This is a genomic window from Actinoplanes utahensis, assembly GCF_016862455.1.
GTDB lineage: Bacteria > Actinomycetota > Actinomycetes > Mycobacteriales > Micromonosporaceae > Actinoplanes > Actinoplanes utahensis.
Map to the genome: position 1 here is coordinate 113,400 of NZ_BOMZ01000036.1, position 51,196 is coordinate 164,595.

45 protein-coding genes (1 of these 45 running past the window's edge) are annotated in these 51,196 nt (G+C 69.7%); 23 read left to right on the forward strand and 22 right to left on the reverse strand.

Annotation, left to right across the window (positions count from 1 at the left end):
* The 4 genes from Aut01nite_RS13015 to Aut01nite_RS13030 all read right to left on the reverse strand — a co-directional run.
* A protein-coding gene (locus tag Aut01nite_RS13015; protein ID WP_052164578.1) for a DEAD/DEAH box helicase family protein crosses the window boundary here: on the reverse strand, window positions 1-1,209 show its 5' portion. The gene continues 1,065 nt to the left of window position 1, outside the view; only the first 1,209 of its 2,274 coding nucleotides appear in the window; it begins with the start codon at window positions 1,207-1,209; its stop codon lies beyond the left edge, outside the window.
* A 3-nt stretch (window positions 1,210-1,212) separates the two neighbouring features.
* Window positions 1,213-3,048 (reverse strand): site-specific DNA-methyltransferase, encoded by a 1,836-nt coding sequence (locus Aut01nite_RS13020; RefSeq protein ID WP_236643170.1) that lies wholly within the window; start codon window positions 3,046-3,048, stop codon window positions 1,213-1,215.
* A gap of 213 nt (window positions 3,049-3,261) precedes the next feature.
* Complete coding sequence (locus Aut01nite_RS13025; protein WP_052164577.1) at window positions 3,262-3,813, reverse strand: hypothetical protein; 552 nt, start codon at window positions 3,811-3,813, stop codon at window positions 3,262-3,264.
* Between the two features lie 104 nt (window positions 3,814-3,917).
* Window positions 3,918-4,967, reverse strand: a complete 1,050-nt coding sequence (locus tag Aut01nite_RS13030; protein WP_161790758.1) for a DUF4236 domain-containing protein — start codon at window positions 4,965-4,967, stop codon at window positions 3,918-3,920.
* A 176-nt stretch (window positions 4,968-5,143) separates the two neighbouring features.
* On the opposite strand from Aut01nite_RS13030, the gene Aut01nite_RS13035 reads away from it, so the two are divergent.
* Complete coding sequence (locus Aut01nite_RS13035; RefSeq protein WP_201775651.1) at window positions 5,144-5,641, forward strand: excalibur calcium-binding domain-containing protein; 498 nt, start codon at window positions 5,144-5,146, stop codon at window positions 5,639-5,641.
* 31 nt (window positions 5,642-5,672) lie between these two features.
* On the opposite strand, the gene Aut01nite_RS13040 is transcribed toward Aut01nite_RS13035, so the two are convergent.
* Window positions 5,673-7,733: a tetratricopeptide repeat-containing protein gene (locus tag Aut01nite_RS13040; protein ID WP_043532986.1), complete on the reverse strand. Its 2,061-nt coding sequence runs from the start codon at window positions 7,731-7,733 to the stop codon at window positions 5,673-5,675.
* A 124-nt stretch (window positions 7,734-7,857) separates the two neighbouring features.
* Here Aut01nite_RS13040 and Aut01nite_RS13045 point away from each other — a divergent pair, with 124 nt between their 5' ends.
* The 3 genes from Aut01nite_RS13045 to Aut01nite_RS13055 all read left to right on the forward strand — a co-directional run bounded on the left by Aut01nite_RS13045 (window position 7,858) and on the right by Aut01nite_RS13055 (window position 10,281).
* Window positions 7,858-8,397: a hypothetical protein gene (locus tag Aut01nite_RS13045; RefSeq protein WP_043533504.1), complete on the forward strand. Its 540-nt coding sequence runs from the start codon at window positions 7,858-7,860 to the stop codon at window positions 8,395-8,397.
* Window positions 8,398-8,501: 104 nt separating this feature from the next.
* Window positions 8,502-8,993 carry a flavin reductase family protein gene (locus Aut01nite_RS13050; protein ID WP_173476750.1) on the forward strand — a complete coding sequence of 164 codons (492 nt, stop codon included), beginning with the start codon at window positions 8,502-8,504 and terminating at the stop codon, window positions 8,991-8,993.
* 121 nt (window positions 8,994-9,114) lie between these two features.
* Window positions 9,115-10,281 (forward strand): LCP family protein, encoded by a 1,167-nt coding sequence (locus Aut01nite_RS13055; protein WP_043532985.1) that lies wholly within the window; start codon window positions 9,115-9,117, stop codon window positions 10,279-10,281.
* A gap of 50 nt (window positions 10,282-10,331) precedes the next feature.
* Here the strand turns inward: Aut01nite_RS13055 and Aut01nite_RS13060 are convergent, their stop codons facing one another.
* Window positions 10,332-11,222: a LysR substrate-binding domain-containing protein gene (locus tag Aut01nite_RS13060; RefSeq protein WP_043532984.1), complete on the reverse strand. Its 891-nt coding sequence runs from the start codon at window positions 11,220-11,222 to the stop codon at window positions 10,332-10,334.
* 79 nt (window positions 11,223-11,301) lie between these two features.
* On the opposite strand from Aut01nite_RS13060, the gene Aut01nite_RS13065 reads away from it, so the two are divergent.
* Entirely contained in the window at window positions 11,302-12,474 is a 1,173-nt protein-coding gene (locus Aut01nite_RS13065; RefSeq protein ID WP_043532983.1) for a thiolase family protein, read from the forward strand.
* A 94-nt stretch (window positions 12,475-12,568) separates the two neighbouring features.
* The gene (locus Aut01nite_RS13070) at window positions 12,569-15,049 is read left to right on the forward strand and encodes a hypothetical protein (protein WP_152629114.1); all 2,481 of its coding nucleotides are present in this window, start codon (window positions 12,569-12,571) and stop codon (window positions 15,047-15,049) included.
* A gap of 439 nt (window positions 15,050-15,488) precedes the next feature.
* Here the strand turns inward: Aut01nite_RS13070 and Aut01nite_RS13075 are convergent, their stop codons facing one another.
* A complete protein-coding gene (locus Aut01nite_RS13075; protein WP_236643169.1) occupies window positions 15,489-17,093 on the reverse strand; it encodes a chitinase in 1,605 nt (534 codons plus the stop codon).
* Window positions 17,094-17,301: 208 nt separating this feature from the next.
* Here Aut01nite_RS13075 and Aut01nite_RS13080 point away from each other — a divergent pair, with 208 nt between their 5' ends.
* The 3 genes from Aut01nite_RS13080 (at window position 17,302) to Aut01nite_RS13090 (ending at window position 24,770) form a co-directional block, all read left to right on the forward strand.
* Entirely contained in the window at window positions 17,302-20,322 is a 3,021-nt protein-coding gene (locus Aut01nite_RS13080; protein ID WP_043532981.1) for an EAL domain-containing protein, read from the forward strand.
* A 161-nt stretch (window positions 20,323-20,483) separates the two neighbouring features.
* The gene (locus Aut01nite_RS13085) at window positions 20,484-22,130 is read left to right on the forward strand and encodes a pectate lyase family protein (protein WP_204037526.1); all 1,647 of its coding nucleotides are present in this window, start codon (window positions 20,484-20,486) and stop codon (window positions 22,128-22,130) included.
* Window positions 22,131-22,259: 129 nt separating this feature from the next.
* A complete protein-coding gene (locus Aut01nite_RS13090) occupies window positions 22,260-24,770 on the forward strand; it encodes an Ig-like domain-containing protein (RefSeq protein ID WP_052164574.1) in 2,511 nt (836 codons plus the stop codon).
* Between the two features lie 42 nt (window positions 24,771-24,812).
* Here Aut01nite_RS13090 and Aut01nite_RS13095 read toward each other — a convergent pair whose 3' ends face one another.
* Window positions 24,813-25,196 (reverse strand): hypothetical protein, encoded by a 384-nt coding sequence (locus Aut01nite_RS13095; protein WP_152629113.1) that lies wholly within the window; start codon window positions 25,194-25,196, stop codon window positions 24,813-24,815.
* Window positions 25,197-25,228: 32 nt separating this feature from the next.
* A complete protein-coding gene (locus Aut01nite_RS13100; protein WP_043532978.1) occupies window positions 25,229-26,401 on the reverse strand; it encodes a right-handed parallel beta-helix repeat-containing protein in 1,173 nt (390 codons plus the stop codon).
* A gap of 104 nt (window positions 26,402-26,505) precedes the next feature.
* Here Aut01nite_RS13100 and Aut01nite_RS13105 point away from each other — a divergent pair, with 104 nt between their 5' ends.
* Window positions 26,506-28,368 (forward strand): carboxypeptidase-like regulatory domain-containing protein, encoded by a 1,863-nt coding sequence (locus Aut01nite_RS13105; RefSeq protein WP_084000054.1) that lies wholly within the window; start codon window positions 26,506-26,508, stop codon window positions 28,366-28,368.
* A gap of 54 nt (window positions 28,369-28,422) precedes the next feature.
* On the opposite strand, the gene Aut01nite_RS13110 is transcribed toward Aut01nite_RS13105, so the two are convergent.
* Together Aut01nite_RS13110 and Aut01nite_RS13115 are read right to left on the reverse strand one after the other, a co-directional pair.
* Window positions 28,423-29,616, reverse strand: coding sequence for a carbohydrate-binding protein (locus Aut01nite_RS13110; RefSeq protein ID WP_043532976.1), 1,194 nt, complete (start codon window positions 29,614-29,616; stop codon window positions 28,423-28,425).
* A gap of 14 nt (window positions 29,617-29,630) precedes the next feature.
* Complete coding sequence (locus Aut01nite_RS13115; protein WP_043532975.1) at window positions 29,631-30,893, reverse strand: chitinase; 1,263 nt, start codon at window positions 30,891-30,893, stop codon at window positions 29,631-29,633.
* A gap of 265 nt (window positions 30,894-31,158) precedes the next feature.
* On the opposite strand from Aut01nite_RS13115, the gene Aut01nite_RS13120 reads away from it, so the two are divergent.
* On the forward strand, window positions 31,159-32,406 hold the full coding sequence (locus tag Aut01nite_RS13120) for a glycoside hydrolase family 16 protein (protein WP_043532974.1): 1,248 nt from the start codon (window positions 31,159-31,161) through the stop codon (window positions 32,404-32,406).
* 4 nt (window positions 32,407-32,410) lie between these two features.
* On the opposite strand, the gene Aut01nite_RS13125 is transcribed toward Aut01nite_RS13120, so the two are convergent.
* Both Aut01nite_RS13125 and Aut01nite_RS13130 read right to left on the reverse strand, forming a co-directional pair.
* Entirely contained in the window at window positions 32,411-33,607 is a 1,197-nt protein-coding gene (locus Aut01nite_RS13125; protein WP_063958889.1) for a WD40 repeat domain-containing protein, read from the reverse strand.
* 309 nt (window positions 33,608-33,916) lie between these two features.
* On the reverse strand, window positions 33,917-34,204 hold the full coding sequence (locus tag Aut01nite_RS13130; RefSeq protein ID WP_043532973.1) for a hypothetical protein: 288 nt from the start codon (window positions 34,202-34,204) through the stop codon (window positions 33,917-33,919).
* A gap of 344 nt (window positions 34,205-34,548) precedes the next feature.
* Here Aut01nite_RS13130 and Aut01nite_RS13135 point away from each other — a divergent pair, with 344 nt between their 5' ends.
* Both Aut01nite_RS13135 and Aut01nite_RS13140 read left to right on the forward strand, forming a co-directional pair.
* Entirely contained in the window at window positions 34,549-34,752 is a 204-nt protein-coding gene (locus tag Aut01nite_RS13135) for a cold-shock protein (RefSeq protein WP_043532972.1), read from the forward strand.
* Between the two features lie 153 nt (window positions 34,753-34,905).
* Entirely contained in the window at window positions 34,906-35,538 is a 633-nt protein-coding gene (locus tag Aut01nite_RS13140) for a lysophospholipid acyltransferase family protein (protein WP_052164572.1), read from the forward strand.
* A 103-nt stretch (window positions 35,539-35,641) separates the two neighbouring features.
* Here Aut01nite_RS13140 and Aut01nite_RS13145 read toward each other — a convergent pair whose 3' ends face one another.
* Window positions 35,642-36,688 carry an ATP-binding protein gene (locus Aut01nite_RS13145; protein ID WP_052164571.1) on the reverse strand — a complete coding sequence of 349 codons (1,047 nt, stop codon included), beginning with the start codon at window positions 36,686-36,688 and terminating at the stop codon, window positions 35,642-35,644.
* A 476-nt stretch (window positions 36,689-37,164) separates the two neighbouring features.
* Here Aut01nite_RS13145 and Aut01nite_RS13150 point away from each other — a divergent pair, with 476 nt between their 5' ends.
* The 4 genes from Aut01nite_RS13150 (at window position 37,165) to Aut01nite_RS13165 (ending at window position 40,481) form a co-directional block, all read left to right on the forward strand.
* Window positions 37,165-38,196 carry a fatty acid desaturase family protein gene (locus Aut01nite_RS13150; RefSeq protein ID WP_043532971.1) on the forward strand — a complete coding sequence of 344 codons (1,032 nt, stop codon included), beginning with the start codon at window positions 37,165-37,167 and terminating at the stop codon, window positions 38,194-38,196.
* A gap of 1 nt (window position 38,197) precedes the next feature.
* Entirely contained in the window at window positions 38,198-38,422 is a 225-nt protein-coding gene (locus tag Aut01nite_RS13155) for a hypothetical protein (RefSeq protein WP_043532970.1), read from the forward strand.
* 246 nt (window positions 38,423-38,668) lie between these two features.
* Window positions 38,669-39,514, forward strand: a complete 846-nt coding sequence (locus tag Aut01nite_RS13160) for a GAF domain-containing protein (protein WP_161790757.1) — start codon at window positions 38,669-38,671, stop codon at window positions 39,512-39,514.
* A 244-nt stretch (window positions 39,515-39,758) separates the two neighbouring features.
* On the forward strand, window positions 39,759-40,481 hold the full coding sequence (locus tag Aut01nite_RS13165; RefSeq protein ID WP_043532969.1) for a GAF and ANTAR domain-containing protein: 723 nt from the start codon (window positions 39,759-39,761) through the stop codon (window positions 40,479-40,481).
* 72 nt (window positions 40,482-40,553) lie between these two features.
* On the opposite strand, the gene Aut01nite_RS13170 is transcribed toward Aut01nite_RS13165, so the two are convergent.
* Both Aut01nite_RS13170 and Aut01nite_RS13175 read right to left on the reverse strand, forming a co-directional pair.
* Complete coding sequence (locus Aut01nite_RS13170) at window positions 40,554-41,381, reverse strand: ATP-binding protein (protein WP_152629111.1); 828 nt, start codon at window positions 41,379-41,381, stop codon at window positions 40,554-40,556.
* A 290-nt stretch (window positions 41,382-41,671) separates the two neighbouring features.
* Entirely contained in the window at window positions 41,672-42,115 is a 444-nt protein-coding gene (locus Aut01nite_RS13175) for a hemerythrin domain-containing protein (protein ID WP_043532968.1), read from the reverse strand.
* 209 nt (window positions 42,116-42,324) lie between these two features.
* Here Aut01nite_RS13175 and Aut01nite_RS13180 point away from each other — a divergent pair, with 209 nt between their 5' ends.
* Window positions 42,325-42,588 carry a DUF5994 family protein gene (locus Aut01nite_RS13180; protein WP_043532967.1) on the forward strand — a complete coding sequence of 88 codons (264 nt, stop codon included), beginning with the start codon at window positions 42,325-42,327 and terminating at the stop codon, window positions 42,586-42,588.
* A 9-nt stretch (window positions 42,589-42,597) separates the two neighbouring features.
* Here Aut01nite_RS13180 and Aut01nite_RS13185 read toward each other — a convergent pair whose 3' ends face one another.
* Both Aut01nite_RS13185 and Aut01nite_RS13190 read right to left on the reverse strand, forming a co-directional pair.
* Entirely contained in the window at window positions 42,598-43,338 is a 741-nt protein-coding gene (locus Aut01nite_RS13185; RefSeq protein WP_043532966.1) for a GAF and ANTAR domain-containing protein, read from the reverse strand.
* A gap of 35 nt (window positions 43,339-43,373) precedes the next feature.
* On the reverse strand, window positions 43,374-44,081 hold the full coding sequence (locus tag Aut01nite_RS13190; RefSeq protein WP_307837502.1) for a GAF and ANTAR domain-containing protein: 708 nt from the start codon (window positions 44,079-44,081) through the stop codon (window positions 43,374-43,376).
* Between the two features lie 362 nt (window positions 44,082-44,443).
* On the opposite strand from Aut01nite_RS13190, the gene Aut01nite_RS13195 reads away from it, so the two are divergent.
* Both Aut01nite_RS13195 and Aut01nite_RS13200 read left to right on the forward strand, forming a co-directional pair.
* Complete coding sequence (locus tag Aut01nite_RS13195; RefSeq protein ID WP_052164567.1) at window positions 44,444-45,382, forward strand: nitroreductase family protein; 939 nt, start codon at window positions 44,444-44,446, stop codon at window positions 45,380-45,382.
* Between the two features lie 69 nt (window positions 45,383-45,451).
* Window positions 45,452-46,552: a GAF domain-containing protein gene (locus Aut01nite_RS13200; RefSeq protein ID WP_084000052.1), complete on the forward strand. Its 1,101-nt coding sequence runs from the start codon at window positions 45,452-45,454 to the stop codon at window positions 46,550-46,552.
* On the opposite strand, the gene Aut01nite_RS13205 is transcribed toward Aut01nite_RS13200, so the two are convergent.
* The 3 genes from Aut01nite_RS13205 to Aut01nite_RS13215 form a co-directional block, all read right to left on the reverse strand.
* The gene (locus Aut01nite_RS13205; protein ID WP_152629109.1) at window positions 46,504-47,655 is read right to left on the reverse strand and encodes a GAF domain-containing protein; all 1,152 of its coding nucleotides are present in this window, start codon (window positions 47,653-47,655) and stop codon (window positions 46,504-46,506) included. The genes Aut01nite_RS13200 and Aut01nite_RS13205 overlap by 49 nt on opposite strands.
* Window positions 47,642-48,397 (reverse strand): GAF and ANTAR domain-containing protein, encoded by a 756-nt coding sequence (locus tag Aut01nite_RS13210; protein ID WP_152629108.1) that lies wholly within the window; start codon window positions 48,395-48,397, stop codon window positions 47,642-47,644. The genes Aut01nite_RS13205 and Aut01nite_RS13210 overlap by 14 nt, the downstream gene beginning before the upstream one ends.
* Window positions 48,398-48,634: 237 nt before the next feature.
* On the reverse strand, window positions 48,635-48,844 hold the full coding sequence (locus Aut01nite_RS13215; RefSeq protein WP_043532964.1) for a hypothetical protein: 210 nt from the start codon (window positions 48,842-48,844) through the stop codon (window positions 48,635-48,637).
* 168 nt (window positions 48,845-49,012) lie between these two features.
* Here Aut01nite_RS13215 and Aut01nite_RS13220 point away from each other — a divergent pair, with 168 nt between their 5' ends.
* The 3 genes from Aut01nite_RS13220 (at window position 49,013) to Aut01nite_RS13230 (ending at window position 50,672) form a co-directional block, all read left to right on the forward strand.
* Window positions 49,013-49,159 carry a hypothetical protein gene (locus tag Aut01nite_RS13220; RefSeq protein WP_161790756.1) on the forward strand — a complete coding sequence of 49 codons (147 nt, stop codon included), beginning with the start codon at window positions 49,013-49,015 and terminating at the stop codon, window positions 49,157-49,159.
* 69 nt (window positions 49,160-49,228) lie between these two features.
* Entirely contained in the window at window positions 49,229-49,678 is a 450-nt protein-coding gene (locus Aut01nite_RS13225; protein ID WP_043532963.1) for a DUF4383 domain-containing protein, read from the forward strand.
* 340 nt (window positions 49,679-50,018) lie between these two features.
* Window positions 50,019-50,672: a fasciclin domain-containing protein gene (locus Aut01nite_RS13230; RefSeq protein WP_052164624.1), complete on the forward strand. Its 654-nt coding sequence runs from the start codon at window positions 50,019-50,021 to the stop codon at window positions 50,670-50,672.
* A 142-nt stretch (window positions 50,673-50,814) separates the two neighbouring features.
* On the opposite strand, the gene Aut01nite_RS13235 is transcribed toward Aut01nite_RS13230, so the two are convergent.
* Window positions 50,815-51,135: a helix-turn-helix domain-containing protein gene (locus tag Aut01nite_RS13235; RefSeq protein WP_043532962.1), complete on the reverse strand. Its 321-nt coding sequence runs from the start codon at window positions 51,133-51,135 to the stop codon at window positions 50,815-50,817.
* Window positions 51,136-51,196 lie beyond the last annotated feature (61 nt).

A 51,196-nucleotide genomic window follows, 5' to 3' on the forward strand; every position in this document is an offset into this window, starting at 1 on the left:
CGCCGAGTGGGAGAAGACGAACCGGACCGGCTCGTCGAGGGAGAGCAGCCGTTCCCGGTCGCGCAGGATCAGGTCGTAGGCGTCCACATCGGAGGAGTCGCCGTCGATCATGCGCCCGGTACGCCTGTCGATCGCGAAGTAGCCCTGGTGGGTGCGCTCGACCGGGATGCCGGCCAGATACCGCCGATAGGGGCCGTCGGGTTCGGCCGCGGTCAGCGCGCGGTACTCCTCGATGAAGATCCGGGCGTACTCGCCGAGCAGATCGGCCCGGCCGTAGTCGCGGTACCGGACCACCTGGTCGATGAAGAACAGCGACAGCACCTTGACGCCGCGGGGCGCCAGTTCGCGTTCCTTGTCCAGGTGGGCGCGGATCACCTCGCGGATCTGGATGCGCCGTCTCGCCGTCCCGGCGGCGCCCTCCACCCCGACGACGGCGATCCGTTTGACGAGCTTCTGCTGGTACGCCGCCCGCCCGTCGAGCCGGTGCACCAGATCGTGGCGTACCCGGTGGGTCGCCGAGTACCGCAGCACCATCAGTGGGTCGAACCGGCTCAGCGACTCCAGGGCCCGGGCCGCGCCGATCCGCTGCGGCTCGTCGACGACCACCACCGGGCGGGCCGCGCTGATCACGTCGATCGGGCGGCGTGACTGGAAGCCGTCGAGCTCCTCGTAGATGCGCCGGTTCTCCCGGGTGGCCGAGTTGAACGCCTGCAGGTTGATCACCATGACCTGGATGCCGGCGCCGGAGCGGAACCGTTCCAGTTCGTGCAGGGCGGTGGAGTCGTAGGTGAAGTGGCGGACGCGGGTTCCGTACGTCTGCTGGAAGTGCTCGGCAGTGATCTCGAATGCCTTGCGCACACCCTCCCGGACCGCCACTCCCGGAACCACGACGATGAACCGGGACCAGCCGTAACGCCGGTTCAGCTCCATGATCGTCTTGATGTAGACGTACGTCTTGCCGGTGCCCGTCTCCATCTCGACGTCCAGGTGCGGGGCGTCCGGCGCGGCGGCGCTGCCGGCGAGCGCGGCGGACGGCGGCAACCCGGCCCGGTCCTGCACCGCGCGGACGTTGGCCAGCAGGTGTGCCGGGCTCAGCCGGATCGGGGCGTTGCGGGTGCCCGGGTCACATCGGGGCTGGCCGGCGAAGCAGTCCACCACCGCGGCCACCGCCTCGGTCTGGAACTCCTGCACCGTGAACTGGAGCCGCACCGCTCAGACGACTCTCACGTCGGTGCCCGGCGACAGCTCGGCGAAAATCTGCTCGGCGTTGATCCGGTCGGCGTCGGTGGCGAAGGCCGAGTCCCGGAAGACCGCGCGGCGCGGGCGGCGGGCGGCGACGGCCCGGATCACGGCGGGCTCGATCGGATCGTCGAAGCAGGCGATCAGTTCGTCCGCGCCGACGGTGAAGACCCCTTCGACCACCTCGAGCGGCGACCCGGGGTCGAGGCCGCAGGTCAGCAGCACCTCGAAGAGCAGGTCCTCACCGGTGCGGCCGGGTTTGACGGGGTCCGCCACGAGCCGGTCCTGGGTCAGCTCACCGGCCGGAACCCGCGTCTCCACCAGATTGGACGAGTCCCACGTCAACACGCGGAATCCGTCGGGAGCTCCGCTCTCGGCGAGCACGTTCCGGATCCGGGTCAGCCCGATCTCGAAGATCGACGCGAGGCCGCTCTCGGCGATCGGCAGCGGCGCGGGGATCTGCACGCTGATGAACCGCCGGTTGCCCCCGTCCGCGAGGTTCTGTGCGAGGACGGCGTGCGCGGTGGTCGCGCTGCCTCCGAAGAAGTCCAGGACGATGTCGCCGTCACCGGGACGGCCGGCCAGTTGCAGGATGCGCTGGACCAGTTCGACGGGTTTGACGGAGTTGAGGACGTTGGCGGTGTGCTCGAACGGGACGTACCGCAGCAGTGTCCGTTTCGCGTCCTGGGTGTGGCCGACCTCCTCGTACGGCCACAGGGTCTGCGGGGTCCGCCCGGCCGCCACCTCGGAGAGGAACCGTTTCACCGCCGGCGCGTTGTCGCCGTCGGCGCCCCACCAGATCCGGGCGTCCGCGTCCAGCTCGTCGAAGCGCTGCCGGGAGAGGCGCCAGTAACTGCCGCGCGGCGGCCCGTCGATGACCCGCCCGGACGGTGTGGTGATCGGGTAGACGCCGGCGTCGTACCGGTTGCGGGCCGACATGTTCTCGGCCTTCCACGGGCCGCGCGGATCGTTGTCCGGGTTGCGGTACCGCGCCTCCATCGCCTCGGTGCGGGCCAGCGGGAGCGGCCGCCAGCGGTCCCGGTTCCGGGCGAAGACGACGATGTAGTCGTGGTCCTCGGAGAACCAGCGGGCGGAGTTCTTCGGCGCGTACACCTTCTGCCAGATGATCTGGGCGACGAAGTTCTGCTCGCCGAAGATCTCCGCGCCGATCTTGCGCAGGTTGTCGACCTCGTGATCGTCGATCGAGACGAAGATGACCCCGTCCTCGGTGAGCAGGTCCCGGGCCAGGGCCAGCCGCGGGTACATCATGCTCAGCCAGTTGGAGTGGAACCGCCCGCCGGACTCCGGGTTGGCGACCAGCGGCACCCGGTTCGCGTCCACCTGCCCGGATTCGGCGAGATAGCCCGCCCGGGTCTGCGAGAAGTCGTCGTCGTAGAGGAAGTCGTTGCCGGTGTTGTACGGCGGATCGATGTAGATCACCTTGATCCGGCCGAGGAACGGCTCCCGCAGCAGCCGCAGCACGTCGAGGTTGTCCCCCTCGATGAACAGGTGCCGCGCGCTGTCGAAGTCCGTCGACCGCTCCCGTTGCGGCCGCAGCGTCCCGGCGGCCGGCTCCCGCGCCGCCCGCTGCGCACGGCGCCTGCCCGGCCAGTCCAGCCGGTACCGCTCCGGCGCATCCGCCACGGCCTGCTCGCCGAGGCGCTGCTTGAGCAGGTCGAAGTCGATGGCGCGGGTGAGGTTGCCGGCCGCGTCGGTCACCTCGGTGACCACCATGGGGAACAGGTCGGCGATCCGGTCGACGTCGCTCATCGCCGGGTCCGGGTAGCGCGTCAGCTTCTCCACGGCCATGACATCCTCCTGCGAAACAGCACCCTACCCGACAAAACCCCCTTTCCTGTCCACGAAAGACCTTAAAAACCATTTTCCGGTACGGGCCACGAAGGGAACCGTGGCAGTCCGCGCGAGGTGGCCCCGGCGCCGGGCCCGAAGGCGGGCTGCGGGCTCATGCGAACGAACGAAGGCCCGGCGAAGATCGCCGGGCCTTCACACGTCGGTCCGCTTCTACGACGCCGGACTGCGCAATGCCAGTCCGGCGCGGATCAGCGCGCCCATCGCGTAGCCGAGCAGCAGCACCGCGATCCCGGCCCCGGTCACCGTGCCCGGCAGCACCGACGAGGAGACCAGCCCGGTGATCAGCCCGGCCAGCGCGGCCAGGCAGACGAGCACCGCCAGCACTCGCAGCGCCGGATCGCGCAGCACCGGCGCCAGCGGCCAGAAGTGCGCCCCGACGACGGCGCCGACGAACACCGCGATGTACTCCGAGTGACCACTGACCGCCAGCAGCACCGCACCGAACCCGGCCGCCGCGAGCTCCCCCGCGAAGATCACCAGGTACTTCCGGTCGCCCTGCACGTCTCGCTGGAACGACCCGCCCGCTCGGGACCGGAACACCAGGGCCCCGCCGGTGCCCGCGGCCAGTAGCGCCGCCACACTGCCCACCACCAGCACGATCCCCAGCGGTGGCTCGTTCTTCGGCACGCTGAACCAGATCGTCGCGAAGATCCCTAGATAGAGAGCGGTCAGTCCCGCCCGCCGCAGTGCATCCGCCGTCACCGATCGTTCCTTCCCGGCTCCCCCGTAGCGACCGTCGATCGACAGTCCAGCGAATACTACGAATGGTGACGGTCTCCGGATGTCCCCCGGTGGCATCGGGTCTCCTACCCGACAGTTCGGCCCATGCCACTGAGGACGGAGGCGAGCGCGTACGGCACGTCCGGCCGGGAGAAGTCCCAGATCATCAGCAGGCCGCCGGGGCTGGTCAGCGTCAACCGGCCGTACCGCATGATCGGGAGCTGCCGGTTGTCCTTGTACCGCCGGTCCGGCCCGCCCGACTTGTTCGCGTACTGCCAGGTGGTCCCGACCGTCTGCGCGTCGCCCGGCACGGTTCCGCTCTCGACGAACCGCTGCTCCTCGAAGTACGCGCCGAGCTGGAAGTACGGGATGTCGGCGTACTGCTCGCCGTGCCGGACCAGGGCCCGATCCGGCAGGAAGTAGATCGACCGGTCCCGGCCGTGCAGGCTCGGCACCGCGATGTTGGTGACCAGGCACGGCGGTCCGGCGAGATCGATGGTCGCGGGGTGCCGGCCGACCAGCGCCGAGGCGCCCGCGTTGACCTTCTGCTGGTACGGCGTGGTCAGGCTGCCCTGGGCCTCGACCTCCCAGACCGCCTGCACCGCGGTGACGAACCCGGCGTTCCCGGTCAGGTGCTCGTACCGGGCCGCCGCCTCGTCCTCCACCTGGTAGAACACCACCACCGAGCGCCGCGCCAGGTCCCGCTGCCACAGCCACCAGATGCCGGGGACACCGGGCACCAGCAGCAACAGACCGGCCGGCGGCAGCACCGCGATCAGCACCAGCAACGCGACCGCAGCCCAGTGCCACAGCGACCGCTGTTTCGCCGCCGCCTGGATCTGCGTGACCAGGTCGGACGGGTGCGCGGCGGCCAGGTGCTGCACGGCCACCCCGGTCATGTCCCGCATGTCGACGGCCTGATGCGGGCCGCCGACCGGCACCGGGGCCGGAACAGCGACCGGCGACACCGGGGCGTTGAAGTACGAGGTGCCGAGCGCGCCGACCCGGATGTAGTTGCCCCGCGGCCCGGTGCCGATCCGGAACCCGGGCACGCCGACCGAGACGCCGACACCGGACCCGGTCAGAGTGAACCGGAAGGGGCCGGCCTTGAGGTCGGTCCGAAGATAGAAGCCCATGTCCGCGTGACGGTAGAGCGGTCCGGGCGCGCCGGTAATCGCCGCTTCGGCCGGTCCGATCGTCTCCACAAGGGATGCGGGGAAGCGACTCGGACGAACTCCCGGATCGAACGGATGACCGGTTCTGCACATCCGATCGTGCCGCCGGCGGCATCGTGCGTGTGAGACTCCGGACCGTGACGACTGTGGACCGGCGGAAGCGGCGCGACTTCAAGATCATGGCGGCGCTGGTGCTCGTGCTGTGCGGCTGCATCGCGCCGGCCAAGTTCATCGGCGCGGTGGACGCGGACGACAAGGACACCGGGGCGCCGGTCGTCACCACCACGCCGCCCACCGACCCGGTCCGGACCACGGCCGCGGCGGCGACCGACAGCACCCCGACGGCCGTACCCACGTCGAGCGCGCCGGTTCTGCCGAGCACCCCGGCGCCGGCGGTGACCACCTCGAAGCCGAAACCGGCCGTGACGACCACCAGGCCGAAGCCGGCGGTGACCACCACGAAGCCGAAACCGAAGCCCACCCCGACCGAGGAACCGACCGAGGAAGAGGAGGAGAACGTCTACTACGCCAACTGCACCGCGGCGCGGAACGCCGGCGCCGCCCCGCTCTACCGCGGACAGCCCGGGTACCGGGCGAAGCTGGACCGGGACGGCGACGGGGTGGCCTGCGAGTAACCCACCCCGCGATGTCCGGGACCGGTCAGGTCTACTCGCGGGCCTGCGGGGTGAGCCGGCGCCACAACCAGGACGGGAACACGCTCAAGCCGGAACCGAAGGCGCTCTGCAGGAACAGATCGGTGCCGATCCCGACACTCGCCGGGGCGTGCCGCAACACGTGCAGCATGTGCCGGGCGGCGCCGCGACCACCGGTCAACTTGAGCGCGACACCGAGAGCCAGTTCGGCGCGCAGTGTGTTCGGATGGGTGTCGCCGAGGACCGCGCGGAACCCGTGCAGGGCGTCGGTGAAATGGTCTCGGGCGTCCTCGTTGCGCCTGCCGCGCGCGGCGGCGAAGCCGAGCAGCAGTTCGGTACGGGAACGGGCGGAATGCTCCAGCGGGAACCGGTCGCGCACGTCGTCGCGTACCGCCAGAAGGGTCTTCTCTCGCCGCTCCGCCTCGGCGTGGGCCACCGCGAGCGCGAGCGTCAGGCGATGCCGCCGGCCGTGCGCCCCGGCGTACCGGTCGCGGAGCCGCAGCAGCTCACCGGCCAGGTCGTCGTCCGGTTCGGCCGGGGCCACGGTGAAGCGGGCATCGCCGATCAGGTCGATCGCCGCGACAGCGGTGGCGTGGTCGGTGAGATGACGGGCGGTGTACTCGGCGATCACCCGGGCGGCCCGCCGTCGCGCCTCCGACTGCGCGCCGAGGTCGAGTTCGGTCCGGGCCAGCTCCAGCTGCGCCTCCTGCGCCTGGTGGAACACGGCTGAGCCGGTGCCGAGCCGGTCGATCAGCCCGGTCAGCCCGGTCCGCGCCTCGTCGAGGTGGCCCCGCAGCCGTCGCGCCCGGAGAAAGGCCGCGGCGTCCGGACCGTCCGCCGCGCCGAGCAGGGTCCACAGCGCGTCGGCGCGGGTGGTGTCACCGATCTCCTCCAGGCACTCGACCAGCAGGAGCCGGGCCGCGTGCCGGGTCGCCGGGTCGGTCGCAAGCGGCACCGCGCGGTCGGCGTGGTCCTTCGCCTCCTCCGGCTCGCCGCGGGCCCGCATGACCCGGGCGGCCGCGATCAGCACCTCGGGATCGTCGAAATGGCGTTCGGCCAGTTCCCGGTGATGCGGCAGGACCAGCGCCGCCTCACCGGCCGGCTGGTGGTGGGCGATGACCCGCCGGTGCAGCCGGTCGACGACGGCGTCCGGCAGGTCGGGCCGCCCGGCGAGCCGGGTCGCGTGCCGGGCGACCAGGAACGATTCCAGCGGCACCGACCACGGGTGGTCGAGCACCGCGTCGGCGAACTGGCGGGCCAGCGCGGTCCAGTCCACCGGCGGGAGGTGCTGGCGGGCGATGTCGCGGACCAGTGGGTGTACCTGACAGGCCCCGCCGTCGGAGGTGGCGAGCAGTTCCCGGGTGAGCTCGGCGACCGCCTGCTCGGCGGAGGCGCCGAGGAACAGCCGGATCAGCCCGGCCGGCAGCGCCGCGGGCGAGCTGAGCGCCGCCACCCGCAGCAGCCGGCAGGCCGCGTCGCCGAGCCGGTCGAGACGGTCGCGCACCAGCACCACCACCGGGCTCACCGTCTCCGCGTCGAGCCGCGCGGCCATCGCGGTGAGGTCGCCGCCGGCCAGCCGGAGCGCCATGGGGTGCCCGCCCAGAGCCGTTCCGATCGGCCCGAGTTCCACCGTGGGCACCGGCAGCCCCGGCGTGTCCCGTCCGGTGATCAGCACGGTACGCAGCTGTCCGCCCGCTTCCGGCAGGGACAGCCGGTCGATCAGCTCGGCGGTCAGCTCGCCCGGGATGTCGTCGACGACGAGCAGCGTCGGCTCCGGACCGGCGGCGACCCGCTCGGCGAACTCCGCGACGGCGTCGGCCACCGGTGGATTGCCGGTGCGGGCCCGCAGCCCGGCGGCGAAGGTCGCGGCCATCTCGTCCGGGTCGGCGCTGCTGCCGGCCAGGCTCACCCAACGGGCTGCGCCCGGGAAGGTTTCGGCGTACGCCGCCGCCAGCGCTGTCCTGCCGACACCCGGCGGGCCGGTCAGCACACACGTGCCGGGCTGCCCGGTGAGCGCGTCGTGCAGTGCCGCCAGCTCCCGGCGGCGCGACCGGTCAATCGTCTCGTCCAGCACGCGCAGGAAGATACCGGGCCTCCCGGAGCGACTCCGGTGACGCGCCGGGACCGGCCGAACTGCCGCCGGACGGTTACCTGAACGGCGTATGAGCAGGTGGCGACCGTGATCTAGCGTGCACGCCATGAATGCCCGACGGATCAGCTCCCGCCGTGTCGCATTGACGGCCTCGTTCCTGGCACTGGCGGCGGGTGGAGCGGCGGCCTGCGACAGCTCGCCGCCGGACTCGCCGGGCGTGGTCGTCGAGGAGACGTTCACCACGGTGACCGAGGAGAACGTCGAGGAGGAGCCGGTGGAAGAGGAGCCGGTGGAAGAGGAGCCGGTCGTGGAGGAGAGCACGCCGGCGCCGGTCGCCGGGGCGGCCGGTGAGCTCTTCTACTGCGCGGACGCCGACGGTCTCGTCGTCGACGAGGAGTACTGCGACGACGACACCGGCGACTACTACATCTGGCACTCGTCCAGCTATCCGCGCAACGCCCCGGTCGGCACGCTGCTGCGGGGCGGGGGCTTCTTCCCGGCCGGCGACGCGGCGAGCCGCCGGGCGTTCTCGCTGCCGGAGACCGGCCGGATCGGCAACGGCAGCACCATCAAGACGAACGTGGTGGGACGCGGCACCAGCGGCTCCTCGGTGACCGATGGCGGCTCGACCTCGTCCGGCGGCTGATGCGGGATCATCGACCGCATCCGTGTCGTCGTAGGATTTGACCTCAATTCAGGTTGAGGTTCTACGGTTTCCTCCGACGGCACGGCAAGGGACGAGGAAGACCAGTGTTCAGCGAGATCGATACGGTTGTCGCGGCGCGGTTCAAGGCCGCTTTCCGGCGTTACCCGACCGGGGTCGCCGTGATCGCCGCGGCCGGGCCGCACGGTCCGGTGGGCCTGACCGCGTCCAGCGTCGCCTCGGTGTCGGCGGACCCGCCGGCCCTCTCCTTCTCGGTGATCGGCTCCGGCTCGGCCCTCGCGGTCCTCGCCGCGCCCGGTCTCACCGTCAACCTGCTCGGCCCGGCGCAGGTGGCCCTGGCCCGCGACTTCGCCCGCTCGGGCGGCCCCCGGTTCACCCCCGACCAGGGCTGGGAGACGCTGCCGACCGGCGAGCCGATGCTGCCCGGCGCCGTGGCGAGCCTGCGGTGCGCGCCGCTGCACCAGGTCCCGGTCGGCGGCTCGACGGTGGTCGTCGCGACGGTTCTGGAGGTGTTCCTCGGGCCGCCGGGCGGTCGTCTGGTACACCACGATCGCCGATTCCACACGCACGAGGATTGAACCGGCCCACCCTCCGGCGACGTGAACCGGTATGGGCCGGAAAGATGACCGTCACCCGGTCCATCGAGACGTTTGGCGGACTGTGCAATCATGCGTGGTCGTTGTTTCGACGGGTGGGGAGATGGGTTTGGCCAGATCCACGAAGCGTCGCGCACCGCTCTGGGCGCGGCTGTGTGCCATTTTCGGGGCCGTCATCGTCGTCGTCAGCGGCGGCACGCTGGTGACCGGCCAGACCCTGATCGCCAAGTACACCGGCGGGCTCACCAGCACCAGCCTGCTGGACTCCGGTGACGGGTCCGCCAACGCGGCGCCGAAGGACATCAAGGGGCCGCTGACGATCCTGCTGGTCGGCATCGACCCGCGGGACACGACGACCGCGCCGCTCGCCGACTCGATCGTCATCGCGCACATCCCGAAGGACATGAGCACCGCCTACCTGTTCTCCATGCCCCGGGACCTGTACGTGGAGATTCCCGCGGACAAGAAGTCGGGCTACGACGGCGGCCGCACGAAGATCAACGGCGCGATGGCGCACGGCAGCCAGGTCAACGGCAAGATCGACGTGGAGAACGGGTTCAAGCTGCTCTCCAAGACGATCCGCAACTACACCGGGATCGAGAAGTTCGACGCCGCGGCGATCATCAACTTCGGCGGTTTCAAGAACATCGTCGAGGCGCTCGGCGGCGTCTCCATGGTGATCGACATGGACGTGATGTCGGAGCACCTGACCCCGGAGGGCAAGCAGCGCCCGCGGTCGAAGGCGTGCCCGGTCGGCAACAAGTCGAAGAAGTGCGAGCACCCGTACATCGGTCCGCAGGCCACCTACAAGAAGAGCACCAAGCCGGTGCGACTCAAGCCGTGGCAGGCGCTGGACTACGTCCGGCAGCGGTACGACTGGGCGGACAGCGGGCTGGACGACTACGGCCGTCAGCGGCACCAGCAGCAGTTCATCAAGGCGATGGCCAAGGAGGCGATGAGCAAGAACGTCGTCACCGACATCTCCAAGATGACGAAGATCCTGGACGCGGCAGGCAAGTCGCTGACCTTCGACGGCGCCGGCCACGACCCGATCGAGTGGGCGGTGGCGCTCAAGAACCTGAACGTCGACGACATGACGACGATCAAGCTGGCCGGTGGCGGCAAATACGTGAACGGCCCGGGCAGCACGTACCTGGGTGAGGAGTTCCTGCAGCCGGAGGTCGCCGAGGCGTTCTTCAAGGCCGTCAAGGAGGACCGGGTCACCTCGTTCCTCATCGACAACCCGACCCTGGTCAACAAGGACAGCTGAACCCGTGTGCGCATTTCGGCCGTCATGCGCGCCCGAAATGCACACACGGGTCACCGTGCGCCGGTCAGGCCGCGGATCAGCGTGATGGTCCGGGCCAGGTGCGGCTCGGACCGGTCGGCCCGGTGCGCCAGTGCCAGATCGACGGTCACGGCCGGGCGGATCAGCGGCCGGTAGACGACGCCGTCGAGCGCGAGCGCCGTCACCGGCTCCGGGACGACGGCCACCCCCAGTTCCCCGGCGACCAGCGTGATCAGGGTGGACGTCTCGCCGACCTGGTGCCGGATCCGCGGGTCGAGGCCGGCGTCGCGGAACAGGCCGACCACGACGTCGTACATCACCGAGCGGCGGTCGGCGGAGTGCACGATCAGCGCGGCCTGCCGCAGGTCGGCGATGCGTACCTGCCGGCGCTGCGCGAGCGGGTGAGCGGCGGGCAGCGCCACGACGAGCCGGTCCCGGCGCAGCCGGGTGACGGTCAGCGACAGATCGGCGACCGGTGGGCGCAGCAGGGCCAGGTCGATCTCCCCGGAGCGCAGTGCCTCGATCTGGTCGGGAGCGAGCATCTCGCCGCGGAACGAGAAGTCGACGCCGGGCAGCTCGACGGCCAGGTGCCGGGAGAGCGACGGCAGCAGGCTGTACGTCGCCGAGCCGACGCAGCCGATAGCCAGGTGCCCGACCGCCCCGGCGGCGACCCGGCGGACCTCGTGCCCGGCGCCCTCGACGTCGGCCAGGATCGCCCTGGCCCGCTGCACGAGGAACCGGCCGGCGTCGGTGAGGCCGACCCGGCGGGTGGTGCGGTGCAGCAGCTCGACGCCGAGGTCGGTCTCCAGGCGGCGGATCGCCTGGGACAGCGGCGGCTGGGCCATGTGCAGACGGGCGGCGGCCCGCCCGAAGTGCAGCTCCTCGGCGACGACCAGGAAATATCTCAGCTGACGCAGCTCCACGGCATCAAGACCTCGTAGCTCTCAATCGCGCCGGATATTGATACTTCAGCGTATCAAGTTCGCCACCTAGCGTTACCTCATGACCTCCTTCGTCTACGCCGCCACCCGTACTCCCTTCGGTCGGTTCAACGGCGCCCTCGCCGGGGTCCGGCCCGACGACCTCGCCGCCCGCGTGATCCGGTCGGTGCTCTCCGACATCGATCCCGGCGTCGTCGACGAGGTGGTCTGGGGCAACGCGAACGGCGCCGGCGAGGACAACCGCAACGTCGGCCGGATGGCGGCGCTGCTGGCCGGTCTGCCCACGTCGGTGCCGGCCACCACGGTGAACCGGCTGTGCGGATCCGGTCTGGACGCCGCCATGATCGCCTCGCGCACGATCGAGACCGGCGACGCCGCCGTGGTGCTGATCGGCGGGGTCGAGTCGATGACCCGCGCGCCCTGGGTGCTGCCGAAACCGGCGAAGGGTTTCCCGGCCGGCGACGTGACGGCGGTGTCGACGACGCTGGGCTGGCGGCTGGTCAACCCGCGGATGCCGAAGGAGTGGACCGCCTCGCTGGGCGACTGCAACGAGCAGCTGCGGGAGCGGTACGAGGTGACCCGCGCCCGCCAGGACGAGTTCGCCGCCCGCTCGCACCGGCTGGCCGCGCGGGCCTGGGACGACGGTTTCTACGACGACCTGGTCACCCCGATCGAGGCCCTGACCAGGGACGAGGGCATCCGCCCGGACTCGACGCGGGAGTCGCTGGCCGCCCTCAAGCCGAGCTTCCGCCCGGACGGCACGATCACCGCCGGTAACGCCTCCCCGCTGAGCGACGGCGCCTCCGCTGTCCTGCTGGGTTCTGCGGGCGCAGCCTCCCTCCTGAAGCGGGAGCCCCTCGCCGCGATCGTCGGCCGGGGCGCGTTCGCGCTGGATCCGCAGCATTTCGGCATCGCCCCGGTCGAGGCCGCCAACCGGGCCCTGAAGCGGGCCGGCATCGGCTGGGACCGGGTCGGCGCGGTCGAGCTCAACGAGGCCTTCGCGGTGCAGTCGCTGGTCTGCGTGGACGCCTGGGGCATCGACCCGGAGATCGTGAACACCCGCGGCGGCGCGATCGCGCTGGGCCATCCGCTCGGCGCGAGTGGCGGCCGGATCCTCGGCACCCTGGCGAAGGTGCTGCGGGAACGCAACGAACGGTACGGGGTGGCCGCCATCTGCATCGGTGTCGGCCAGGGCCTGGCCGTGGTTCTGGAGAACCTGGCCGCCGGCCGGTGAAGGGATCTTGCAGGTGATCACATAGAACGCTACCGTTACGACGCGTTGGGCCCTCTGGCATTCCCAGCGCATCGTCGCGGGAGGACTCACAAACATGGCTCGGTGGTCTCGGTCGAGGCTGCGCACTCTGGGTATCGGCATATCCGCAGTGGTCGGCGGCTCGCTGATCACTCTCCCGGCTGCCGCGCAGGCCGCCACCCCACCCCTGATCGGCGTCGCCACCCCACCGGCCGCCACGGACACCCTCACCGTGACCGCCGAGGGCGACAAGAAGTCCGCGTTCCAGTTCACCAGCGACGCCGGCGACCGGAAGGCGGCCATCGGGTTCGTCTCGACCGGCGGCTCGGTCAGAGCGCGCGAGCTCGGTGTGAAGGCGGAGCCGGCCGTCACGGCGAAGACGGGCGTGCCCGGCACCGCGCGGGCCGCGGCCTCGGCGGCCGCCGCGACGTACCCGACCACGATCCGGCTCGCCTCGGAGAACTGGACGGCCTGGAACAGCCTGATCAACGTGTGGAACCGGGACACCTGGACGTACGTTCCGGTCACCAACCCGGGCAACACGCTGAGCATCACGGCGAACCTGCCGCCCGGCAACTACTTCGTCACCTCGATCTACGGCATCTACAACGTCAACAGCTACCTGCTGACCGCGTCGTTCACGGTGACCAACAAGGCGCAGACGGTGGTGCTCGCCGAGTCGTCGGCCAAGGAGGTCGCGCTCAAGGTCGACGACGCCACGGCGGCGCAGGACGCCAGCGCGGTCTGGGTGTCGCTGCCCAACGGCGACTTCGTCGGTTTCGCCGGCGGTTACAAGGTCCGGTCGTACGTGACGACGGCCTCCCTGGCCGGAACGACGCTGCGCACCCACGAGATCCTGACGAAGCGGGGTTCGACGGCGCTCAACCCCACCCCGTACCGGTACGACCTGACGCAGAGCTGGTCGCACCCCTTCCCGGCGTCCCCGATCACCACGGTGAAGACGGCGTCGCTGGCCAAGACCACGACCACGGTCCGGGCGCAGGGCGTCAACACCACCGGCATGTACCAGTCGGTGCCGATGCTCGGCGATTCGAGTGGGGCCTACCTGGCGACCACGATGCGTTTCCCGGCCACCTTCACCGAGTACGTGACACCCGGCGTGACCGTCTCGCGGCTGGCCGACACCGGCACCCACCAGCTCGACCTGGGAGATCGCACCCTGTCGGCCGGCACTTCCCCGGCCACCACGGCCGGGGTCGCCCCGTTCGCGCCGACCCCGTCGTACAACTCGGCCTACCGGCAGGGCAACCGGGTGCAGTTCACCGAGAACACGCCCTACGGCGACGCCACCGGCAGCAAGGGCTCCGACCGTGGGGCCCGGGTGTCGACGAGGCTCAGCGCCGGCGGCGAGGTGCTGAAGGAGTCGAACAGCGCCGTCCTGGTGGCGGACCTGCCGGCGTACGCGCAGACGTACCGCCTGGAGCAGACCGCGACCCGCAAGGTGGCCTGGTCCCAGCTCTCCACGAAGATCCAGAGCGACTGGACCTTCTCCTCCGGCAACGCCGTACGGGGCACGATTCCGCTGATGGACCTCGGCCTCACGGCGTCCGGCCTCGACGTGCGCAACCGCGCCGGGTCGACCCCGGTGACCCTCACCGTGGTCCCGTCGACTCGGGTGGCCGCCACGACCAGCACGGTGCGGGGCATCGAGTGGTCGGTCGACGACGGCGCCACCTGGACCGATCTGCCGTTCACCGCCTCCGGACAGGGCGTCACGGCGTCTCTGGCGGTGCCGGCCGGAGCAGCGTTCGTGTCGCTGCGGGTGTCCGCCGCCAACGACCAGGGCGGCAAGCTGACCCGCACGGTGCTGCGCGCCTTCGCCGGCCCGGCGACCGCCGGTGACGAGGCCGTCGGCGATGTCACGATCTCCGACTTGAAGATCAACAACGGTCAGGGCCTGAACCTGAGCGTGTCCGGCACGACCACCTTCAACGCCTCGTTCACCGCCACCGCCCCTTCCGGCATCCAGGGCGGCGGCCTCTACCTCTACCACGGCGCCTACAACACGCCGGACGGTGTGCTGATCCCGAGCACCAGCTGCACGCCGGTGAACGCGACCACCGCGACCTGCTTCGCCGAGTGGTACGTCTACGACATCCGGCACGAGATCTCGAGCAACGCCCTGGCCGGCAACTGGCGAGCCGCGGTGTGGGCGACCGCGAACGACGGCGGTCACATCGACCGGCACAACGCGGCCACCGTGCCGTTCCGGCGCCTGACCTACCTGACCGCCACCGACGCCCTCCCGGAGCCGGTGAGGAAGGGCCAGAACGTCTGGGCCGGCGCCTCGCTGATCCGCGCCGACTGGAACACCGGCACCTGGCAGCCGTACGCGAGTCGCCCGGCCGTGCTGCAGTTCTGGCCGAGTGGTCCCGGCGGCAAATGGACGAACGTGAAGACCGTCTGGACGAACGCCCAGGGCCGGCCGGCGACCACCGTGACGGCGACGGTGAGCGGCTCGTACCGCTACATCTACTACACCGACCCGACCTCCAACTGGGCGGTGAGCGCGCACGACTACGTGATCGTGCGCTGACGTAACACTCAGAAGGGCGGGGTCCGGCATCGCCGGATCCCGCCCTTCTTCATGATCACTTGCTGTGCACAGCGCAGGGGACGGACCGTGGATAAGTTGTGGACAGCCTGGGGACAACGCGAGCCGGTGCCGGGGCTGTGGAAAACGGGCCGGGTTGTACCCCGGTTACCCACATGAAGGCCACAGGGCGAAAACGCTTTGACCAGCGGTTATGCGGGTTTTCCACAGTTTGCACAGGGCCTACTATTACGACTTTTATATCTCTTACAGAGAAAAAAGAAAGTCGTAGTTCTGTGGACCGTACCCAACAGGGTCGTCGATCGCTCCGAAAAAGCAACCACCACCCGCCTCAACCACGGAACGTGTTCGTCGAAGCGGAAACGGGAACGCCCGCCTCCCGCGAAGAGTGCGGGCGACGGGCGTACCGGAAAGGGGGTTGTCAGTTGGTCGCCGGCTCGCCGGGGATGTTGAAGAGCGGCTTCCAAGGGTCGTCCGCGTCGATCGGGAACTCCGTCGACGGGGCCTCGCCCTTGGTCGTCCACTTGGCCTCGTAGGGCAGGCCGCCGAACAGGATCCGGTGACCCCGGAGGTAGACGGTGTCCGCCCGCCAGACCTTGGTGACGTTGGCGACGACCGGCACCGGCCGGGGCGCCTTCTCGACCGGGCTGACCGGCCCGATCACCGACCACGCGCTCTGCGTGCCGGCGGCCGGGGCCGCGGACGGGTCGATGCCGGAGTTCGCCCACTTGGCCTCGTAGACGACACCGCGCCAGACGACCTTGTAACCGGTGACGTACATCGCGCTGAGCCGCCAGATCGGGTACGGGCTGGTCCTCGGGTCGTCGACGACCGCCGCCTGGTCCGGGATCTCGACCGCGTCGTGGTTGTCGCCGGCGACGTCCTTGCCGGGCAGCCCGGCGAAGACCTTGGAGAAGGCCAGGGCGTCCTGGTCGACGCCGCTGCAGGTGTTGGAGTGCACGACGACGTTCTCGAAGGTGCCGCGGCAGGGCGCGTCCCGGTTGATCGACCACATGGAGACCCGGCCCAGGCCGTTGGTGACGGCGAAGTCGGCGAGGCCCCTGGCGTCGTCGACGGTGAAGCGTTCCGCGTCGATGTCGTTCTGGCCGATCATCGGGGTGGCCCCGATCAGCGACCAGACCTGCGGCGAGGTGAGCTTGCGGCCGAGCTGCAGGTACAGGTCGGACACCTGCTTGTGGGTGCCGTTGAGCGCGCTCTCGGCCAGCGCCAGCATGTCCGGGTCACGGTCGCCGTTGTTGTAGTCCATCGTCATCACGTTGACGCCGCGCAGGTCGACGCCGCCCTCGAGCATGCCGCGGACGACCGCGACGCCCTCGGTGGTGAGACCGTTCGGCGTCACCGGCAGGGTCAGCCACACGGCGAGGGCCTTCCCGGCCGCCTTGCGCTCCTTCTGCACCGCGGCGACCGCCGCGACGCGCCGCCGCAACGACGCCTGGTCGGCGACGGCGGTGCCTTCGATGTCCAGGTCGAGCGTCTTCACGTCGTAGCGCTCGATCAGCTGCCGGTACGCCGCGGTGAGCCGGGTCTGGTCGGTGCAGGCGACGGCGAGCTCGGAGTTGCTGAGTCCGCCGAGGCTGAGCGTGATGTCGCCACCGGCCTGCCGCAGCTGCTCGATGCGGCGGTCCAGCTCCAGCGAGGAGGCCGCCTCGTCGAGCGTGTACGCGGCCCCCCAGCTCGGGGTGCACGGGCTCTTCGGGTGGGCGACGACGAAGCCGAGGGCGACGTCGTTGGCCGGATTCGCGGTGGGGTCCTGGAACTGGAACGTCGGCGTCAGCGTGACGTCGACGTACGGCACCGCCCACGATTTCGCGGTCGGGCCGGACGTGTTCTGCAGGTGCCTCACCCCGAAGGTCCCGCCGGCCCCGGCCAGACCCAGTACGAGCACCAGGATGCCGAGCCGCGTCCAGGACAGGCGGCTGCGCGGTTGCTCCGGCTCCTGCCAGTTCGGGTCGGCGAGCGGGTCGTACTCCGGCCGCACGGCTACGGGTGTGGCGCGGTCCGTCATGGAAGCCCTTTCGATATTCGCAAGTCGCCAAACGCTGGCGTATCCCGGCGACTTTTGCGATCGGGCGAATGGAGGACACCCACTGGGACGCGGGCACCATTTCTCCAATCTGGAATCCGGAGCGCCAGATCGGGATCCTGCAAAGACAATTCCGCCGGGCACCGCCATTAGGTGTCACCGTAATTCGCACCGAAGGGCCCGAAAACGCATGCCACGCACATCGGCGGACCAGCGCAAGCGGGACGCTCAGCGCCAATGGGGCGCCGACCGGAGGACGCAACCTCATCCGATCGTGCCGCCCCCGGTCTCCGAAGGCAGGATCACCCGCGGCCGCCTCGCGATCGTGGTGACGATCACGGTCTGGGCCTGTTACATCACATACACGATCATTCAGCAGTTCATCGCGGGTGAGGCGCACACCGTCCGCCTGGCGATCGAGGCGATCGTGTACATGCTCGTCGTCACCGGGCTCGCCGCGTCCGCGGTCGCCTACCTGATCACGCGCATCGGCTACTTCTACCGCGCGCGCGGCCACCAGCGGGCCCCGCGGATCATGCTCGACGAGTTCATCGGCGGGAAGACGCCGTCTCTTACGGTTCTGGTCCCGTCATATCAGGAAGATGAGCGGACCAACCGCACCACGCTGCTGTCGGCGGCCCTGCAGGAGTACCCCGGCCTGCGGGTCACCCTGCTGATCGACGATCCGCGGGCGCCGAAGACCCGCGCCGCCCGGGACATGCTGCTCGCCGCCCGCGCGCTGCCCGGCAAGATCGACGCCGAGCTGAAGGTGCCCTTCTACCGGGTGTCCGGGGCGTACGCGAACTTCGACGAGCAGGTCCGGCTGCGCGGCGGCCACCTGGTCATGCTCGAGGACATGCGCCGGCTCGCCGACGAGTACCGGTACGCCTCCGACTGGCTGTACGACCTCGGCGCCCGCCAGGAGATGGTCGACCACACCGACACGTTCTTCGTCGAGCACCTGCTGCACCCGCTCGCCGTCGACCTCGGCCAGATTGCCGGCGCCCTCAACTCCGGCGCCGACGAGCAGGTCACCCTGCCGATCGCGCGGATGAACCAGCTCTACCGGCGGCTGCTGGCGATCTTCGACGTGCAGATCACCAGCTTCGAGCGCAAGAAGTACGTGTCGCTGTCGCACGAGCCGAACAAGGCGATGAACCTCAACAGCTACATCGGGTTGATGGGCGGGGCGTACCAGGAGGTCAGCACGCCGCTGGGCACCGCGCTGGTGACGGCCGGCCCGAACCGGGCTGATCTGGTCGTCCCCAACCCGGATTACGTGCTCACCCTCGACGCCGACAGCGTGCTGCTCCCGGAGTACGCGCTGCGCCTGGTGCACCTGCTCGAACAGGGCGCGTACGCGCAGCACGCGGTGGTGCAGACGCCGTACAGCGCGTACCCCGGCTCGGCGACCCGGATCGAGCGGATCTCCGGCGCCACCACCGACATCCAGTACATCGTCCACCAGGGCATGACCCATTACGGGGCGACGTTCTGGGTCGGCGCGAACGCGGTGCTGCGCAAGAAGGCTCTGGACGAGATCGTCGAGGTCTCGTACGAGGGCGACTGGGAGATCAAGCGGTACATCCAGGACCGTACGGTCATCGAGGACACCGAGTCGACGATCGACCTCGGCGTCCGCGGCTGGCTGCTGCACAACTACCCGGAGCGGCTCGCGTACAGCGCGACCCCGCCGGACTTCGGCTCGCTGTGCATCCAGCGTCAGCGTTGGGCCAACGGCGGCCTGCTGATCCTGTCCCGGCTGAAGGACCAGTTCCGCGCGAAGTCGAAGCGGGAGGACAAGAACCGCTTCGGCGAGTACTTCCTGCGGGTCAACTACATGGCCTCCATCTTCTGGAGCTCCGTGTGCCTGGTCGTCATGCTGGTGTACCCGTTCAACAACAAGCTGCTCAACCCGATCCTGCTGCTGATCTCGGTGCCGTACTTCTTCATGATGGCGGCGGACCTGAAGCACCTCGGGTACAAGCGGTCGGACATGCTGCGGATCTACGGCTTCAACCTGATCCTGCTGCCGGTGAACCTGTCCGGCAGCATCGCCTCGCTGCTGCAGCTGCTGACCGGCGAGAAGAGCGCGTTCAAACGTACGCCCAAGGTCAGTAACCGGACCACCGCGGCGACCAGCTACCTGCTGCTGCCGCTGGCCCTGATCGTGCTCTGCGTCTACACGGTCTGGGTCGACATCCAGCACCAGCTGTGGAACAACATGGTCTTCGCGGTGCTGAACCTGACCCTCTCGCTGTACGCCATGATCGCGTTCGTCGGCCCCGGCAACACCGTCGTCGACCTGTTCACCCACCTGCGCAGCTGGCTGATCCGCCCGGTCACGCCGAAGAAGCCGCGCCGTAAGGCCACGAAGGCGGCCGCCGCGGAAACCGCCACGAAGGCGGTCGGCGACTGGGCGCAGGTGCTGCACTACCGGCACGAGCACGGCGCCACCGCCGGCCAGGTCACCGTACGGTTGCAGCGCACCGACTCCGGCGACTGGAAGACCGACCGGTCCAAGTCGTCGTCGAGCCGCGCGCACCTGTTCGAGGAGTTCAGCTTCTTCACGGTGTTCCAGCCGATCTACAACATGGTCAAGGGCCACGTCGTCGGGTACGAGGCGCTGACCCGCTTCGCCGACGGCAGCAACCCGCGGGAGGCTCTCGAATCGGCCGCCGAGCGGGGCGTCCACGTCGCCCTGGACGCCGCGCTGATCCAGGCCGCCATCGCGTCGTCGGCGTCCCTGCCGAACGGCACGTGGCTGTCGCTGAACGTCTCCGCCGACCTGCTGCATCGCACGCACGAGCTGACCCCGCTGCTGGCCGGCTCGCGGCGCCCGCTGGTGCTGGAGATCGGCGAGGCGACGCCGACCGGGCTGGCCCAGATCGGCAGCGAGGTACGGATCGCGGTGAGCGACCTGGGCGCCGGTTACGAGACCCTGGCGCACATCGAGTCGGTGCGCCCGTCCTTCCTCAAGCTGGGCCGGGACACCCTGCAGGGGCTGGAGAACGAGACGGCCCGCCAGGCCGCGATCCGGGCCCTGGTCGAGTTCGCCGATCAGCACGGCTGCACGGTCATCGCCGAGGGCATCGAGACGGCCGCCCAGCGCGACGCCCTGGTCGCCTGCGGCGTCCCCTTCGGACAGGGCTTCCACCTCGGTAAACCGGTTCCGGTGGAACGCGTTCTGGCCGGCGTCGGCGGCTGGTGAGCAGTGGCCGCCCCGGCGATCCGGGGCGGCCACCTCCAGCATGGTGTGACCGTCGTCACCATTGATCTTGGGCAACCGATCGGCCGTCCCAGCGCACAACTGTTCGTCCCCACCACGCAGCGCCTGTCCCCCGGCGCGCGAGACGAAACAGGTTGAGCCTGATGAAACGATCTACCGTGCTGAGTCTCTCCGCGATCGCCGGTGTCGCGGTCGTCGGCGGAGCGCTCGCGATCGGCCTCCCCCAGGAGAACGCCAGCGCCGCCACCAACGTCGCCACCGGCTTCGCGAGCCAGAACGGCGGCACCACCGGCGGCGCCGGCGGCGCGGTCGTCAAGGCCACCACCGGCACCCAGATCCACGAGGCGCTGTGCAAGCGCGCCGCGGCCAGCACCCCGATCACCATCCAGGTCGAGGGCACGATCAACCACGGCAACACCGCCAAGGTCTCCGGCAGCAGCTGCAACACCGCGGCTGGCCTGATCGAGCTCAAGGGCGTCAGCAACGTCACGATCGTCGGTGTCGGCGCCGGCGCGACCTTCGACCAGCTGGGCATCCACATCCGGGACTCCAGCAACATCGTGATCCAGAACGTGACGATCCAGAACGTCAAGAAGTCCGGGTCGCCGCTGTCCAACGGCGGTGACGCCATCAGCATGGAGAGCACCGTCCGCAACGTGTGGGTGGACCACTCGACGCTCGTCGCCTCCGGCGGCGAATCGGCCGGCTTCGACGGCCTGTTCGACATGAAGGACGACACCCAGTACGTGACGCTGTCCTACAGCATCCTGCGCAACTCCGGCCGCGGCGGCCTGATCGGCTCCAGCGAGACCGACACCGGGAACAGCTTCATCACGTTCCACCACAACAAGTACGAGAACCTCGACTCGCGTACGCCGCTGCTGCGTGGCGGTGTCGCCCACATGTACAACAACCACTACCTGAAGCTGAACGAGTCCGGCATCAACGCGCGGGCCGGCGCCAAGGCGAAGGTGGAGAACAACTACTTCCAGAACTCCAAGGACGTGCTCGGCACGTTCTACACCGCCGCGGCGGGCACCTGGCAGACCGCCGGCAACGTGCTCGACAACGTGACCTGGTCGGCGAAGGGCACCGAGTACAACCCGGCCGGCCCGAGCATGGCCTCGACGACCACCGTCGCCGTTCCGTACACCGCCGTCCTGGACAGCGCGGCCTGCGTGCCGTCGATCGTCGCCGCGACCGCCGGCGCCGGCACCGGCCTGAAGGTGTCCGACGGCAAGTGCGCGGTGACCGCCAACCCGACGGCGACCGCCACCACCAGCCCCACGAAGGCGCCGACCACCAGCCCCACGAAGGCGCCGACCACCAGCCCCACGAAGGCGCCGACCACCAGCCCCACCACCGCGCCCACCAAGGCGCCGACCGCGGCCCCGACGACCAGCCCGTCGGCTTCGGCGAGCCAGCCCACCGGCGCCAACCTGAGCCTGGTCGGCAGCGCCGACGGTTCCAGCAAGATGAGCGGCACCAGCTTCGGCTACGTCAAGGACGGCAAGACCACCACCTACTGGTCGCCGAACGGCACCACCGGTGAGGTCTCGATCAAGTGGGGCACGGCCACCAAGGTCGCCCGGATCAACATCGTTCCGGCGTCCGGCTCCTCGATCGGCGCCTACCAGGTCGTCAACGGCTCCACCGGCGCGGTCCTGAAGTCCGGCACCGGCGCGGGCGTCATCACCTTCCCGGCGACGTCGCTGACCAAGCTCACCTTCAAGATCACCAGCTCGACCACTACCCCGAAGATCGCGGAGTTCCAGACCTTCGCCTCCTGATTCCATGGGCCCGGCTCGTCGCAACGGTTCGGTTGCGACGAGCCGGGCCCGACTCGTCCTTTCGCCCGATATCCCATTCGTGATCATCGAGATAGCCTCGCGTCGAACTCGACGACCCACGGGGGCAGCATGGGCACCAAGAGGATCGGCGCGGCGGCACTCGCCGCGCTGACCGGCACCACCGTTCTGACCTTCGGCACTGCCGCACCATCACTCGCCGACACGAGCGACTTCATCAAGATCACCTCGGTCGGCGACATGCTGGTCGACGGTGTCCACGACCGCGTCTTCATCACCGACTGGAAGGCCGGCAAGGTCCTAGCGACCGACTACTCCGGTAAAGAGGTCGGCAGCGCGCTCGTCGACAACGCGACGAACCTGGCGCTCTCCACCGACTCGTCGCAGCTCTATGTGACCTCCCCCAGCGGCCAGGCCGTCGTCGCGCTCGACACCGTCACTCTGGCGCAAAAAGAGAAGCTTTCCACCGGCGGTGTCGCACCGATGGACGTGGCCGTTGCCGGCGGCCGGATCTGGTTCTCCTACCGGCACCTCGACGGTACGACCGGCAACCTCGGCACAATCGATCCGTCCGCCGAAACTCCCACCGCAGTGCTGGACCGCTTCAAAACCGGTTACCCCGGCATTTCGGAGATCGCACTCGCGTCCGCCTCTGCCGCCCCGAACCGGCTCGGTGTGGCCACCCACACCAAGAGCGCCATTCTTGAGGTCTCCGGGGACACTGCCACGACCGTGGCGTCCGTCGCGACCAACCTGGACGTCGGCGATCTGGCGATGTCCCCGGACGGCAACCGGATCGCCACAGTCATCGGCGAGGACTATGCGGTGACGCTGCGCGACGTCGGTGACATGGCAGCCGCGCGGAGCCTGACGATCGACCCGTACCCGGTCGCTGTGGATTTCGCCGGTGACGGCACCCTCGCCACCGGCAGTTCCATCCACTACGACGGCGTCGACCTACAGACGTTCACCGCGGCCGGCGAAACGATCAACAAGATCGAGAACGTTCCGGGTAAAGTGCAGGCGCACGGCGTGGCTTGGGAGCCGGATGGTGACCGGCTTTTCAGCCTCACGATGGACATGTCGGGCGACGTCAGTCTGAGCACCTCGTCGAGCGTGAAGTTCGCCGCGTCCCAGATCATCCTCGCCGACACGCCGTCGGCGGTTCCCGGCGCACCGATCACCGTCGCTGGCAGATTGACGTCGACGGTGTCGCTGCCCACGGGCACCGTGGTCTCGATCTCGCGCTCCGGCACCGGGCTGGGCACCGCCGCAGTCGGCCCGGACGGCGCTTTCACCTTCACCGACAGCCCTCCGGCTGCCGACAAGGCGACCTATGAGGTCTCGTATGCCGGTGACGGCAACCATGCACCGGCCACTGCGACCACCTCGGTGGGAATCGCTCGGGTCGCGGCGAATCTGACGCTGTCCAGCCCGTCGACGGCGATTCCGGGCGCGGCAATCACCATCGCCGGATCGATCACGTCGACGGTGTCGCTGCCCGCCGGGACCAAGGTCGCGGTCACCCGCGGTCAGGCCTCCCTGGGCACCATCCCGGTCACGGCGGACGGCACGTTCGCCGTCACCAACACCCTGCCCGCTGCCGAGGGCAAGCTGACCTATCAGTTCTCGTACGCCGGAGCCAGCACCCATCTGCCCTCCACCGCAACAGCAACGGTAAACGTCTCCCGTAAGGCGTCCGTGCTGAAGCTGTCCGGGCCTGCCTCCGCGCCCCGCGCCAAGGCACTCACCATCAGTGGCAGCCTCACCTCCCCGCTGTCGCTGCCGGCCGGGGCGAAGGTGTGGGTCACCCGGACCGACCTGGACTCACCGGCTGGCGTCTCGCTGGGCCTCAAGCCGGTCTGGAGCAACGGCGGGTTCGCTTTCACCGACACCCCGCAGGCCGGTGGCACGGTCACCTACCGGGTCTCCTACGCCGGGGACGCCACGCGCGCCCCGGCGTTGGCGGCCAAGGCGATCGCCGTCTCCCGGGCCGCCCCTGCCATGTCGCTGAACAACCACGGAAGGGTGTATGCGTACGGCCAGACGGTCGCCTTCACCGCACACCTCGGCACCACCTACAAGAACCGGACCGTGGAAATCTGGGCCGACCCGGCCGGCAACGACCAGGCCCGGCGCTTGGTCAAGCGTGTCCCGGTGAACAGCGCCGGCAACATCGCCGCAAGCCTTCAGCTGACCCGTAACACCACGGTGAGCGCGGTATTCACTGGAGACGCCCGGTACGCCCCGCGAACCGTGACCGCGACCGTCGGCACCCGGGTCGCCGTCTCGGTCAACCCGGTCAGCGCCTACGGGACGAAAAAGATCAGCGGCATCACGTACTACGCCTACCGTGACACCAAGTACGCGACCTTGGATCTATATGTGGGCAACAACCGCAGCACGCGGAATCTGTACTTCGTGATGCAGGAATACGTCAACGGTAAGTGGCAGACCGTGCAGACCGAGTACTTCCTCGGCGACGAACGGCTCTACATGCGCGGTACCGGCTTGGCCGGGGTCAGGATGCGCGCCGCCGCCGCCTACATCTCGGGTACGTCCGGTGACAGCCTGAACGTCACCACGTGGTCGCCGTACAGGTACTTCACCTTCACCAAGTAACACCGCAAGCGATGTGACCGGGCCTCCCTCGCGGAGGCCCGGTCATTCTCTTTCCGCCGGTACGCCTGCCCGGGTGTGCCGGCGCACCAGCAGCACCGACTCGACGACCATGGTCAGCACGGTGAGGCCCGCGGCGACCGGAAACGCCAGCGCCGAATTCGCGGTGATCCACGGGCCCAGCCCGTCGGCGCCGTCCACCCGCCCGGTGAAGGCGGCGACGCCGTGGCAGTCGCTCCCCACACACGACCGGGCGGCCTCACGCGCCTCGGAGAAGGTCAGGACGAGGCCGAGCACACCCCCGCCGATCGCCGCCGCCGGAGCGAGCAGAGCGAACCACAGCCGGTACGTCCGGTCCCGCCACCAGCTGCGCGCCCACATCACCACGATCAGGGCGGTCAGGGCCCACTGCATCCACGGGTACGACATCACCGGCACGATGCCACACCGGTCAAAGACGGTCAGATCTTCGCGCCGACCGCCTTGCCGTTGGCCGGAACCAGGAACGCCGAGTTCGCGATCGTGCCGTCGGCGGCTCGGGCGCCGGTGATGACGGATGTGCTGGTGCTCGTCAGGGTCCAGGTGCCGCCGATGTTCCACGAGTTGCCGGAGGCGGTGGACTTGCCGAGGGCGACAGCGGTCGCATTGCCGGCGGCGAGGTTCGCGGTGAGCTTGGCGGTCGAGCCGCCGTCGAAGTCGAAACCGGTCTTGGCGTTCTTGTACGCCGTCGCCCGCTTCACCACGATCGCCCCGGTGTTGCCGTTGTCGGTGAACCCGTGCGCGGCGTTGCTGAACGCCATGGTGTTGCTGACGGCGTGCGCGGCGGCCGGCCCGGTTCCGCCGCTGCCGCCCAGCTTGAACCCGTTGCCGTCACCGGAGAAGTTCGGCACGTTCCAGCGGTTGTACCCGTTGCCGTACACGATGGAGTTCTCGATCGTGATCGGCGAGGTGAAGTTCCACGCGTCGAAGCCGTCGTCGATGTTGTTCCAGAGGCGGGCGCCGCGCACGATGTTGCCGGTGCCGCCGCCCTCCTTGATGCCGAGGCCGTCGGCGCTCTCCCCGTTCTTGCGCGGGTCCCGGTTGCCGTGGCTGTCCAGGTTGAGGATCAGGTTGTTCGCCGAGGCGCCCTGCAACTGGAACCCGGTCTCGTAGTTGTCGCGGGTGACGAGGCGGTCGAACGTGTTGCCGGTGCACTTGTTGCAGTAGATCCCGTACGGCCCGTGCGCGATCTCCAGCCCGACCAGCTTCCAGTACGACGCCTCCATGTGGATCGCGCCGCGCTGCGCTGCCGGGATCGTCGAGCCGACCGCGCCCGGCGTGTACCCGAGCGCCTCCCCGTCGATGACCACCTTCTCGCTGCCGTACCGGGTGAGGGTGATCGGCGCGGCGGCGGTTCCGCTCTTGGTGATCTGGATGTTCGTCTTGAGCGCGTACGTGCCGCCGCGCACCGCCACGGTGCCTCCGGCGGAGACTGCGCCGATCGCCTTCTGGATGGTGGCGAACGGGGCGGCGAGGGTGCCGGCGTTGCTGTCGCTGCCATTAGTGGCCACGTAGTAGGTGGTGGCGGTCGCGGCATCGGCGGTCCTGATCGCGGCGATGCCCGCGCCTATGACGGTCGCCACAGAGGCCGCCACGACTGCGACTTTACGTAGCGGGCCGCGCGGGCTTTTCGAGGTCATCAGGTCTCCTTGGTCACGGTCGGTGTCACCCGTACCAGTGGCCCTGATGATCGAAAAGGTTGCGCGGCACGAAGGCCCAAAAGATCGTCCACTTTGCATACGATCATCCGGTCGCAGTGATCACCTTCTGTGCCTGCGGCGTAACTGAACGGGGAAATTCGTTGCGCAGATCGCTCTGGGCCCGCCTCGGGTTCGCCATCCTGTCCGGAGTCCTGACCACCACCGCACTGACCGCGCCCGCCACCGCCGCCGAAACCGGCGTCATCACCGGCACCCTCACCGACCGGTCCGGCCGGCCCGTGTTTTTCGCCGTCGTCTCGATCGAGAGCGTCGACGGCAGCACCCGATACGGCACCGGCTCCGGGATGGGCGGCGACTATCGGACGGAAGTCCAGCCCGGCACCTACCGGGTTTCGTTCCAGTGGCAGGCATTGACCCAGTGGGCGCATCAGCAGGTCGACGTCAATCAGGCGACCACCATCACGGTCGCCGCGGGCGAGACCGTCCAGGTCGACGACCAATTGGTGCCGACCGGCATCCTGAGCGGTCATCTCACCAGGACGGACGGAACCCCGCTGGCGCGCGAGGGGGTGACCCTCTGGCGTGACGACGCGGTCGTGACCTCCACCCAAGCCGACACGGTCGGCTTCTACCGTTTCCTCGGGGTGCTCCCCGGCGAGTACCGGGTTCAGTTCGGTTCCGAGTACATCCCTGGCAGGTTCACCGTCGCTGCGGACACGACCACCACGGCAGACGGCGTCCTCACACCGCCCCAGCCGGAACCACCGAAGACGATACTGGTGGTGAAGGCGGTCGACTCGGTCACCAACGCACCGGTAACCGACTTCTGCATACAGGTGGACATCATGTCCGCTGGCCAGGTCTGCACCGACACCGATACCGTCAAGGCCACTGGGACTCGCGCCGGGCAGGCCGTCATCCGTGTGTGGCAACGGCAAAACGGGTCCAACCTCCACCTGCCCAAGGACGGCGTGACCGCCACCCTGACCGCCGATGAGACGACCACGGTAACCGTGCCGATGGATCTCGGTGGGCAGGTCGCTTTCACCGCCACCGGCCCTTATGAGCTTCCGGTCCAAGTCTGCTACGAGCTCCAGACACTCGGTCGCCCGGAACTCGTCGGCAGTGGCTGCAAACGGGGTTACAGCAAGGGCATGCTTGATCAACCGGTCCCTGCAGGCACCTACACGGTGTTCGTCAGGTCGGCACAACAAGGCTTCGGCCACCAGTGGCTCGGCAAGTCCGGCGGCACCGGTGACCAGCGGAATGCCGCCCAGATCACCGTCAAGCCGGGCGAGATCGTCGAGGCTCCTGCCATTCACCTCGACGAGGCCTCGTCCATCTCCGGAGTGGTGACCGATCCCAGCGGCAAACCGCTGAGCGGGGTCGGCGTCGACTACAGTGCCCTGCCCGGTTTTCAGGGCGCCTCGCCGGCGGCTCGCACGGATGCCTCCGGGCGGTACGTCATCGACGACCTCGGGCCTTACGCCTGGCCGTTGCTCTTCGCCCCGGCAGCCGAATACCCCTATCAGTGGTCCGGGAACACCAGCAACCGCTTCCAGGCCACCCAGATCCCGATCGCGGAAACCGTCTCCTACGACATCACGCTGCGGAAAGGTTCCACGTTGAGCGGCGCGATCATCTCGGGATCGTGGCAGGTTGGCCTGACGGCACACAACGCGATCACCGGTGACGTGGTCGGCGTCTTTTATGAATTTGACCCGGCGAGCAACGTGACGTCGTACCGGATTCCGCTGATGGGCGGTCAGCAGGTGAAACTCCGGTGGAACATGTCCCCGGTCATTGGAACCTGGCACTCGGGCGCCACCGACATCAGCACCGCTCGAAAGATCAGCATCCCGCGCAGCGGCGTGAAGACGCTGAACCTGACAGTGCCCTGATGAAACGCGAACGCGCGGCTGCCCTGCTGGGCAGCCGCGCGTTCGCGGGTCGGGTCAGAAGCCGGCGCTCACCCGGGTGAACTCCCAGTCGGCCTGGGCGATGCCGGAGCAGTTGCTGACCACGCCGCCACCGGCGCAGCCGCGGTCCCGGTTGACCGCCCAGAAGGAGAACCGGGCCAGGCCCTTGCTCTTGGCGTAGTCACGGATCCGGGTCCAGGTCTCGACCGTGGTGACCTCCTGCTGGTCGGAGAGACCGTTCATGCCGGAGATGCCGATCCGGGCGTACGCCTGGGCGTCGGTGTATCCGAACGTCGACTTCAGCACGTTCTTCAGGCCCTCGGTGGCGCCGACGGTGGAGCCGTACATGTCGGCGTGGCCGCTGAAGTCGAACGGCATCTGGGTGAAGATGTCGATGTTCGCGCCCTTCGCCTTGGCCTGCTGGATCAGCCGGACGCCGTGCGCGTTCGGGCCGGTCGGCGTGGTGCCGAAGGTCAGGATGGTCTTCACGCCGGGGTTGCGCTGCTTGACGATCTTCAGCGCGTCGACGATCCGGTCGGCGACGATGTAGTTCTCGAACTCGTCGGTGTTCTCGATGTCGATGTCGATCGCCTTGAGCTGGAAGGTGTCGATCACCTTCTGGTACGCGTCGGCGAGCGCCTCCGGCGTGGAGCAGTTCGGGCCGAGCTTGTTGCCGCTCCAGCCGCCGATCGACGGAACCACGTCGGCGCCGGCCGCCCGGATCGCCGCGATGGTGCTGGCGTGCGCCCCGCCGGTCAGGCCGGTCGAACCGTCCCACGCCGGGTTGCAGCCGTTGCTGGCCAGCACGAACGCGATGGTGAAGGCCTTGATCCCGGTGGCGTTGACGACCGTCGCCGGGGCCGGCGGGTTGCCCCAGCCGGGGTAGATGTACGGCGCGGCGGCCATCTTGGTGCCGGTCGCCGGCGGCGGTGTCGTCGGGCCGGTGGGCGGCGGGGTGGTCGGGTCGGTGGTGCCGCCGCAGACGCCGTTGTCGGCCCAGACCGCCCACTGGCTGCTGTTGGCGGCCGGCGACTCGTTCTGCGTCCACCACTTGGCGGTGTAGTTGCGGCCGTTCTGCGAGGCCACGTTGTCCTTGACGTAGACCGCGGACGCGCTCCACGCCGGGGCGCATGCGACCGCCGCGCTGGAGGCGGCCATCGGGAGGACGGCGGCGGCGGTGCCGAGCGCGCCGACCGAGGCCACGAGGGCGATCTTCCTTGTCAGCTTCATGTTCAAAACCCCAGTCAGGGAAGGGTGGCGAGGTGCGGGTCGACGGTGTTGGCCCAGGCGTTGCCGTTGGTGACGTCCCAGTTGATCGACCAGGTCATCGCGCCACGGATGCCCGGGTACGTGGCCGGCGGCTTGAAGGTGCCGCAGTTGGTTCCCTTGGCCAGGCAGTCGAGGGCGTTGTTGACGACCGACGGGGCGACGTAACCGCCGCCGGCGGCCCGGGTGCTCGACGGCAGGCCGAGAGCGACCTGGTCGGGGCGCAGCCCGTTCTGGAGCGGGATGCAGGCGAGGGCGGTCAGGAAGTTCACCGTGCCCTGGCTGTACGCGGCGTTGTTGTCGCAGCCGAGCATCGAGCCGGAGTTGTAGTACTGGGTGAAGACGACGGTGAGGATGTCCTTGATGTCGAGCGCGAGCTTGAAGTACGAGGACTGCGGGTTCTGCATGTCGATGGTCTGCGGCGCCATCGTGATGATCAGGCCGCTACCCACCTTGGCCCGCAGGCTGCGCAGCGCGCTGGCCATGTAGGTCGGGTTGAGCCCGTTCTCCAGGTCGATGTCGACGCCGTCGAACCCGTACGTCTGGATCAGCCGGTGCACCGAGTCGGCGAAGGCGGTGGCCGCGGCGGCGCTGTTGACGGCGACCGAGCCCTTCTCGCCGCCGACCGAGATGATCACCTTCTTGCCGCGGGCGTGCAGGGTGGCGATGTCCGCCTTGAACTGGGCGTCGGTGTAGCCGCCGACCGCCGTGGCCAGGCCCGGGTCGAGGGTGAAGGTGACCGCGCCGGGGGTGGCGGTGGCGTCCGCGAAGGCGACCGCGATCAGGTCGTAGGTGGCGGGGACGGCGGCGAGCTTGAGCGGGGCGGCGCCGTTGTCGAAGTTCTGCCAGTACCCGGTGAGGAAGTGCTTCGGCAGCGAGCCGTCACCGGGTGGTTGCGTGGTCGGCGGGGTGGTGGGCGGAGTCGTCGTCGGCGGCGTGGTCGTGGGTGGCGTGGTCGTCGGCGGCGTGGTCGGGGTGGTGCCGCCCTCGCAGACGCCGCTGTCGGCCCAGACCGCCCACTGGCTGCTGCTGGTCGCCGGCGACTCGTTCTGCGTCCACCACTTGGCGGTGTAGTTGTGACCGTTCTGCGAGGCCACGTTGCCCTTCACGTACACGGCGGAGGCGCTCCAGGCGGGTGCGCACGCCGTCGCTGCCGACGCGCTGCCCGCGAAGTAGGTCGCCGTGCCACCGGCGCCCAACGCCATGACCGTGGCGAGAATGATCGATCTGGAGCGCTTCATCGGCGTCCTTCCCTGTACGTCCGTGGGGATGGGTAAATCTTTAGGACTGTTAACAGTGGAAGTAAAGATGTCGATCCTTAAACATCCTTAAATCGAGAAAAGACGATGCTGACGGCCCCCGCGCACGGCGCGCCGGCCGCCCCGTGCGGACCCGCCGCCCCGAAAGAGTTATCCGGGGTTCCGGAACCCGTCTCCATTGACCCCAGGCAGTCAATCTCTAAAGACTGTTTGGAGTGACGGTTCCCCTCTCCCCCGAGGACTCCCCATGCGGAAGTTACGTGCACTTCTCGGCGCGGCCACGGTCGCGCTCACCCTGGCCGGGGCCCTGACCGCGGCCTCCAGCGGCGACACCGCGGAGGCGGCGGTCGGGCCGGTCACCTGGTCCGACGAGTTCAACGGCGCGGCCGGCGCCACCGTCGACTCCTCGAAGTGGAACTTCGACGTCGGTGGCGGCGGGTTCGGCAACAACGAGCTGCAGTACTACACCAACTCCACGAACAACGTCCGCCAGGACGGCCAGGGCCACCTCGCGATCACCGCCCGCAAGGAGAACCCGGCCGGCTACCAGTGCTGGTACGGCTCGTGCCAGTACACCTCCGGCCGGATCCTGACGTCCGGCAAGTTCACCCAGAAGTACGGCCGGTTCGAGGCGAGCATCAAGGTGCCGAAGGGACAGGGCATCTGGCCGGCGTTCTGGATGCTCGGCGACAACCTCGGCAGCGTCGGCTGGCCCCAGTCCGGCGAGATCGACATCATGGAGAACGTCGGCAAGGAGCCGAACACGCTCTACGGCACCATCCACGGGCCGGGCTACTCCGGCGGCAGCGCGATCAGCGGCAACCGGGTGTTGTCGGCGCCGCTCGGGGACGCGTTCCACTCGTACGCCGTGGAATGGTCTCCGAATCTGATCGTCTGGTTCCTCGACGGCACCGAGTACTTCCGGGTCACCCCGGCCTCCCTCGGCGGCCGCCAGTGGGTCTTCGACCACCCGTTCTTCCTGATCCTGAACGTCGCCGTGGGCGGCAACTGGCCGGGCAGCCCGGACGCCTCCACCGCGTTCCCGCAGACCATGCTCGTCGACTGGGTCCGCGTCTCGGCCTGGAACGAGGGCACCACCCCGCCGCCGGCCACCGGCAACGCCCTGAAGAGCAACCTCAACGGCAAATGCATCGACATTCCCGGGGGTACGGCCACCGACGGCGCCCGCCTTCAGATGTACGACTGCAACGGCACCGCCGCCCAGAAGTGGACCTTCAACGGTGACGGAACGCTGCGGGCGCTCGGCAAGTGCATGGACCCGGCCGGCGGCGCGCTGACCAACGGCACCCCGATCCAGCTGGTCACCTGCAACGGCAACCCGGTGCAACGGTTCACCCTGTCCGCCGCCGGCGACCTGGTGAACGTCTCCGCCAACCGCTGCGTCGACATCAGCGGGTGGAACAGCGCCAACGGCGCCCAGCTCCAGCTCTGGGACTGCGGCGGCACCGCCAACCAGAAGTGGGCGCGCGCCTGACCCGCTACCGCATCCGCACCAGGTGATGCCCGGTGCCGGCGCCGCTGCGCGCAGCGGCGCCGGCACTCTTGACCCGCCACAACCGGACCGTGTCGTCGTCGCCGGCGGTGATCACCCGCTTGCCGTTCGGGCTGAACCGCAACGCCCAGACCGGCCCGTCGTGCCCGGTCAGCGGCAGTCCTTCGGGACTTCCCGTCGCCGCGTCCCACAGCCGGACGGTCCCGTCGTCGCTACCGGTGGCCAGCAGGTCGCCGTCCAGGCTGAAACGCATGGCACGCACCGGGCCGGTGTGCCCGGTCAGCGGCAGGGCGGCGGGCGTTCGGGTCGCCGTGTCCCACAGCCGTACGGTGTTGTCCGCACCGGAGGACGTGGCCAGCAGGTTCTTGCGGCCGAGACTGAACGTGAGGGCGTACACCGGCCCGGCTCCGGTGACGATCGGCTCGCCCGCGGGCTCGCCGGTGGCGGGATTCCACAGGCGTACGACATCGTTGCCGCCGGAGGCCGCCAGCAGCTTGCCGTCCGGGCTGAAGCTCATCGCGTACACCGGGCCGGGGTTCACGGTCAGCGCCCCGCCGATGGGCCGGCCGGTGGCCGCCGTCCAGAGCCGCACGGTGTCGTCGGTCCCCGCCGCCGCCAGACGTTTGCCGTCCCGGCTGAACACGACCGAACCCACGGGCCCGGAGTGGCCGGTCAGGGTGCGTACCGGGCGGCCGGTCGCCGCATCCCACACCCGTACCGTGCCGTCGTCGCCCGAGGTGGCCAGCAGATCATCGGTGGAGCTGAACGACACCGAGCGCACCGGCCCGGCATGCCCCGTCAGCGGCGCCCCGGACCGTCGCCCGGTGGCGGCGTCCCACAGCGAGACCCCGCCGTCGCCGGCGACCGCCAGCAGCTCGCCGTCCGAGCTGAACGCGACGGCGTGGACCGCTCCGGCACCGGCGGCGATCACCGGTCCACCCCGACGACCGGTCGCCGTGTTCCATTGCTTCACCGTCATGCCGCTCACGGTGGCGAAGACCTTGCCGTCCGGGCGCACGGCGATGTGCCCGTCCGCGCCCGGCACGACGCGCCGGCCCGGGGATCCGGCGGGTGCGGCGGCCGTCTCCGTGCCGGGATGGTGTGCGACGGGCGCGGATGCCGCGGCCGGCACCGCAGTGGCGATGACGGTGAGCACGAGCAGCCCGATCAGGGCCGCCGGCACGGTCGCATGGCTACGGTGAGTGTCTACATGATTCCGTTTGGTGGTCACGGTCGGACCGTAACGACCCTGGTCAGCAGATTTCCGGCCGTTCGCGACGGTTCATCCGGCCGGGTATCGTCCACAAACGAGCAGCCACCTCGCCGCGCCGCCGCACCCCCTTGCGGGCGACCCGCCCGGCCACCGAGCACGCCTTCCCGCGATGCCTCCGGCACCCAGGACGCGCGGAGGCATCTCGACGAGGCTCGCGACACATCGCGCTGAGGCTCATGACACCTCGCGACGATGCTCAGGACACATCGTGCCGGGGACTCACGACACCGAGCGCTGCCGCACCTGGGCGAGGGGCGCCAGCTGCACCGTCCAGGTCCGGGCCGTCCCCACGCTCGCCATGGCCCGGCAGAGCAGCTCACAACCCAGCTCCGGGCTGCCCTCCGCGAAACCCCGGTTGACCAGGGTGACCACTCGCGCGTGGTCGCCCTCTTCCAGGGCGCTCTCCAGCGCTGTCGTCAGGACCGCGGCCAGAGCGGCGTGGAAGCCGGCCGCCCCCTTCTCGCGGAAGGATTTGGCGGACGTCGGCGGGGTAGACATCAGGGTCACGTAACTCTCCGGGATTTCGGTGTCACTCGGGTCGTCGGCGGACTGATTCGCAACCCGCCTCTGCGCGCCCTGCGCACGGCAGTTCCGCAGCCGGTCCGGTGAATTCTACTCGCAGCGAATGAGAAAATCTTGCGTCACTTCGCGGCCGGTGGCGATCATCGAATTCTGTGCTACGGTTGCCCGGTTGCAGTTTTGATTTCCGTAGACGTTTTCGGCGCCTGTTGGGTTTCAGATGACCCGGCCAGGCGCTTTTCGTTTTTTCGTGTCGTTCCGACGCGGGTGATCAACGCGGCGGCGTGCGGGACCGCAGGTTGCGGCCCCCAACAGCCTGCGAAGGAGCAGACATGGCTACTGGCACCGTGAAGTGGTTCAACGGCGACAAGGGCTTCGGGTTCATCGCCCAGGACGGCGGCGGCGCCGACGTCTTCGCCCACTTCTCAGCGATCTCGGCGAGCGGCTTCCGCAGCCTGGACGAGAACCAGCGGGTGGAATTCGACATCACCCAGGGCCAGAAGGGCCCGCAGGCGGAGAACATCCGCCCGCTCTGATCGAGCATTCGCCGAACGGCGGCCCGACTGGTTCAGCGGGCCGCCGTTTCGGCATTTCCGCCTCCTGATTTCCGTGTTCGCACCGCCTATTCCGCCTCGGAACGGCGGGCGGCCGCCAGGAAGCGGTAGAGATCCGGGCGGTTAGAGTGAGCCATGGAGCGCAATAGTTCGGCCGCGACCGGCCACATCGGCCGGATCCCGCCGATGTATCGAGCGGTGATGGCGGCGTCGGGGCCGATCGTCCGCTGGTGGGGCCGCCTCGAAGTGACCGGCCTGGACCTTCTTCCCCCGCAGGGCGCGACGATCGTCGCGGCCAATCACGACAGTGCCTGGGACCCGGTGGTCATCGCGTTCGCCGCCCGGCGCCGCCGGCAGATCCAGGCCCTCGCGAAAGCGTCCCTCTGGAAGAATCCGCTGCTCCGCCGGGTCCTCAACGGGATGGGGCAGATTCCGGTCCGGCGCGGCCAAGCCGACATGGACGCGCTGGACGCCGCGGTGCAGTGCCTCTCCAACGGTGGCTGCCTCGGCATCTTCCCGGAGGGCAGCCGCGCACAGGGCCGGCAACTGCGCGCCCGCAGTGGCGTCGGCCGTCTCGCGCACGCTGTGCCGCAGGCCCGCATCATCTGCGCGGCGGTCTCCGGGACCGTGGACATCGCCCGTTTCCCGCGACGCCCGCACCTGAAGGTGACGTTCTTCGAACCCACCCCGCCACCGCCGTCGGAGACCGCACCCGACCTGGCCCGACGGCTGACCGCCGAACTGCGGGCCGTCGCCCCGGTGGCCTGATTCCCGGCAGGCCGGCCCACCCGATCCGGCTCGTCCCCACCTGATCCCAGGCAGGCGAGGCCACCCGATCCGGCTCGTCCCCGCGACGACGAGTTCGAGCTCGTCACCGTGGGGACGAGTCCAAGCGATGGCTCAGCAGCAGGCGAGTGCCCGTCGCGCTGGTGGTGATGTCCATGCTGGTGCACGCCTGGTGGATGATCCGCAGCCCGCATGAGCCCGGCCACGCGGGTCCGGGGCCGGGCACGGCGCCGGACGTCTCCGCTTCCGACATGCCGGGGCCGTGGTCACTGATCTCGGACCACAGGTGCCCGCCGCGGCGCCAGATCAGCAGCTGGCCGTAGCCGCCGCCGTGACGTACCGCGTTGACCACGGCCTCGTGCACCGCCAGCAGAAGCTGGTGGGTCTCGACATCCCGCAGGCCCTGGCCGCCGGCGATCGCACGTATCCGGTCCCGGACGTGGCCCAGATCCGCCGGTCCGAACCAGCAGGCCAGCAGCACTCCGTCCGCACCCGCGGGCAGGTCCGTGGACTCGACCGGGCCGTCTTCGGCCGCGCCGGCCGGCAGCGGATCGTGCCGGCCCCGCGCGAAGGCCCCCGCCAGGTTCAAGTCGTGGCTCTCCAGGGCGAGCAGTTCGGCGACCGCTGCCGTGAACGTCGTCGCGGCCAGGCGGTCGGCGCTGTTCAGCGGCCCGGGGATGGGCCGGTACAGGTCCACGGCCCCGTCATGGCGTATGCCGCCGGCGTCCAGGGGAAGCGCGAACACCGCCCGGGCCCCGGCGTCCAGCGCGGCGCGGGTGAACCAGGGCCACCGCTGCCGCCACGGCCCGGTCGCCAGATCGGCTGCCCACACCGGTTCCCGGTTCGCGGCCGCGTCCCGGCACGGGCCTTCGTTCAGGGTCAGCTGCGCGGACTCCAGCCGCGAGCTGGTCGTGTCGCTGAAGAACCGGACTCGGGGAACGGTCCCGACCGGGCCGGCCGACAGGCCCAGGCCCTCGATGCCGGACATCAACGTCGTGCCCGCCCGGCACAACGTGGTGACGTCCGGGCCGTAGGCGCTGACCAGGTCCCATATTCGGTCGTGATGCCCGTTGCCGCCCCCGGCGCTCTCGCTGGACGAAACGGTGCAGGAGGAACGGTATTCGTCGGTCATGGTCGGGTGCCTCGCGTCCTCATCGTCACCACCGCGACGAGTTAGGACCCGGCATCGACTATCCGGCGTCCCACCGAAAACAGGGAATCTTCGATCGCGCCTCGGAGCGGACCTGACTCCACCATACCTACGGGCCATATGCACAACCGTGCCTAAACGTGACAACCTTCCCACTCCTCACGGACGGGGGATGTGCCTCGGGAACTGGCACGGATCCGGAGCCAGGCGGTGGTGGGAGAGCCTGGTGGCCGCCGGGATCACTCTTCGGGCGTTTGCCGGACGCGGGAAGGGGGTAGGGAGTAAGACACTGCACCACAGTGGCTGTCCAGACTCCCGCAGCCTTCGTCATCGGTTCCGCTCACCCGTCGCATCGTGCCGGGGAGCGCCTTGCGAGGGAGTCACGCGATGAGCGTTCCCGATCCTCACCCTTTCGCTTCCGCGCGGCCCGCGCCTGACCTGCTCGTCCGGCTATCGTCATGACGTCGGCCGAGCGCACACGGACGGCGGGTAGTGACTTCGCCGCCCTGAACCGCCTGGTCGTAGCGGCCGGGCTCCTCGAACGACGGCCGGCCCACTACGCCGTACGGATGAGTGTGGTCCTCCTGATGTTCGTGGCCGCGTGGTCGGCCTTCTTCCTGATCGGCGCCTCGTGGTGGCAGCTCCTCGTCGCCGTGTTCCTGGGTGCCGTGTTCTCCCAGGTGGGCCTGCTGGCGCATGACGTGGCCCATCGGCAGGTCTTCCGCACCAGGACAAGCAGCGAACTGGTGGGCCGGCTGCTCGGCAACGTCGGAATCGGGATGAGTTACGGATGGTGGGTCGACAAGCACACCCGCCATCACAACAACCCCAATCACGACGACCTCGACCCGGACGTGCAGCCGGAACTGCTCATCTGGGCCACCGAATCGGCCGTGGGCAGGCGCGGGCTGAAAGGCTTCGTCAACCGTCACCAGGCCGGTCTGTTCTTCCCGTTGTTGACGCTGCTCAGCATCGATCTGCGGATCTCCAGCATCAAGGCCCTGCGGCGTCCCGGCATGAGGAGCCGCGGCCTGGAAGCCGGATCGATGGCCCTGCACCTGGTGGCGTACGTGACCGTTCTGCTCGTGGTGCTGACCCCGGTGCAGGCGCTCGGGTTCTTCGTCGTACATCAGGCGGTGTTCGGGGTGTACCTGGGAATGACGTTCGCGCCGAATCACAAGGGCATGCCGCACCCGGACGGTGACGAGGACTTCCTGCGCAAGCAGGTGCTGACCTCCCGCAACGTCGTCGGTGGCCGGCTGATCGATGCGGCGCTCGGCGGCCTCAACCACCAGATCGAACATCACCTGTTCCCCGCCATGCCCAGCCCGAACCTGCGCAAGGCCCGGCCGATCGTCAAGGCGTACTGCGCCCGGATGGGCGTGTCGTACGCGGAGACGACGCTTGTCGAGTCGTACCGGCAGACACTGCGCCACCTGCACGAGGTCGGTGCTCCGTTGCGCGCGGAACGCCGGGGAAATCGTGGATGACATGGCGACCGCGGTGTTACGGGTTCGGCTCATCGGCGGCGACCGGATGGACCTGACGTACGACAATCCCGACCTCGCCGACGGGGAGGAGCTGTCGAAGTACGTGATCACGACCTTGGCACGGGACTCCGGAGTCCTGCGTGCGCGGCACGGCGACCGCCTCGTCGTGCTCTACGGCCGGGGTGTCGCCGCGATCGAGTTCGCGCCCCGTGGCGCCGTTGTGTGACATCCGTACGCGCTGTGCGACAAGACCCTCTCTGCTGCGGCTACCGTAACGGTACGAACACTGCCGCAACCGGCGTTCGTACCGTCTCGCATTCGCTGCTCCAGACCCTGGCGGCGCTGCCGGCCTTCCGAGGAGCAGCGAATGGACCAGTACAGCGTCGACAGATCGCTTTCGGACCGGACCTGGGGCCTGATCGGCGCGCACGGACCGAACCTCACGGGGTTGTGCCGCGCGGGGGTGGCACTGATGCCGGGCTTCGCGGGCATCGGCTTGTCGGCCGGCCGTGACGATGCCACCGTCGTACAGACCCGGTTCAGCAGCGATGCGGGCAGCGCCAGCCTCGAAGCCGCCCAGGAGACGTTCGACGACGGCCCGTGCCGCGATGCCACCGTGAACCGCCGGCCGGTGTACGCCGCCGACCTGACCGACTCGTTGTGGCGCGAACGCTGGCCGCGGTTCACCCCTGCCGCCCTGGACGCCGGAGCGCGGTCGGTGTTCGCGCTGCCCCTGCACGCGGGCGGGGTGCGGCACGCCGGAGCCGTCGACATGTACCGGCGTACCCCCGGTGGTCTCTCCGGCGCCGACCTGGCGCTAGCGTCGGCGTTCGCCGCCGCCGCCGCCGAGATGGTCACTCTGGAACGGCTGGGGCTGGACTGGACCGCTGCCTTCGCGGACGCCCGCCTCGGCGGCGTGCCGGACGGCATGTCCCCCGCGTTGCCGCTGGCCCGCTGGTTCGACCGGTCCTCGAGGTCCCGGGTGCGTCTCCAGGTCCACGCGGTCAGCACCGGGTACGGCCCGCCCCACGGCGACCCGGCGCCGTTCGTGCTGGCAGTGCACGAGGCCATGGTCAACGCGGTGCAGCATGGCGGCGGTCGCGGGCAGCTGCTGCTCTGGAGCCGCAACGACCGCCTGTGGTGCGAGATCAGCGACCACGGGCCCGGCATCGGTACGACCCTGCGATCCGCTCGTACGCGGGCCGGCACCCGGCGGCGGAGGGTCAGCGGTCTCCACCTCATGCAGCGGGCCTGTCCCGGCATGGACCTCATCACCGACGTCACCGGCACCCGGGTAACGTTGTGCTACCAACCGTGACCGGTCCTGGACCAGACGTAGTCCAGGCATAGCGCGTCCGCAGGCACCCGACGGCCTCCGGCTCTGGAGGCCGGGCGCCGCGCCGAACTGTTCGAGGCCCGGGGGATGGTCATGATGCGGCTGGGTACCTCCGTCGGTGAAGCGCTCGTACGGATGCGGGCTCATGCCTGTGCCGAGGAACCGCCGTCTCGACGAGAACGACGCACGAGTGGCCGCACGGTTCGGGAACGATCGGAAGGCAGACATGAGCACCGTCTCGACTGAGCGGCTCGCCACGATCTTCGTGGAGGCCGCGGACACCCTGGTCGACGAGTTCGACCTTTTCGACTTTCTGCACATGCTGACCGAGCGGGCCTGCGGTCTGGTCGGGGCGGCAGCGGCCGGACTGGCGCTGGCCGACGAGCACGGCCGGCTGGGCTTCGTGGTCGGCTCCGACGACAACGTCCGCCTGATCGAACTGTTCCAGATCCAGAACGACCAGGGCCCGTGCCTGGAGGCGTTCCGTACCGGGCAGCCGGTCATCAACATCGACCTTCCGGCCGCGGCGGCGCGCTGGCCCCGCTTCGTGCCCCGGGCGACCGACGCCGGCTTCCGATCGGTGCACGCGTTTCCCCTGCGACTGCGATCCCAGGTGCTCGGGGCGTTGAACATCTTCGGCGACACCGTCGGCGGCGACTTCGCCGACACGGATGTGCCGATCATGCAGGCTCTCGCGGACGTCGCGACCATCGGCCTCATGCAGGAACGCGCGATCCGCCGCAGCGAGGCGCTGACCGAACAGCTTCAGGGCGCGCTGAACAGCCGGATCATCATCGAACAGGCCAAGGGCGCCATCGCCCAGATCAAGGAGGTCTCCGTCGACGACGCGTTCCTCCGGATCCGCGCCTACGCCCGCAACCACAACCTGCGGCTCACCGATGTCGCACGCCGGATCGTCACCGATCTGGCGAGCCTGCCCGGTCTGTGAGCCTCACCGGGCGGCACAGCGGAGCTCCCTCACCGGGCGGCGCAGCAGAGTGACCAGCTCCCGATGGGGCGGTCAGGCGGACAGCGTCGCCCAGACGACTTTGCCCCGATGGCTCGGCATGACGCCCCACCGATCGGCGATCGTGTCGACCAGCTTCAGCCCCCATCCCCGCGCCGGCGGTGACGACGGGTCCGCGTCCGGTACCGGCTGACTGACGCGCGGATAGCTGGCGTCGCAGTCCTGAACGACCACGTGCAGCGAATGGGCGCGCCGGAGCACGGTGACCACGAACGCGGTGCCGGCATGATCCACCACATTGGTGGCCAGCTCGGACGCGATCAGTGCCGCGCTGTGCCGCAGCTCGGGCAGCCGCCACATCCGGCACGCCTCCGCGACCAGCTCACGGGCCACCCGCACGGAGTCCGGCCCCGGCGTCAGCCGGGTCTGCACCCGATGTCCCCGCCTCAGCCGGCGCCCGGTCGCGATGCGCGCTTCCGATCTCGTGGCGAACAGCGACGGCGCCACTGCGGGCTGATGCCGTAACCGGTAGTCCAGCATCGACCGGGGCGGCGGGCAGAAGGCCAGATGCACCGGCAGCGGTCCGAGCCGAGCCGTTCTCTGTGCGGCCAGCCAGGACGGCAGGCTGACCCCGTGCAGATCACCGACCTCGTGCAGATCGACGATGATCGCCTCGACGGGGCCGGCCAAGCAGTCCCGCAGGAGGGCGGCGAACTGGTCACCGAGCTGCTGGGACCATCGGCCCCGCAGTGTCATCTCGACCACGGTGCCGCTCACGTCCGCGAGGACGTGCACGGACACGCCCCTGCCGTCGACACCCATCCTGACCAGGTGCGGGGACGGCAGCGGTGGTGACCCCTCGTGTCCCTTTGTGGCGGTCACCGGTCGCGAGTGGTACTCGTGAGCCGGCGGGCCGTTCGCGCCCCGACATGCTGCAAGATCAACTTAAAATCCACGGCCACCCCACGACACCCGATAGGAAGGGCGCTACCGAGGTCTGGAGCAGCGGGCGACGATGCGGCACCGTCGTTGGCCCTACGGTATACCCGGTCAGCCGTCGATCGCCCGCCTCGCCACAGGATCTCTCCATGATGCGCTGGCGGAAGGAGGCGACCGTCCCGTGGTCGCTGACCATGACGTGCCAGAGGCGGGACCGGCGGCGACTCAGGCGGTCATGTCGCGGCGACGAGCTGAACGCCGCTCAGTTCACCGGACATGCCCTGCAGCCGCTGGACCACCACCCGGCGCCGCAGGATCGGGAACTCGTCCAGTTCCTCGCGAGTGAGGTGCTCCAGGATGGCCCGGTGCAGGACCGCGAACCGCCGGGCGAAATCCGGATCGCCGGCACCGAGGTCGTCGAGGGTGCCCAACGACGACAGCAGCGCGGTCTCCTCCGCCAGACGCATCGTCGCGATGAGGCCGGCAGCGGCACCGAGATCACGGACAACCAGATGGATGATCGCTTGCTCACCTGATTCGTGCAGGTGAACGGCGTGGGACAGCACGGCGAACCGACGGCCCCTCAGCCGGTCACCGCTGCGCTCGACCGCCGAGCACAGCCGCCGGATCTCGTCGTGTTCCGCCAGCAGGACGTCGACCACATCAGAGAAGATCATCACGGTCGCCGGGACTGCTGATCGGAGAATCGAGGAAGGAACGGCATAGCGAAGATCCAGACTTCCGCCGGAGCCGGGTGAGACGCACCCGGAAACAGTCGCGTGCGAACGCATCCGGATCGCCGCGCCGCCGAGGAGCCGGTCATGCCGCGGAGGCCGGATACCAGGCCGTCAGGGTCCGGAACGGTATCCCGACCCTACTCCTCCCCGTGCCGTTCGGCGATCGCCCGCGCGGAGGGCGGGCCCGGCGGCCCGACAGGAGTACCGTCGAGTCCTACCTCGGCTGGTACGCCTCACAGCCCGCCGGGCTGGTCACCGTCATCAACGAGTTCGGGCGCGACCGGTTCGACCTGCTCGTCATTCCCCCGGACGCGAGCAGTGAGTCGGCGGACAGCACATCCGCTGCGGCCGCGGACGCCTCCGACCCTCGCCGTACTCCCGAGTTGCTCGACCAGATCGTGCAAGTCCGCTGACGGCCCGGCTCAGCCGGCCGGCTCCTCGAAGCCGGTGAGGCTGGGCAGATCGGTGACGACCAGGTACGCGACCTCGCCGAGGCGGCGATTGTTCCGGCGAGCGTAGGAGCGGATCATCCGGAACGCCGTGTCGACATCGACCTCGTACCGCTGCGCGATGGCGCCCTTGGCCTGTTCGATGACGATACGGCTGTTCAACGCGGACTGCAGTTGCTCGGTCAGCACCTCGGCGCGGCTGATGGTCCGCTCCTGCAACAGGCTGATCGCCGCGACGTCGGCCAGCGCCTGCACGATCCGCACGTCACCGTCGTCGAGGTCACCGGTGGTCCGGCTGAACAGGCCCATCGCGCCGATGATCTCGTCACGCAGCCGCAGCGGGAACGCGTGCACCGCCCGGAACCCGAAGTCCGTGGCAAATCGGGCGAAGTCCGGCCAAGCCGCGGCGGCCACCGGGGCGAACAGATCGGTGTTCACCACCGCGCGGCCGGTGCGGAACGCGTCGAGACACGGCCCGGCCTGCTGTTGCAACTGCAGCAGCTCGAGCAGCTTGGCGCTCTCGTCGGACGCCGCCATGAAGTGGAGGCGGCCTTTCGCGTCGACCAGCAGGATGCCGACGGTGGCGTCCGCGGTGAGCACCGCGACCCGGTCGGCGAGCATCTGGAGGAATTCGATCAGGTCGAACTCGGCGACGAGGGTGTCGGCGACCTCGACGAAGACCTTGGCGAGGCTCTCAGCGGATAGTGTCGTCATGGCTGCCTCCCGGCCTGGCGCATACGTTGTGCGGTTCACGACTGTGACGGATCGAAACGGAGGCGGCGGGCCACGACATCGGCCGCGACGTCGGACAGCGTGCGGTCCTCGGCGTAGGCATAGGCCCGCAGCCGGACCATCGCCTCGGCCAGGGAGACACCCAACTGCACCATGACCATGCCCTGCGCCTGGTAAAGCCGCGCACGATGCTCGACCGCCTCATCGAGATCACGGTCGGCATGGGGCTGATCCTGGCCATCGAGCAAGGCCGTCACCGCCAGGTCGGCGAACGTGATCGCCCGCCCCATCTGTTCTCGGGACAACTGCCCGGCATGGGTACGGAACACGTCGAGCACACCGAGCCGGACCGCACCGACCTGGAGCGGAAAGGCGAACACCGCCCGGATCCCCTCGCCGTGGACGGCCGGGCCGTAGACGGGCCACCGCCGCATGACCGAGTCGTCGAGGTCGGGGACGAGAACCGGTCGGCTGGCGGCGAAGGCGTCGATACACGGCCCCTCCCCGAGGGTGAGCTGCAGCTCTTCGATGCGCTCGGTGGCCGGATCAGACGCGGCGGCCATCCGGTGATCGCCGTCGCCGGACATCACGCTCACCCCCACACCGGTCGCCGACAGCGCCTCGGTCGCGTTCGTGCACACCTTCCGGAGCCGTCCCAGGGCACCGGCGCCTGCCGACGATGACGGTCCTCCGGGGACCGGCGCATCACCAACGACCTCGTCCACGCCGGCTCAATCGGGCCGCTGTGCGGCGGTCCGCGGCGCCTGCCGGGAGAACCCGTCACGAACTCTGCGATCACACACGGCCGCACCTCCCCGTCGACACTGCCGGGGTCTGGGGCAGCAGCAGAAACCCATGGATTCCCACGACTCTAGTCAACGGACGCCACCTCGGGATACCAGGACGCGGAGGAACATCCCTCCGTTCGCCGGCGCGTACAGTGGAGAAGACCGTCGGCCCCGCCGGCGTGCGTGGCCAGGCGACTGCTGGCGGCCACGCCTTTCACCGACCTGGGTGGACCTCGTCTCGCCCCGCGTCATCGGGCCGGACCCGCGCCTGCGTTGGTCCCGGACGACGGGCACACCGCATGAGAACACCGGTACGTCCGGTCGGGCGACGGATCACGAACGAAGCCCTCTACCGGGCCGTCGTCGCTGCCCGGCAGGCGCCCTCGGCGCACGACGCCCAGCCGTGGCGATGGCAGGTGACCAACGGCGTCCTGGACCTGTTCCTGCACCCCGAGCCATCGGCCGGCCTTCCCGGCCCCGAGGACCGGCTCGCCACGATCGGCTGCGGCGCCGCGTTGCACCACGCCCGCCTGACCCTGGCCGCGCTCGGCTGGCGGGTGACCACCACCCGCCTGCCCGACCCCGGCGAACCGACCCATCTCGCGCGCCTGCACATCGACGGCCCGGCCCCGGTCAGCTCCGGCACCGCCGGCCTGGCGCGCATCATCGAGCTGCGGCACACCGACCGCCGCCCCGTCACCGGCAGCCCCATCCCACCCGGGCACCTGAGCGCCATCCGGGCCGCCTTCGAGTCCCAGCACGTCCGGCTCGCCGTGTTACGACCGGACCAGATCCTGGGTCTGGCCGTGGCCACCGCCGACGACGGCGGCCTGGAACCGGCCGGCGAACAGTGGCGGTCGGAGCTGGCCCGGTGGGCCGGCGGCGACCGCATCGTCGGTGCACGCCGTCGCCTGCGCCTTCCCCTCGCCCACGACGGACACGACCGGGCCGCGACGTTCGCGGTGCTGCACGGTCCGGGCGATCAGAGCCTGGACTGGCTTCATGCCGGTGAGGCACTCTCCGCCGGCTCGCTGGCCGCCGCGGAACTCGGAGCGTCGACCCTGCCCTTTAGCGCACCGATCGAGCACCACCGCGCCCGCGACATCCTGCGGGATGCGTTGCCCGACCTCGGCCATCCGTACCTGATGATGCGTCTGGGCCACCACGCCACCGAGGCGGTTCGGCCACTGGACCGGGAGACGACGACGGCGTCTCCGTCCCGCCCCGGGCCGCTGTGACCTCCCGACCCCTGATGGCCCTCACGGGTCGTCGCCGTACCGTTGCGGTATGGATGGGCGGGCGATCAGATGAGTGGCTCAGGTACGACACCGGGTTCGTCACCTGATCCTTCGTGGGGGCCGCTGGCCGACGATCTGGTGGCGCTGGCGCAGACCGCGGACGACGACGCCATCGTGGACGTGTTGCTCGCCCGGATCACGGCGCGAGCGGCCGAGGTGGTGGCCGGTGTCGACTACGCGTCGATCACCGCGTGGCGGGGTGCCGGTTACACGACGGTGGCGACCAGCGACGACCTGGCCCGGGCGGTGGACGATGCCCAGCATGCCGAGGCGGCCGGGCCGTGTGTGCAGGCCGAGCAGACGGCCACGCCGGTGACGGTGCCCGATATCGCGGCCATGACGATGTCGTGGCCGGGCTTCCACAAGGAGGCGGCCCGGCTGGGGTTGCAGGCGTCGGTGTCCGTGCCGTTGTTCGCCGGCGGCGGTGGCCCCGTCGGAGTGCTGAACCTGTACACCCGGCAGGCCGCGGAGCTGGACACGCTGAGCGCCGGGGTGCGTCACGTCTTCGCCGTGGAGCGGGCACCGGCACGGGACTTCGCCGCCGATGGGGACGCCGGCACCCGGCAGTTGCTCCACGGGCTCGGGTGGGCGTTGCGGCTGCGGGTGGCCATTCAGCAGGCGGTCGGGATGCTGATGGCCGATACCGGCTGCGGTGCCGCGGACGGCGATCGCATGTTGCGGGACCGGGCCGCGACGGCCCGGGTGTCGCCGGCGGCGGCCGCGCTGCGGGTGATCGACGAGATGGAGCCCGGCAGCGGTCCGGGCGTACGGGTGACGATGGTTCGCCTGGGCGGCGACGTGCTGTGGGCGGCGGTCAGCGGCGAGCTGGCACGACCGTTGGACACCGCGGCGGCCGGGCAGTTGACCATGGTGCTCGACGAGCCGGTCTCGGTGGTGGAGCTCGACCTGTCCGGTCTGCGGTTCTGTGATGCCGCCGGGTTACGGCTCCTGCTCGACCTGCGGGAACGGGCCATCGCGGCCGGCCGAGGGCTGCGCCTGGCCGCCGTGTCGGTGGCGGTGCGCACCCTGCTGTCGCTCACCGAGACGGCGGCTGAGTTCGGTCATCCCCCGGCGTCCGAGTCGGCGGCCGACGGCGAACCGGTGGATTGAACGGGCAGCGGCTGGTGCAGCAGCAGCCGCGTACCGCCCGTGGTGCTGGTGATCAGCATGTCCGGGCAGATCCGCCGGATCAGCCACAGACCGGTCTGCTGGTGATGGATGTGGGGCATGCCGGCCGGGATCTCGAAACCGGCGGGCAGGCCGGGACCGTCGTCGCTGATCTCGCACCACAGGCTGCCGTCGTGGCGCCACAGCCACAACCGGCCGCCCCGGGCGTGTTCCTGAGCGTTCGTGGCGGCCTCGTGGATGGCGAGCAGGAAACTGTCCAGCGTCGTGCCCGACAGTCCCGTGCCGCTCAGCCATTGCCGCACCAGGTCGCGGAGCGGCGCAAGCGACGATGCCATGGTGATGGGCTGCACCAGCAGGGCCGACGCGGGACCGGTATTCCGGTGCTGGGTCGGCAGGTTGCGGACCAGTTCGGTGGCGGTGGCCGCCAGGTTCCGGTCGGTGCGCATGGCGTGCCGGCGCAACTCCTGAAGGGCGGCGGCGGTGTTCATGTCGAGCAGTTCGGCCAGGATGCCGCGGGCGCGTTCGACGGCCACCCGGCCGATGAGGATCTGCTGCGACCGGGCGGCCAGCACCCTGCGGTAACCCGTGTCGCGCTTGACCAGCAGGCCGACGGTGGCCAGGTTCGCCAGCGCCTGCGCCAGACGCAACTGTTCGTCAGAGAACGGTCCGGGGCGGTGCCGCAGCACGCTGAACGTGCCGATGATCTCGCCGTGTATCCGCATCGGCACGGCCGTGACGGACCGGAACCCGGCGGCGCCGGCCTGGACGGCGAACCCGGGCCATCGCGGGTCCGGATCCTCGAGATCGGGGTCGACCAGCGACTGCCCGGTGGCGAAACTCCAGTGCGACGGCGCGGACACCGTCTCGAACAGCTTCGCCTGCGGGGTGTACTGAGGGGCCACCGCCAGCAGCCGCAGCACGCCGCGCGCGTCGGCCAGCATGATCCCGGCGGCCTGTGCCGACAGCAGCTGCATGCCCCGCTCGCTCACCCAGTGCAGCAGAGCATCGGTATCCAGGTCGGCGACCAACGTGTCGGACACCTCGGCCAGTAGATCCATCATCGCCGGATCGTCAGCTGCGCTCACCGGAACTCACCTGCCCTGTCCCTTCATCGTCCAGGTCGTTGAATCGCAGCCGCCGCGCCAGCACATCGGCGGCCACGTCGTCGAGTTCACGGCCGGTCGCGTACGCGTGGGCACGCAGCCGCGCCAGCGCGTCCTCGACCGAAACGCCGAGCTGCACACTGACCATCCCGGTCGCCTGGTGCACTGCCGCACGTGGCAGCAGGTACTCGCCGCGGCCGTCGGCGAACAGCGCCTCGTCGTCGCCGTCGGTCATCGTTTCGGCGAGCAGTAGTTCGGTGACCGCGTCCGCCATGATCAGCGCGTCCGTCATCGTCTGCTCGGTCAGTCCGCCCGCGGTGTCGCGGTACAGGTCCAGCACCCCGATCCGCGCGCCGTCCACACGCAGCGGCAGCGCGAACACCGCCCGGGCGCCCGCCAGCACCGCCGCCGGCGCGAACGCCGGCCACTGCCGCTGCCACACCGCCGCCCGCAGATCCTCGGCCAGCACCGGCATGGTCCCGGCGTACGCGTCGCGGCACGGCCCCTCACCGAGCAGGAACTGCAACTGCTCCACCCGGGCACTGACCGCGTCGCTGGCGTAACGCACTTCAGAAGTGTCCGGCGTCATCACCGTCACGCCCCCGCCACCGACCCCAGCGAGAGCGGGCAGGTAGGCGTCACAGAGGCCGTCCACGTCCGGGCCGTACATGGCCATCAGTTGCCGCACCCGGCCTCGGTGCTCGGTGTCATCCACATCGATCACGGTCGGTCCCGGCCAAGCGCGAGCAACGGTCCATCACGAGATGACCCTCCGACCCTGCCCCGAGGCGTTCCGCCCGCTTTCGGGCCCAGCGCCGGAGACTGCTGGTACCCCACCGAGCGCACCACTGGATCCGGCAGATACCCCATGAGCCTACGCCGACGGTGAGCAGGCGACCTTCTCGGGCGTTGCCGGGCTGCCCGCGGAACCTGCTCGCGGATCGGCTCCGCAAACGGTTGGTCAGTCGGGTCGGTAGACGCCGGTGTCACCGGACACCGCGCCCACGTCGTAGCCGCTGCGGTCGGCGGAGCCGCGTTCGTCGGTGGTCTCCGGTTCCGCGCTGCCGGTCGTCAGGGAAGCGCCCGGCTCGCGCAGCGACGCCTCGTACGCCGGTGTGCCGTCCGGTTCGTCTGTCGGGTGCCGGTCGGCACGCCGTCGGTCATCGGTCATGAGGCGCGACTTCCCCGGAGCCCGTCAGGTAAACGGCAACGGTCACCACCAACGGCCGACGCCAGTGGGACCGATTGTTTGCGGTCGATGTACGGGGGTAGCCGTGCTCGACCCTTCGAGCACCGCACCAGTGGCGGCGATTCCGCAGGAACCCGAGAAGAGGCAGCCATGGAACCCATCGGCGATCCCGACGACGACACCGGCGACTTCGCCGAGGAACACCGGCTCACCGAAGTGACCGAGGCGGAGGCCGACGACGAGCCGGAAAGCCCTGATCGCTGGACGGGCGGCCTGAATCGGGAGGGGCCGCCCTGACCCAAAGGTCCCTCGTTACCGCCGATCCCGGCGGGAAGCCGGTGAACCCCCCTCGTGAAAGGACGTCACATGAGCACCTACGACAACGCCGGCGACACGGCGCGCAGCCCGGTCCGTACCGCCGCCCTGATCGTCGCCGCCACCTTCCTGCTCGTCGGGGTGGCAGGCTTCATCCCGGGGATCACCACCGATTACGGCGACATGACGTTCGCCGGCCACCACTCCGACGCGCACCTGCTCGGCATCTTCCAGGTGTCGATCCTGCACAACATCGTCCACCTGCTGTTCGGGGTGGCCGGCCTGGCCCTGGCCCGCAGCGTTCCCGGCGCCCGCGCCTATCTGGTCGGCGGCGGGGCCGTCTACCTGCTGCTGTGGGTGTACGGCCTGGTCGTCGGCGAGAACTCCGCCGCCAACTTCGTGCCCGTCAACAACGCCGACGACTGGCTCCACCTCGGTCTGGGGCTGGGGATGCTGGCGCTCGGGCTGCTGCTCACACGCCGGCGCACCACTCGGCACTGACCACATCACGGCGATGACCTCGAACGTCGATCCGGCACGGACGGCCGCACCACACGCCGGGCAGGTGATGTGCGCCGACAGCGTCGGCCACACCCTGCTCACCATGGCGGTACCACCAGAGCAGCGTCGGGGTGACGCCGTCTCCCGCGTGCCGGCGCTGGGCCGGCATGCGTCGGACCGGGCCACCGGGATCCCGCTCAGTTCACGAACTTGCCCGCGGCCCGGCCGACCGCTGCGGAACTCTTTCGAGATGACCGCATCCATCCGGCGGAGTCCGATCGAAGTACAGGTGGTGGCTGTCGGAGCCACCATCCCGTACCGATCGGAAAGAGGCTCGAAGATGAGGTTCACCCGTCTCGGCAAGCAGGCCGCCGCTGTAGCCACCGCCGCGATCGTCGCCTCCGCCCTGGGCGCCGCCCCCGCCCAGGCCACCGGCAAGAAGCCCCTCAAGACCAAGTCGCTGGCCGCGGTCCTGACCACGGACAAGCGCGGCTTCGACCACAACGGCCACGACTACGACATCCTCACCGCGGCCGTGCAGGCGGTGCTGAAGGCCAAGCCGGGCAGCAAGGTCGCCGTGCTCGCCGACGGCAAGACCGCCCTGACCGTCTTCCTGCCCAACGACCGGGCCTTCCAGTTGCTCGTCCAGGACATCACCAAGTCCAGGAAGCTGCCGGGCGAGAAGGCGTCGTTCACCGCGGTCGCCGGCCTCGGCATCAACACCGTCGAGTCGGTGCTGCTCTACCACGTCGTGCCGGGCGCCACGATCACCAAGGCGGCCGCGCTGAAGTCCGACAACGCCAACCTGGCGACCGCGGCCGGCTCCAAGATCAAGGTCGATGTGTACGGGCCGCGCTGGCACCGGCAGATCGCCCTGATCGACGCGGACCGCAGCGACCGCAACCCGCGCGTCAACCGGGCCGACATCAACAAGGGCAACCGTCAGATCGCGCACGGCATCGACCGGGTCCTGCGCCCGATCGATCTCCCCTGATCCCAGTCCTCAGCACGGCCCGGGCGTGCGGCGCAGCTCTCGCCCGGGCCGTCCCCTTTCCGAAAGGCCCTCGGCCGCGGCCGGAGAGGGGTACGACAAACGGTCCCTCTCGTGATCGAGAAGGACCGTCGGGCGATGGAGGTCAGGCCGCGTTCGCGTGCCGTCGACCCTGGTAGGCCTGGTTGAGCTGGAGAGCGTCCTCGAGTTGGTCCTCGAGGATGATGATCCGGCAGGCTGCTTCCAGAGGAATGCCGCGGTCCACCATCTCCCGCGCCCGTACCGCCAGGCGCAGCTGATAGCGGGAGTAACGGCGATGCCCGCCGGCGGACCGGAACGGGGTGATCAGTTTCGCCTCGTCGAGGCGGCGCAGGAAGTGGGGCGAGGCGCCGGTGATCTCCGCGGCGCGGCCCATCGTGTAAGCGGGGAAATCCTCATCGTCGAACATGTCATCCGGTTGGGCCATACAGGTACCTCCATGACGAGGGCCCCGGCGCGAAAGCGCCGGGGCCCAGGGTTACGGGTTC

Bases quoted from the DNA above. Each gene is read 5' to 3' on its own strand.
- Aut01nite_RS13055 (WP_043532985.1), top strand. From the start codon at position 9,115: ATGGGTTTGGCCAGATCCACGAAGCGTCGCGCACCGCTCTGGGCGCGG.
- Aut01nite_RS13200 (WP_084000052.1), top strand. From the start codon at position 45,452: ATGAGTGGCTCAGGTACGACACCGGGTTCGTCACCTGATCCTTCGTGG.
- Aut01nite_RS13185 (WP_043532966.1), bottom strand. From the start codon at position 43,338: ATGACGACACTATCCGCTGAGAGCCTCGCCAAGGTCTTCGTCGAGGTC.
- Aut01nite_RS13160 (WP_161790757.1), top strand. From the start codon at position 38,669: ATGCCGGGCTTCGCGGGCATCGGCTTGTCGGCCGGCCGTGACGATGCC.
- Aut01nite_RS13215 (WP_043532964.1), bottom strand. From the start codon at position 48,844: ATGACCGATGACCGACGGCGTGCCGACCGGCACCCGACAGACGAACCG.
- Aut01nite_RS13155 (WP_043532970.1), top strand. From the start codon at position 38,198: ATGGCGACCGCGGTGTTACGGGTTCGGCTCATCGGCGGCGACCGGATG.
- Aut01nite_RS13135 (WP_043532972.1), top strand. From the start codon at position 34,549: ATGGCTACTGGCACCGTGAAGTGGTTCAACGGCGACAAGGGCTTCGGG.
- Aut01nite_RS13145 (WP_052164571.1), bottom strand. From the start codon at position 36,688: ATGACCGACGAATACCGTTCCTCCTGCACCGTTTCGTCCAGCGAGAGC.
- Aut01nite_RS13085 (WP_204037526.1), top strand. From the start codon at position 20,484: ATGAAACGATCTACCGTGCTGAGTCTCTCCGCGATCGCCGGTGTCGCG.
- Aut01nite_RS13095 (WP_152629113.1), bottom strand. From the start codon at position 25,196: ATGTCGTACCCGTGGATGCAGTGGGCCCTGACCGCCCTGATCGTGGTG.
- Aut01nite_RS13235 (WP_043532962.1), bottom strand. From the start codon at position 51,135: ATGGCCCAACCGGATGACATGTTCGACGATGAGGATTTCCCCGCTTAC.
- Aut01nite_RS13110 (WP_043532976.1), bottom strand. From the start codon at position 29,616: ATGAAGCTGACAAGGAAGATCGCCCTCGTGGCCTCGGTCGGCGCGCTC.
- Aut01nite_RS13165 (WP_043532969.1), top strand. From the start codon at position 39,759: ATGAGCACCGTCTCGACTGAGCGGCTCGCCACGATCTTCGTGGAGGCC.
- Aut01nite_RS13230 (WP_052164624.1), top strand. From the start codon at position 50,019: ATGAGGTTCACCCGTCTCGGCAAGCAGGCCGCCGCTGTAGCCACCGCC.
- Aut01nite_RS13120 (WP_043532974.1), top strand. From the start codon at position 31,159: ATGCGGAAGTTACGTGCACTTCTCGGCGCGGCCACGGTCGCGCTCACC.
- Aut01nite_RS13080 (WP_043532981.1), top strand. From the start codon at position 17,302: ATGCCACGCACATCGGCGGACCAGCGCAAGCGGGACGCTCAGCGCCAA.
- Aut01nite_RS13065 (WP_043532983.1), top strand. From the start codon at position 11,302: ATGACCTCCTTCGTCTACGCCGCCACCCGTACTCCCTTCGGTCGGTTC.
- Aut01nite_RS13225 (WP_043532963.1), top strand. From the start codon at position 49,229: ATGAGCACCTACGACAACGCCGGCGACACGGCGCGCAGCCCGGTCCGT.
- Aut01nite_RS13220 (WP_161790756.1), top strand. From the start codon at position 49,013: ATGGAACCCATCGGCGATCCCGACGACGACACCGGCGACTTCGCCGAG.
- Aut01nite_RS13175 (WP_043532968.1), bottom strand. From the start codon at position 42,115: ATGATCTTCTCTGATGTGGTCGACGTCCTGCTGGCGGAACACGACGAG.
- Aut01nite_RS13150 (WP_043532971.1), top strand. From the start codon at position 37,165: ATGACGTCGGCCGAGCGCACACGGACGGCGGGTAGTGACTTCGCCGCC.
- Aut01nite_RS13075 (WP_236643169.1), bottom strand. From the start codon at position 17,093: ATGACGGACCGCGCCACACCCGTAGCCGTGCGGCCGGAGTACGACCCG.
- Aut01nite_RS13045 (WP_043533504.1), top strand. From the start codon at position 7,858: ATGAATGCCCGACGGATCAGCTCCCGCCGTGTCGCATTGACGGCCTCG.
- Aut01nite_RS13195 (WP_052164567.1), top strand. From the start codon at position 44,444: ATGAGAACACCGGTACGTCCGGTCGGGCGACGGATCACGAACGAAGCC.
- Aut01nite_RS13115 (WP_043532975.1), bottom strand. From the start codon at position 30,893: ATGAAGCGCTCCAGATCGATCATTCTCGCCACGGTCATGGCGTTGGGC.
- Aut01nite_RS13140 (WP_052164572.1), top strand. From the start codon at position 34,906: ATGGAGCGCAATAGTTCGGCCGCGACCGGCCACATCGGCCGGATCCCG.
- Aut01nite_RS13020 (WP_236643170.1), bottom strand. From the start codon at position 3,048: ATGGCCGTGGAGAAGCTGACGCGCTACCCGGACCCGGCGATGAGCGAC.
- Aut01nite_RS13030 (WP_161790758.1), bottom strand. From the start codon at position 4,967: ATGGGCTTCTATCTTCGGACCGACCTCAAGGCCGGCCCCTTCCGGTTC.
- Aut01nite_RS13090 (WP_052164574.1), top strand. From the start codon at position 22,260: ATGGGCACCAAGAGGATCGGCGCGGCGGCACTCGCCGCGCTGACCGGC.
- Aut01nite_RS13070 (WP_152629114.1), top strand. From the start codon at position 12,569: ATGGCTCGGTGGTCTCGGTCGAGGCTGCGCACTCTGGGTATCGGCATA.